Source organism: Microbacterium testaceum StLB037 (genome assembly GCF_008763945.1).
GTDB classification, from domain to species: Bacteria; Actinomycetota; Actinomycetes; order Actinomycetales; family Microbacteriaceae; genus Microbacterium; species Microbacterium testaceum_G.
This window is the reverse complement of record NZ_VTQH01000003.1, coordinates 56012-111195: the sequence shown is the minus strand read 5'-3', so window position 1 is coordinate 111195 and position 55184 is coordinate 56012. Positions and strand designations below refer to the sequence as shown.

59 protein-coding genes (2 of these 59 running past the window's edge) are annotated in these 55184 nt (G+C 70.6%); 24 read left to right on the top strand and 35 right to left on the bottom strand.

Annotation, left to right across the window (positions count from 1 at the left end; all coding sequences use genetic code 11):
- Together F9B98_RS12815 and F9B98_RS12810 are read left to right on the top strand one after the other, a co-directional pair.
- Positions 1 to 2300: the 3' portion of an MMPL family transporter gene (locus F9B98_RS12815; protein ID WP_150958074.1), read on the top strand. It extends 601 nt beyond the left edge of the window; 2300 of the gene's 2901 nt are visible here — the last part of the coding sequence; its start codon lies beyond the left edge, outside the window; the stop codon is at positions 2298 to 2300.
- On the top strand, positions 2297 to 4381 hold the full coding sequence (locus F9B98_RS12810; protein ID WP_150958072.1) for a YhgE/Pip domain-containing protein: 2085 nt from the start codon (positions 2297 to 2299) through the stop codon (positions 4379 to 4381). The genes F9B98_RS12815 and F9B98_RS12810 overlap by 4 nt, the downstream gene beginning before the upstream one ends.
- Positions 4382 to 5015: 634 nt before the next feature.
- Here the strand turns inward: F9B98_RS12810 and ccsB are convergent.
- The 7 genes from ccsB to F9B98_RS12775 form a co-directional block, all read right to left on the bottom strand.
- Complete coding sequence (ccsB, locus tag F9B98_RS12805) at positions 5016 to 6023, bottom strand: c-type cytochrome biogenesis protein CcsB (RefSeq protein WP_150958070.1); 1008 nt, start codon at positions 6021 to 6023, stop codon at positions 5016 to 5018.
- Between the two features lie 4 nt (positions 6024 to 6027).
- Positions 6028 to 7755 (bottom strand): cytochrome c biogenesis protein ResB, encoded by a 1728-nt coding sequence (locus F9B98_RS12800; RefSeq protein ID WP_150958068.1) that lies wholly within the window; start codon positions 7753 to 7755, stop codon positions 6028 to 6030.
- Complete coding sequence (locus F9B98_RS12795) at positions 7736 to 8485, bottom strand: cytochrome c biogenesis CcdA family protein (RefSeq protein WP_150958066.1); 750 nt, start codon at positions 8483 to 8485, stop codon at positions 7736 to 7738. The genes F9B98_RS12800 and F9B98_RS12795 overlap by 20 nt, the downstream gene beginning before the upstream one ends.
- Positions 8482 to 9087, bottom strand: a complete 606-nt coding sequence (locus F9B98_RS12790) for a TlpA family protein disulfide reductase (RefSeq protein WP_150958064.1) — start codon at positions 9085 to 9087, stop codon at positions 8482 to 8484. Before F9B98_RS12790 ends, F9B98_RS12795 begins: the two co-directional genes overlap by 4 nt.
- On the bottom strand, positions 9087 to 9731 hold the full coding sequence (locus tag F9B98_RS12785) for a histidine phosphatase family protein (protein WP_150958063.1): 645 nt from the start codon (positions 9729 to 9731) through the stop codon (positions 9087 to 9089). Before F9B98_RS12785 ends, F9B98_RS12790 begins: the two co-directional genes overlap by 1 nt.
- Before the next feature lie 85 nt (positions 9732 to 9816).
- A complete protein-coding gene (locus F9B98_RS12780; protein ID WP_191966833.1) occupies positions 9817 to 10542 on the bottom strand; it encodes a DedA family protein in 726 nt (241 codons plus the stop codon).
- 99 nt (positions 10543 to 10641) lie between these two features.
- Positions 10642 to 11031 carry a hypothetical protein gene (locus F9B98_RS12775; protein ID WP_150958061.1) on the bottom strand — a complete coding sequence of 130 codons (390 nt, stop codon included), beginning with the start codon at positions 11029 to 11031 and terminating at the stop codon, positions 10642 to 10644.
- A 59-nt stretch (positions 11032 to 11090) separates the two neighbouring features.
- Here F9B98_RS12775 and aspS point away from each other — a divergent pair, with 59 nt between their 5' ends.
- Complete coding sequence (gene aspS, locus F9B98_RS12770) at positions 11091 to 12428, top strand: aspartate--tRNA(Asn) ligase (RefSeq protein ID WP_150958059.1); 1338 nt, start codon at positions 11091 to 11093, stop codon at positions 12426 to 12428.
- Positions 12429 to 12503: 75 nt separating this feature from the next.
- Positions 12504 to 13568, top strand: a complete 1065-nt coding sequence (locus F9B98_RS12765) for an ATP-binding cassette domain-containing protein (RefSeq protein WP_150958057.1) — start codon at positions 12504 to 12506, stop codon at positions 13566 to 13568.
- Positions 13569 to 13589: 21 nt separating this feature from the next.
- Here the strand turns inward: F9B98_RS12765 and F9B98_RS12760 are convergent, their stop codons facing one another.
- From F9B98_RS12760 to F9B98_RS12735, 6 genes are all read right to left on the bottom strand, one after another.
- Positions 13590 to 13892 (bottom strand): Dabb family protein, encoded by a 303-nt coding sequence (locus F9B98_RS12760; protein ID WP_150958055.1) that lies wholly within the window; start codon positions 13890 to 13892, stop codon positions 13590 to 13592.
- Positions 13889 to 14167, bottom strand: a complete 279-nt coding sequence (locus F9B98_RS12755) for a glutaredoxin family protein (protein ID WP_150958053.1) — start codon at positions 14165 to 14167, stop codon at positions 13889 to 13891. The genes F9B98_RS12760 and F9B98_RS12755 overlap by 4 nt, the downstream gene beginning before the upstream one ends.
- 66 nt (positions 14168 to 14233) lie before the next feature.
- The gene (locus F9B98_RS12750; RefSeq protein ID WP_150958051.1) at positions 14234 to 14527 is read right to left on the bottom strand and encodes a rhodanese-like domain-containing protein; all 294 of its coding nucleotides are present in this window, start codon (positions 14525 to 14527) and stop codon (positions 14234 to 14236) included.
- Positions 14528 to 14608: 81 nt separating this feature from the next.
- Positions 14609 to 14707: a 30S ribosomal protein bS22 gene (locus F9B98_RS12745; protein ID WP_003792170.1), complete on the bottom strand. Its 99-nt coding sequence runs from the start codon at positions 14705 to 14707 to the stop codon at positions 14609 to 14611.
- A gap of 82 nt (positions 14708 to 14789) precedes the next feature.
- Positions 14790 to 14981, bottom strand: coding sequence for a helix-turn-helix domain-containing protein (locus F9B98_RS12740; RefSeq protein ID WP_150958049.1), 192 nt, complete (start codon positions 14979 to 14981; stop codon positions 14790 to 14792).
- A gap of 140 nt (positions 14982 to 15121) precedes the next feature.
- The gene (locus tag F9B98_RS12735) at positions 15122 to 15517 is read right to left on the bottom strand and encodes an ArsR/SmtB family transcription factor (protein ID WP_150958047.1); all 396 of its coding nucleotides are present in this window, start codon (positions 15515 to 15517) and stop codon (positions 15122 to 15124) included.
- A 68-nt stretch (positions 15518 to 15585) separates the two neighbouring features.
- Between F9B98_RS12735 and F9B98_RS12730 the strand changes: the two genes are divergently transcribed.
- Both F9B98_RS12730 and F9B98_RS12725 read left to right on the top strand, forming a co-directional pair.
- On the top strand, positions 15586 to 17028 hold the full coding sequence (locus tag F9B98_RS12730; RefSeq protein ID WP_150958045.1) for a TrkH family potassium uptake protein: 1443 nt from the start codon (positions 15586 to 15588) through the stop codon (positions 17026 to 17028).
- Positions 17021 to 17692 (top strand): potassium channel family protein, encoded by a 672-nt coding sequence (locus F9B98_RS12725; protein ID WP_056224009.1) that lies wholly within the window; start codon positions 17021 to 17023, stop codon positions 17690 to 17692. Before F9B98_RS12730 ends, F9B98_RS12725 begins: the two co-directional genes overlap by 8 nt.
- A 15-nt stretch (positions 17693 to 17707) precedes the next feature.
- Here the strand turns inward: F9B98_RS12725 and F9B98_RS12720 are convergent, their stop codons facing one another.
- Both F9B98_RS12720 and proC read right to left on the bottom strand, forming a co-directional pair.
- A complete protein-coding gene (locus F9B98_RS12720; protein WP_150958043.1) occupies positions 17708 to 17995 on the bottom strand; it encodes a DUF1905 domain-containing protein in 288 nt (95 codons plus the stop codon).
- Between the two features lie 2 nt (positions 17996 to 17997).
- Positions 17998 to 18843: a pyrroline-5-carboxylate reductase gene (proC, locus tag F9B98_RS12715; protein ID WP_150958041.1), complete on the bottom strand. Its 846-nt coding sequence runs from the start codon at positions 18841 to 18843 to the stop codon at positions 17998 to 18000.
- Between the two features lie 162 nt (positions 18844 to 19005).
- On the opposite strand from proC, the gene F9B98_RS12710 reads away from it, so the two are divergent.
- Positions 19006 to 20118 carry an alpha/beta fold hydrolase gene (locus F9B98_RS12710; RefSeq protein WP_150958039.1) on the top strand — a complete coding sequence of 371 codons (1113 nt, stop codon included), beginning with the start codon at positions 19006 to 19008 and terminating at the stop codon, positions 20116 to 20118.
- A 23-nt stretch (positions 20119 to 20141) separates the two neighbouring features.
- Entirely contained in the window at positions 20142 to 21071 is a 930-nt protein-coding gene (locus tag F9B98_RS12705) for an LLM class F420-dependent oxidoreductase (RefSeq protein WP_150958037.1), read from the top strand.
- Between the two features lie 4 nt (positions 21072 to 21075).
- Here F9B98_RS12705 and tadA read toward each other — a convergent pair whose 3' ends face one another.
- Positions 21076 to 21507, bottom strand: a complete 432-nt coding sequence (gene tadA / locus F9B98_RS12700; RefSeq protein WP_150959053.1) for a tRNA adenosine(34) deaminase TadA — start codon at positions 21505 to 21507, stop codon at positions 21076 to 21078.
- A gap of 109 nt (positions 21508 to 21616) precedes the next feature.
- Between tadA and upp the strand changes: the two genes are divergently transcribed.
- Positions 21617 to 22249, top strand: coding sequence for a uracil phosphoribosyltransferase (gene upp / locus F9B98_RS12695; RefSeq protein ID WP_076677423.1), 633 nt, complete (start codon positions 21617 to 21619; stop codon positions 22247 to 22249).
- On the opposite strand, the gene F9B98_RS12690 is transcribed toward upp, so the two are convergent.
- Positions 22234 to 25899, bottom strand: coding sequence for a TM0106 family RecB-like putative nuclease (locus F9B98_RS12690; protein ID WP_150958035.1), 3666 nt, complete (start codon positions 25897 to 25899; stop codon positions 22234 to 22236). The genes upp and F9B98_RS12690 overlap by 16 nt on opposite strands.
- Before the next feature lie 109 nt (positions 25900 to 26008).
- Here F9B98_RS12690 and F9B98_RS12685 point away from each other — a divergent pair, with 109 nt between their 5' ends.
- Complete coding sequence (locus F9B98_RS12685) at positions 26009 to 28069, top strand: NAD(+) synthase (protein WP_150958033.1); 2061 nt, start codon at positions 26009 to 26011, stop codon at positions 28067 to 28069.
- A 40-nt stretch (positions 28070 to 28109) separates the two neighbouring features.
- Here F9B98_RS12685 and F9B98_RS12680 read toward each other — a convergent pair whose 3' ends face one another.
- Positions 28110 to 28607 (bottom strand): DUF427 domain-containing protein, encoded by a 498-nt coding sequence (locus F9B98_RS12680; RefSeq protein ID WP_150958031.1) that lies wholly within the window; start codon positions 28605 to 28607, stop codon positions 28110 to 28112.
- A gap of 100 nt (positions 28608 to 28707) precedes the next feature.
- Between F9B98_RS12680 and F9B98_RS12675 the strand changes: the two genes are divergently transcribed.
- The 4 genes from F9B98_RS12675 to F9B98_RS12665 all read left to right on the top strand — a co-directional run bounded on the left by F9B98_RS12675 (position 28708) and on the right by F9B98_RS12665 (position 30778).
- Positions 28708 to 28905 carry a hypothetical protein gene (locus F9B98_RS12675; RefSeq protein WP_150958029.1) on the top strand — a complete coding sequence of 66 codons (198 nt, stop codon included), beginning with the start codon at positions 28708 to 28710 and terminating at the stop codon, positions 28903 to 28905.
- Entirely contained in the window at positions 28902 to 29036 is a 135-nt protein-coding gene (locus tag F9B98_RS16245; protein ID WP_263641783.1) for a hypothetical protein, read from the top strand. Before F9B98_RS12675 ends, F9B98_RS16245 begins: the two co-directional genes overlap by 4 nt.
- Positions 29037 to 29111: 75 nt before the next feature.
- The gene (locus F9B98_RS12670; protein WP_150958027.1) at positions 29112 to 30056 is read left to right on the top strand and encodes an aldo/keto reductase; all 945 of its coding nucleotides are present in this window, start codon (positions 29112 to 29114) and stop codon (positions 30054 to 30056) included.
- A 164-nt stretch (positions 30057 to 30220) separates the two neighbouring features.
- Positions 30221 to 30778 (top strand): nucleoside phosphorylase, encoded by a 558-nt coding sequence (locus tag F9B98_RS12665; protein WP_150958025.1) that lies wholly within the window; start codon positions 30221 to 30223, stop codon positions 30776 to 30778.
- Positions 30779 to 30795: 17 nt separating this feature from the next.
- Here F9B98_RS12665 and F9B98_RS12660 read toward each other — a convergent pair whose 3' ends face one another.
- The 7 genes from F9B98_RS12660 to F9B98_RS12630 form a co-directional block, all read right to left on the bottom strand.
- Positions 30796 to 32298 (bottom strand): MFS transporter, encoded by a 1503-nt coding sequence (locus F9B98_RS12660; protein ID WP_225310341.1) that lies wholly within the window; start codon positions 32296 to 32298, stop codon positions 30796 to 30798.
- 125 nt (positions 32299 to 32423) lie between these two features.
- Entirely contained in the window at positions 32424 to 32606 is a 183-nt protein-coding gene (locus F9B98_RS12655; protein ID WP_150958023.1) for a hypothetical protein, read from the bottom strand.
- A gap of 80 nt (positions 32607 to 32686) precedes the next feature.
- Positions 32687 to 35791: an AAA family ATPase gene (locus F9B98_RS12650; RefSeq protein WP_150958021.1), complete on the bottom strand. Its 3105-nt coding sequence runs from the start codon at positions 35789 to 35791 to the stop codon at positions 32687 to 32689.
- On the bottom strand, positions 35788 to 36942 hold the full coding sequence (locus F9B98_RS12645) for an exonuclease SbcCD subunit D (RefSeq protein WP_150958019.1): 1155 nt from the start codon (positions 36940 to 36942) through the stop codon (positions 35788 to 35790). The genes F9B98_RS12650 and F9B98_RS12645 overlap by 4 nt, the downstream gene beginning before the upstream one ends.
- Before the next feature lie 118 nt (positions 36943 to 37060).
- Complete coding sequence (locus F9B98_RS12640; RefSeq protein WP_150958017.1) at positions 37061 to 37378, bottom strand: hypothetical protein; 318 nt, start codon at positions 37376 to 37378, stop codon at positions 37061 to 37063.
- 1 nt (position 37379) lies between these two features.
- Entirely contained in the window at positions 37380 to 37589 is a 210-nt protein-coding gene (locus tag F9B98_RS12635) for a hypothetical protein (protein ID WP_056224037.1), read from the bottom strand.
- Positions 37590 to 37679: 90 nt separating this feature from the next.
- A complete protein-coding gene (locus tag F9B98_RS12630; RefSeq protein WP_150958015.1) occupies positions 37680 to 37979 on the bottom strand; it encodes a GNAT family N-acetyltransferase in 300 nt (99 codons plus the stop codon).
- 436 nt (positions 37980 to 38415) lie between these two features.
- On the opposite strand from F9B98_RS12630, the gene F9B98_RS12625 reads away from it, so the two are divergent.
- The 3 genes from F9B98_RS12625 to F9B98_RS12615 all read left to right on the top strand — a co-directional run bounded on the left by F9B98_RS12625 (position 38416) and on the right by F9B98_RS12615 (position 40466).
- Complete coding sequence (locus tag F9B98_RS12625; RefSeq protein ID WP_150958013.1) at positions 38416 to 39138, top strand: winged helix-turn-helix domain-containing protein; 723 nt, start codon at positions 38416 to 38418, stop codon at positions 39136 to 39138.
- Between the two features lie 73 nt (positions 39139 to 39211).
- Positions 39212 to 40201 (top strand): DNA-3-methyladenine glycosylase family protein, encoded by a 990-nt coding sequence (locus F9B98_RS12620; protein ID WP_150958010.1) that lies wholly within the window; start codon positions 39212 to 39214, stop codon positions 40199 to 40201.
- Positions 40202 to 40244: 43 nt separating this feature from the next.
- Positions 40245 to 40466 carry a hypothetical protein gene (locus F9B98_RS12615; protein ID WP_150958008.1) on the top strand — a complete coding sequence of 74 codons (222 nt, stop codon included), beginning with the start codon at positions 40245 to 40247 and terminating at the stop codon, positions 40464 to 40466.
- A gap of 4 nt (positions 40467 to 40470) precedes the next feature.
- Here the strand turns inward: F9B98_RS12615 and F9B98_RS12610 are convergent, their stop codons facing one another.
- The 4 genes from F9B98_RS12610 to F9B98_RS12595 form a co-directional block, all read right to left on the bottom strand.
- Positions 40471 to 41229 (bottom strand): ABC transporter ATP-binding protein, encoded by a 759-nt coding sequence (locus F9B98_RS12610; protein WP_150958006.1) that lies wholly within the window; start codon positions 41227 to 41229, stop codon positions 40471 to 40473.
- Entirely contained in the window at positions 41226 to 42236 is a 1011-nt protein-coding gene (locus F9B98_RS12605; protein WP_225310340.1) for an iron chelate uptake ABC transporter family permease subunit, read from the bottom strand. Before F9B98_RS12605 ends, F9B98_RS12610 begins: the two co-directional genes overlap by 4 nt.
- Positions 42229 to 43185 carry an ABC transporter permease gene (locus F9B98_RS12600; protein WP_150958003.1) on the bottom strand — a complete coding sequence of 319 codons (957 nt, stop codon included), beginning with the start codon at positions 43183 to 43185 and terminating at the stop codon, positions 42229 to 42231. The genes F9B98_RS12605 and F9B98_RS12600 overlap by 8 nt, the downstream gene beginning before the upstream one ends.
- Before the next feature lie 108 nt (positions 43186 to 43293).
- Positions 43294 to 44262 (bottom strand): siderophore ABC transporter substrate-binding protein, encoded by a 969-nt coding sequence (locus tag F9B98_RS12595; protein WP_150958001.1) that lies wholly within the window; start codon positions 44260 to 44262, stop codon positions 43294 to 43296.
- A gap of 86 nt (positions 44263 to 44348) precedes the next feature.
- Here F9B98_RS12595 and F9B98_RS12590 point away from each other — a divergent pair, with 86 nt between their 5' ends.
- Complete coding sequence (locus tag F9B98_RS12590) at positions 44349 to 45140, top strand: siderophore-interacting protein (protein ID WP_150957999.1); 792 nt, start codon at positions 44349 to 44351, stop codon at positions 45138 to 45140.
- Between the two features lie 18 nt (positions 45141 to 45158).
- Here F9B98_RS12590 and F9B98_RS16255 read toward each other — a convergent pair whose 3' ends face one another.
- Positions 45159 to 46127 carry a GNAT family N-acetyltransferase gene (locus F9B98_RS16255; protein WP_191966831.1) on the bottom strand — a complete coding sequence of 323 codons (969 nt, stop codon included), beginning with the start codon at positions 46125 to 46127 and terminating at the stop codon, positions 45159 to 45161.
- Between the two features lie 83 nt (positions 46128 to 46210).
- Between F9B98_RS16255 and F9B98_RS12580 the strand changes: the two genes are divergently transcribed.
- A complete protein-coding gene (locus tag F9B98_RS12580; protein ID WP_150957997.1) occupies positions 46211 to 46501 on the top strand; it encodes a DUF4287 domain-containing protein in 291 nt (96 codons plus the stop codon).
- On the opposite strand, the gene F9B98_RS12575 is transcribed toward F9B98_RS12580, so the two are convergent.
- Positions 46498 to 47112 carry a MerR family transcriptional regulator gene (locus F9B98_RS12575; RefSeq protein WP_150957995.1) on the bottom strand — a complete coding sequence of 205 codons (615 nt, stop codon included), beginning with the start codon at positions 47110 to 47112 and terminating at the stop codon, positions 46498 to 46500. The genes F9B98_RS12580 and F9B98_RS12575 overlap by 4 nt on opposite strands.
- A 71-nt stretch (positions 47113 to 47183) precedes the next feature.
- Here F9B98_RS12575 and F9B98_RS12570 point away from each other — a divergent pair, with 71 nt between their 5' ends.
- Positions 47184 to 47696: a DUF4188 domain-containing protein gene (locus F9B98_RS12570; protein WP_150957994.1), complete on the top strand. Its 513-nt coding sequence runs from the start codon at positions 47184 to 47186 to the stop codon at positions 47694 to 47696.
- Between the two features lie 4 nt (positions 47697 to 47700).
- A complete protein-coding gene (locus F9B98_RS12565) occupies positions 47701 to 48588 on the top strand; it encodes a sulfurtransferase (protein ID WP_150957992.1) in 888 nt (295 codons plus the stop codon).
- Here the strand turns inward: F9B98_RS12565 and F9B98_RS12560 are convergent.
- Together F9B98_RS12560 and F9B98_RS12555 are read right to left on the bottom strand one after the other, a co-directional pair.
- Positions 48569 to 49900 carry a flavin monoamine oxidase family protein gene (locus F9B98_RS12560; protein ID WP_150957990.1) on the bottom strand — a complete coding sequence of 444 codons (1332 nt, stop codon included), beginning with the start codon at positions 49898 to 49900 and terminating at the stop codon, positions 48569 to 48571. The genes F9B98_RS12565 and F9B98_RS12560 overlap by 20 nt on opposite strands.
- A 118-nt stretch (positions 49901 to 50018) precedes the next feature.
- The gene (locus F9B98_RS12555) at positions 50019 to 51470 is read right to left on the bottom strand and encodes an amino acid permease (protein ID WP_150957988.1); all 1452 of its coding nucleotides are present in this window, start codon (positions 51468 to 51470) and stop codon (positions 50019 to 50021) included.
- Positions 51471 to 51595: 125 nt separating this feature from the next.
- Between F9B98_RS12555 and F9B98_RS12550 the strand changes: the two genes are divergently transcribed.
- A complete protein-coding gene (locus tag F9B98_RS12550) occupies positions 51596 to 52798 on the top strand; it encodes a trans-sulfuration enzyme family protein (RefSeq protein ID WP_150957986.1) in 1203 nt (400 codons plus the stop codon).
- A gap of 18 nt (positions 52799 to 52816) precedes the next feature.
- On the opposite strand, the gene F9B98_RS12545 is transcribed toward F9B98_RS12550, so the two are convergent.
- Positions 52817 to 53626, bottom strand: a complete 810-nt coding sequence (locus F9B98_RS12545; protein WP_263641782.1) for a Cof-type HAD-IIB family hydrolase — start codon at positions 53624 to 53626, stop codon at positions 52817 to 52819.
- A 101-nt stretch (positions 53627 to 53727) separates the two neighbouring features.
- Between F9B98_RS12545 and F9B98_RS12540 the strand changes: the two genes are divergently transcribed.
- Positions 53728 to 54333, top strand: a complete 606-nt coding sequence (locus F9B98_RS12540) for a GNAT family N-acetyltransferase (protein WP_150957984.1) — start codon at positions 53728 to 53730, stop codon at positions 54331 to 54333.
- On the opposite strand, the gene F9B98_RS12535 is transcribed toward F9B98_RS12540, so the two are convergent.
- Positions 54254 to 54580: a DUF222 domain-containing protein gene (locus F9B98_RS12535; RefSeq protein ID WP_150957982.1), complete on the bottom strand. Its 327-nt coding sequence runs from the start codon at positions 54578 to 54580 to the stop codon at positions 54254 to 54256. The two genes, F9B98_RS12540 and F9B98_RS12535, sit on opposite strands and share 80 nt — an antisense overlap.
- A gap of 317 nt (positions 54581 to 54897) precedes the next feature.
- Between F9B98_RS12535 and F9B98_RS12530 the strand changes: the two genes are divergently transcribed.
- On the top strand, positions 54898 to 55184 hold the start of the coding sequence (locus F9B98_RS12530) for a histidine phosphatase family protein (RefSeq protein ID WP_150957980.1). Its footprint extends 331 nt past the window's final position; 287 of the gene's 618 nt are visible here — the first part of the coding sequence; it begins with the start codon at positions 54898 to 54900; its stop codon lies beyond the right edge, outside the window.

The window sequence follows — 55184 nt, the reverse complement described above, 5'->3', positions numbered from 1 at the left end:
TCCTCGTGGCCGGGATGCCGCTGGCCACCGCGATCCTCGGCGTCGCCCTCTCGATCGCGCTCATCTTCGTCGCGACCGGTTTCGCGACCGTGTCGTCGACCACTCCCCTGCTGGCGGTGATGTTGGGCCTGGCGGTCGGCATCGACTACGCGCTGTTCATCGTGTCGCGACATCAGGATCAGACACGGGCGGGAATGGACCCCGAGGAGTCGACCGCGCGCGCCGTCGGAACCGCGGGTTCGGCCGTCGTGTTCGCCGGCATCACCGTGCTCATCGCCCTCATCGGCCTCAGCTTCGCCGGCATCCCGTTCCTGACGACCATGGGCATCGCCGCCTCCGTCGCCGTCGCGATCGCGGTGTGCGTCGGCCTGACGCTGACCCCGGCGTTCCTCGGCTTCGCGGGGCACCGCGTGGTGGGGTGGGGCTTCCGGCGACCGAAGGCATCACGCCGCCGTCGTCGGGGCATGTCGGCACAGGAAGGCGCGGAAGCCCTGGCCGAGGCCGCGGCCGAACGCGAGAAGAAGGCGGCGGCGTCCGCCGCCTCGCGCGCGGAACGAAACGGCCCGGCGAAGCACTGGGTGGGCCTGGTGACCCGGCATCCCGTCGTCACGAGCGTCGCGGTGATCGGGCTGCTCGGGCTGACGGCCATCCCGGCGGCCTCTCTCGCCCTCACCCTGCCCAACGCCGGACAGCTCCCGAAGGGCGACGAGGCGCGCGTCGCCTACGAGCTGACCGACGAGTATTTCGGACCGGGCGCGAACGGCCCGCTCATCATGACCGGCACCATCGTCACCTCGAACGATCCGGTGAACCTCATGACGAGCATCGGCGACGAGATCGCGAAGATCCCCGGAGTCGCTCAGGTGGCTCTGGCGACCCCCAACCAGACCGCCGACACCGGCATCGTGCAGATCGTGCCCGAGACCGCCCCCGACGACCCGCGCACCGCCGACCTCGTGCGCACGCTGCGCGCTGCAGAACCGCGTCTCTACGACCAGTTCGGCGTGCACCTGCTCGTCACCGGCTATACGGCCGTGACGATCGACATCTCCGACCAGCTGGGCGCGGCGCTGCTGCCCTTCGGCCTCTTCGTGGTCGGGCTCTCGCTCGTGCTGCTGATGATCGTGTTCCGCTCGATCTGGGTGCCGCTCACCGCGGCCGGCGGGTATTTGCTGTCGGTCGCCGCCTCGTTCGGCGTGGTGGCAGCGGTGTTCGAGTGGGGCTGGTTCGCCGACGCCCTGCACGTGGCCAAGGTCGGCCCGATCATCAGCTTCATGCCGATCGTCGTGATGGGCGTGCTCTTCGGCCTCGCGATGGACTATCAGGTGTTCCTCGTCTCGCGCATGCGAGAGGACTACGTGCACGCCGGCCGCGAGGGCCGCACGCCGCGCGAGGTCGCCCTCGGCGCCGTCCGCAGCGGATTCTCGGCCTCGGCCCGCGTCGTCGTCGCCGCCGCCGTCATCATGTTCGCCGTCTTCGTCGCCTTCGTCCCCGAGGGCGACTCGAGCCTCAAACCCATCGCCCTGGGTCTGGCCGTGGGCGTCGCGGTCGACGCGTTCCTCGTGCGTATGACACTCGTCCCCGCGATCCTGGCGCTGCTGGGCGCGAAGGCGTGGTGGATGCCCCGCTGGCTCGACCGCTCGCTGCCCAAGCTCGACGTCGAGGGCGAAGCGGTCGAGCGCGAGGTGCGCCTGGCCGACTGGCCGAGCGAGCCCGCCATCGCCATCGCCGCCGACGAGCTGCGCACCGTCGGATCGTCGGATGCCGAGGAGCCGGTGTTCGCGGACGTCTCGCTGCGACTGGGGTACGGCGGAACCCTCCTGGTGACCGGCGAGACCCGCACCACACGCGCCCTGCTGCTCGCTCTGTCGGGCCGGCTGTCGCAGATCGACGGGCGCCTGCGTGTCGACGGTCTGCTCGTTCCGGAACGCGCCGGGGCCGTTCGTTCCCGCGTCGGTGTCGCCCTGCTCGACGATCCCTCCGAGGCGGCGGCCGACGTCGCCCAGGCTGCCTCCCGCGGCTCGCGCGTGGTTCTCGTGTCCGACATCGACCGTCTCGACGACGACGCCCGCGACGACGTGGCGCTACTGCTCCGACGGGCCGCGACCGACGCGCGCGAGCGCAGCGACGACGCGTCGTCGCCATTCACGCTCGTCGTGTCGGCGCGCGACGAACGCCGCGCCCTCGCGCTGCTCGCTCTCGCGCAGCGTTCCGACGTCACATCGCTCGCCCTTCCGACCCCGCGTCGCCACCGTCCCGAACCCGAAACCTTCGCCGATCTCTCCGAGGTGTTCGCATGACTCTCCCCGTCGAGCGCTCCCGCTCGCGCCGCCCCGTCACCTGGCTGACCCTCATCGGTGTCCTCCTGCTCCCGGCGGTGATCGGCGGCATCCTGGTCGGCGCGCTGTACAAGCCCACCGATCGCCTCGAGAACATCACGGCCGCGATCGTCAACGACGACAAGGCCGTGGAGCTCGACGGTCAGCTCGTCCCCCTCGGGCGCCAGCTGACCGGGGGTCTGGTCAAGGGCGCCGACGACCAGCCGAGCAACATCGACTGGGTCATCTCCAACGACGAGGACGCCGCCGCGGGGCTCAAGGACGGCACGTACACGGCCGTCGTCACGATCCCCGAGAACTTCACCGCCGCCTCGCTCTCGACCCGCCCCGGCGAAACACCCGAGAAGGCCACCATCGGCGTACAGACGGCGCCGAACGCCCGCGTCGTCGACGGGGCGATCACCGGAGCTCTGGCATCCACCGCCTCGCAGATCTACGGCAGCACCCTGTCTTCGCAGTACCTGAAGAACGTCTTCCTGGGGTTCACGACGCTCAGCGACCAGCTCGGCACGGCAGCCAGCGGCGCCCACCGGCTCGCCGACGGTGCATCGCAGGCGGCCGATGGCGCCGGGAGCCTGCGCGACGGTCTCGGACAGCTCTCCACCGGGGCGACCGGGCTGGCGGACGGCGCGTCGCAGCTCGCCGCGGGGGCCGCTCCGCTCGCCGACGGCGCGAGCCAGCTCGCGAGCGGAGCCGGGGCGCTGGCGACCGGCACCCGCGAGGCCGCGACAGGTGTGGGCAAGCTCGCGACCGGGGCCGACGGCATCGCCGCGGGCAACCGCGAGCTCGCGAAGCAGATCAACGGCCTCGCCGATCAGATCCCCCCGAGCTTCGCCGAAGACGCCACCGCCCTGTCGAAGGCGGCACCCCAGGTCAATCAGGCCCTGGTCGACGCCGCGGCCGCTCTCCAGAAGGCGGCCGACGACTGCACCGGCACGCCGGAGCAGTGCCAGGCGCTGCGCACCGCCTCGGACGAAGCGAACAAGGCTCTCCCGCAGGCGACGCAGACGGTGGCGAAGATCGGCGATCTCGCCGGGCAGGCCGCTGAGCTGCCCGCCGGCGTGCGCCAGATCGCGGCAGCTAACCAGCAGCTCGGCGACGGCGCGGCCGGCCTGGCCGACGGAGCGCGCGACGCGTCCTCGGGCCTGAACACCATCGCCGGGGGCATCGACGGCGTCGCGGGCGGAGCCACGAAACTCGCCGACGGCGCGCGCCAGTTCGGCACGGGGGCCTCGGCTCTTGCTTCGGGCGCCGGGCAGTTGGCATCCGGAGCCTCCGTCGCAGAGACGGGCGCCGCTCAGCTAGCGGACGGCGTCTCGCAGGTCGCCACGGGGACGACGTCTCTCGCCGACGGTCTCGACACCGCGGTATCGCAGCTTCCCACCTACACCGACGCCCAGGCGACGAACCTCGCCGACGTCGTCGCCGACCCCGTCTCGGCGACCGGGGGCACCGACTCGCTCTTCGGCGGCGCCGCGGTGCCGTTGCTCGCCATGGCCGTTCTGTGGTTCGGCGCCCTGGCCTCGTTCGTGGTGGTGCAGGCCGTGTCGGCCCGTGCGCTCACCAGCCGTCGCTCCTCCGGGCTCGTCGCGTTGCGCGGCTTCGCCCCCGCAGCGCTCATCGGTGCGGTGCAGGGCCTCCTGGTGGCGGGCGTCGTGCAGGTGGCCTCCGACTACAGCTGGGGCGACTGGGCCGTGTTCGCGATGATCTGCCTCGTGGCGGGAGTCGCCTTCGCGGCCGTGAACCAGGCGCTCGTCGCGCTGCTCGGTGGGGCGGGCCGCTGGGTCGCCGCGATCGTGGGGGCACTGGCCCTCGCGACGAGCATCGTCTCGACGGTTCCGCCGGTGCTCGCGGGCTTCGCCTCGGTGCTGCCGACCGCTCCCGCGTACGACGCCATGCTCGGCGCCCTGACCGCCGCCGGCGGCGTGGGAGCGGGAGCCGCGGGCCTCGTCGTGTGGGCGGTGCTCTCGCTCGTCGTCACGACGCTGGTCGTGGTGCGCCGCCGCACCGTCTCGGCCCGGGCCGCCGCCGCCGTCGCCTGAGCCCCGTCGCTCGGGGCCTGGGCCGCCGCCGCCGCCGCCTGAGCCCCGTCGCTCGGGGCCCGGGCCGCCGCCGCCGTCGCCTGAGCCCCGTCGCTCGGGGCCTGGGCCGAAACGGTGCGGCGGCCGCCCGCGTCCGCGCCCGCCCGCGCCCGCGCCCGCCCGCGCGCCCAGGTGCCGTGCCGTGTCGCGTCGTGTCGTGTCGCGTCGTGTCGTGGGACTGGGGCACGCTAGCCGACGACGCCCCGAGCACAACGGCGGGCCGGTCGGGCGACACGCGGAGCAAAGGGCCCCGTGACCCGGCGCGTCGCGAAACGCCCCGCCGTCAGGCACGCCCCGGCCGGCAGGTCCGCGTCGCCCCGGGCCGTGACGTCTCCTCAGGCCCGAGCTCGCGGCATCCCACCGCCCTCCCCGCCACCCGTGCACAACGGCGGGGCGCGTCGCCGACACGCCGGGAACGCCACCGCCATACTCGGCGTTTCGCAGAACGCCCCGCCGTTGTGCACGCCTCACCCCACGGCGTATCCACACGCGGCTCGCGGAGCCACGCATCCTCAGACCGTGCCCCGGCCTCTTCCCCACACAGAAGAGGGCCCGCCCGGCGACAAGCCGGACGGGCACGCGGGTCCTGCCCAGGTCAGGTCGTGAGGCCGCTGTAGGCGTGCAGGCCCTTGAAGAAGACGTTGACGATCGTGAAGTTGAACAGCACCGCGGTGAAGCCGATGATCGACAGCCAGGCCGAGCGCGTGCCGCGCCAGCCGCGCGTCGCGCGGGCGTGGATGTACCCGGCGTAGAGCACCCAGATGACGAAGGTCCAGACTTCCTTGGTGTCGAAGCCCCAGAAGCGGCCCCACGCATCATTGGCCCAGATCGACCCGGCGATGAGGGTGAAGGTCCAGAAGATGAACCCGACGATGGCGAAGCGGTAGGCGAGAGACTCGAGCGCGTCGGCGTTCGGGACCGTGCGCAGGAAGCTGCGCTTCGTCGCGGCATCCGCGGGTGCGTCGGCGAGCTTGCGCTCACGGCGCGCCTGGATGAGCTGCACCACCGACAACCCGAACGCCAGAGCGAACAACGCCGTCGCCAGGCTCGCGACGAACACGTGCACGACGAGCCACACCGACTTCAGCGGGTCGGCCAGCGGCACGACCTCGACGTGGAACGCGAGGGTCGCCCCTCCCAGCAACAGCACGGCGAGACCGGTCATGAGCGAGCCGAGGAAGCGCAGGTCGTAGCGCGTGAGCACCACGAGGTACACCGCGATGATCAGCAGCAGTCCGGTCATCGCGAACTCGTACATGTTCGACCACGGCACGCGCCCGGCGGCGACACCGCGCAGAACCGTGGCGACCAGGTGGAACACGAAGCCCAGCGCCGTGAGAACGGTCCCCATCCGAGCCCAGAGGTAGCGGGGCTTCGCCGAAGAAGGGGATGCCGCAGAGGCAGTGCCCGAGGAGATCACTCCCCCGCCGCCCGCGGTGACGAGCTCGCGCGCGACGACCTCGTCTTTCGCCTTCAGCGCGAGGTCGGAGCGGCGTGCGAGATCGATGGCGTACGCGATGAACGCCAGCACGTAGATGGCGACCGCCGTCCACACCAGGAGGAGGGAGATCTCGTCGAGGAGAAGCGGGTCGGTTCCGGGCATGGTCTCAGTCTACTTTTCCGGTGTCGGGGTGGCTCTGGGCGGGGAGGGTCGCGCCGTGCTTGTCGGCGAGCTGGACGACGGCCGCGGCCAGCGTCGGGTCCTCGCCGCGGGCGAGACCGGCGTACTCGATCTCGACGACGCCTTCGCGAGGGGTCGCCTTGACCCACATGCGCCGGCGCGGGACGAACAGGGCCGCGAGCAGACCGAAGAGGGCCAGCAGTGCGAAGCCGAGCACCCAGGGACCGGCGAGGTCGCGGTGGATCGACAGCGACGCGAAGCGCTTGACCGACTGCTCGTAGCCCGTGGCGCCGGCCGGCGCCTCGTTCTCGAACGTGATCGTGCCGAGCCCGTTGGGCAGGTCCTCGGTCTGACCCGGCATCAGTTGGATGGCGGGGGTGCCGCTGTCGCCGCCCGCGATCTGGGTCATGCCCGAGGGATCGAGCGTGTAGACCGACCGAGGCGTTCCGTCGTCGATACCGAGGTCGCCCTCGTACACGCGCAGCGTGAGGGTCGGGTACTCGAGCGCCCCGTACGTCGAGGTGAGAGCGCCCGAGGGCAGCACGTCCATCGTCGGGTAGAAGAACCCGAGCAATCCGAGCTGCTGCGGCAGTCCGTCGGCGACCTTGATGACGCCGAGCGAGGTCATGTTGGCATCCTGAGGCAGGAAGGCCACCGAGTCGTGGAACACCTCGTTGCCCTGGGCGTCTCGGATCGTGACGGTCGGGGCATAGCCGTTGCCCAGCAGATAGACGCGGTCGCCCTGCACGTCGAGGGGGTGATTGACCCGCACCTCGCCGTCCTGAGCTTCGCCCCCGGGCGTCTGGGTCGTCACGTGCGCGACGAAGTCGCCGGCCTGTCCCGAACCCGGTTGCCCGGGCGGCACGTACGTGACGTCGAATTTGTCGAGGGTCATCGAGTAGGGCGTCAGGGTGTCGCCGCCGACGAAGCGCCCCGGGTTGAACGAGGAGTAGTCCAGCAGACTGTTGCTGAACGCCTGGCCCTCGACGAGCACGCGCTGGCCGGTGTACGTGAAGCCCCCGCCCACGCCCACGGCGATCAGCACGCCCACGAGCGCGCCGTGGAAGAGCAGGTTGCCGGTCTCGCGCAGATAGCCGCGCTCCGCCGACACCGAGAAACTGCCGCGCGCGTCGTACCGGGCCACGCGGTAGCCGCTCTTGCGCAGTTGCGCGGCGGCGCTGTCGATCGCGGCCGCCGCCACGGCATCCGCGTCCTGCTCGACCTCGATCGTGCGGGTGCGGTGACCGTCGAGCCGCGACAGCCGGGCGGGGGTCCGGGGAGGCTGCGAGCGCAGAGCCTTCCAGTGGTGCTTGGTGCGCGGCAGCACGCAGCCGATGAGCGAGACGAACAGCAGGAGGTAGATCGCTGAGAACCACGGCGAGCTGTACACGTCGAACAGGCTCAGCTTGTCGAGCACCGGCGCGAGGTCGGGGTTGTCGGTGAAGTACTGCGTGACACCGTTGGGGTCGGCGGTGCGCTGCGGCACGAGCGAGCCGGGGACGGCCGCGATCGCGAGCAGCAGCAGGAGCACCAGCGCCGTGCGCATCGAGGTCAGCTGACGCCAGCCCCAGCGCAGCCACCCGATCACTCCCAGACGCGGCTGCGTGACGTCGTCGCCCGACCCGGCGGGGAGGGAGTCGGCGTGGTCGGAGGGGCGCAGCGGGTCGGTCACGGTGTCACCTCGGTCGGAACGATCAGAGCGGGAGCTGGACATTGCCGATCACCCCCTGCAGGGTCGACATCCACTGCCCCCAGAACCCGGTCACCATGAGCAGGCCGAGCCCGATCAGGAGCGCCCCGCCGACGAGGTTCACGACGCGGATGTGCTTGCGCACGAACGCCACCGACTTCGTCGCCCACCCGAAGCCCAGGGCGAGGAGCAGGAACGGGATGCCGAGACCCAGCGAATACGCCAGGCCCAGGAGCGCGGCCCGGCCGGGGTCTCCCAGGTTGTACGACACCGAGATGATCGCGGTCAGCGTGGGGCCGATGCAGGGAGTCCAGCCGATGCCGAGGGCGATGCCGAGCAGAGGGGCGCCGATGAGGCCGAGGTTGCCGCGCGACTGCATCCGCACGGAGCGCTGAGCGAGGCCGAAGAGCCCGATGAACACGAGACCCATGAGGATGATGACGACGCCCATGACGCGCGTGATCAGGTCGGCGTACTGGACGAAGAAGCGGCCGAGCGCTCCGCCGACGACGTTGACCCCCATGAAGACGAGGGTGAAGCCCGCGATGAACAGCAGGGTCCCACCGAGCAGACGCCCCTTTCCCGAAGCGGATGCCGAGCCCCCGCGGGGAGCGACGGCACCGCCGATGTAGCCGAGGTATCCCGGCACGAGCGGCAGTACGCAGGGCGAGAGGAACGAGATGAGGCCGGCGGCCAGGGCGATGGGAACGGCGATCCACAGCGCCCCGTCGAAGACGAGGGCGCCCGGATTCACGCGTTCTCCGCGACCAGCGTGCGCACGATCGACTCGAGGATCGAGGCCTCGGGCAGCTCGCCGACGATGCGGGCCGCGACGCGACCCTGCTTGTCGAGCACGAGGGTCGTGGGGGTGGCGTTCAGCGGCGCGGCGTCGGTGAACGCGAGCTTGAGCTGCGCGTCTCCCACGGCCATGGCGCTGGAGTACGACACCCCGTGGTCGCGCGCGAACGACAGCGCCGTGGCGGGCTGGTCGTAGGTGTTGATGCCGAGGAAGGCGACGTCCTGTCCCTCGAAGCTCTGGTAGGCCTGCTCGAGGCGCGGGGCCTCGATGATGCACGGCCCGCACGTGGCGTACCAGAAGTTGACCACGAGCACCTTGCCGGCGAAGTCGGCGCTCGACACCGCGGAGCCGTTGTCGAGCGTGCCCGTGAACTCGACGGGGTCCTTCCGGCTCTCGGGCGCGATCTCGTTGGTCTGGAACCCGTTGGCGGCGATGTAGCCCTTGTTGTCGCCCGCGCGGTACTGGTCGGCGAGGGGGTCGGCCGTACACGCGGACAGGCCGACGACGAGGGCGGCCGCAGCGGCGATCGACCCCGCGGCGGTGAGGATTCTGCGCATCAGACGGCTCCTACATCGACGGCTCCGGCGGTGCTCGCCGGCTCGGCGTACGCCACCTCGACCCAGCGCGACGCGCCGTCGGCGCCGTCTCGCCGCTCGAAGCTCGTCACGCTCGACAGCGCGCATCGGCGCTTGCGGGGGTCGTGGCGGGTGGGCTGGTGGGAGAGCGCGAGGTGCGTCACCCAGATGGGGAGTTGGTGAGAGACGACGACCACGTCGCCGGAGGGCACACGGTCCCACGCGTCGGTCATCGCGGCGGTCATGCGCGCGACGATCCGCTCATAGGGCTCGCCCCAGCTCGGCACGGCCGGGCGGCTCAAGTGCCGCCAGTTCAGCGGGTTCGCGAGAGCCTGCTTCATGCGTCGACCCTCGAAGACGTTGGTCGGCTCGATGACCCGGTCGTCGATGTACGGCTCGGCGCCGAAGAGCTCCGTGAACGGCTCCGCTGACTCGCGGGTGCGCTGCAGGGGCGAGACCACGAGGGCTGCGACAGGACGCTCGAGGCCCTTCACGTACTCCGCCGCCTGACGCGCCATGCGGCGCCCGTCCACGCTCAGTCCGAATCCGGGGAGCCGACCATAGAGCACGCGACGGGGGTTGTGAACCTCTCCGTGGCGCACGAGATGAAGGCGGTCGGCGGGCACGATGCCAGTCTACGGGCGGGTTCTGTGGTCTGACTGAGTCCGGATGCCGGTTGCCTCGACGTGGAGATAACCGGCGGAACCGCTCTCAGGCGTCGCGGTGCGCGGGCTCCGCCTCGTCGCGATCGCCGGCGCGCTTGGAGGCGAGCAGCGAACGCACGCGTGAGTACAGGAACCAGGCGACGCCGATGGCGACCGCGGCGATGACGACGTACTGCAGGATCGAGGCGTACTCCTCGACGATGTGCCAGTTCTCGCCGAGCAGGAATCCCGAGAGCACGAAGATCGTGTTCCAGATCAGGCTGCCCGCGCCCGTGAGCAGGGTGAAGCGCCACAGGGGCATCTTCGACACCCCGGCGGGGATCGAGATCAGGCTTCGGAAGATCGGGATCATCCGCCCGAAGAACACCGCCTTGCCCCCGTGCCGCTCGAACCACGCGATCGTGCGGTCGACGTCCTCGGGGTGCAGCAGGGGCATCTTCGTAGCGAAGGCGCGAAGTCGCGCCGCCCCGAGCCAGCGTCCGAGGCCGTAGAGCATCAACGCGCCGACGACCGAGCCGATCGTCGTCCACAGCAGCGCCTCGAACAGCGTGAACGAGCCGCGGCTCGCCGTCAGCCCCGCCATCGGGAGCACGACCTCGCTCGGAAGCGGGGGGAAGAGGTTCTCGAGGGCGATCGCGACGCCCGCACCGATGGGGCCGATGACCTCCATGAGCGAGACGGTCCAGTCCGCGAGCGACGTCAGCCAGGACTGACCCTCCCCGGAGCCGGAGGTCGCCCGCAACGGGGCCGGGGACAGGGATATGGCGGTCATCGGGTGCCTTCGCGCTCGGTGATCGGCCGTCCGGAGTGGAGGCCTCTTTCAGATTAGATCGCGATCCCCCGCCTCACCTGGGGGTTGCCCCCAAGCGGATCAGGATGCCGAGACCCCGGCGCCCACGAGGGCTGCGGCGACGAACCACGCCGCCACGATGGCCACCATGGTCACCAGCGGCACCCAGAACGCCAGGCGGTGACGCACCAGGCGGACGATCGCGACGGTCACGCCGATGAGCAGGATGCCCCACGGCGAGATGACCGCGCTCCAGAAGCCGATGTTCATCAGATCCGTGTTGCACGCCACCGACCCGCACGCGTCGGACGCGTAGGCGAGGAGCACCCCCGCGTAGGACGCGGCGAGCGCCAGAAGGGGAAGCAGGACGAGCAGCACGATCGTGAGCGCCACGTCCCACCCGCGCACCGGGCGCGCCGCCGGTTCGGGCCGGAGCGTCCGGAACGACCCGGGCGGCATCGAGAAGGTCACGCCCCCATCGTAGGTTCGCGCCCGGATTCGCGCCGACCGCGCACGTAGACTGGTCGATCGTGAGCGAACGCGTCCTGGTCAACCAGCTGAAATCCCTCCCCGCCGGCCCCGTCGAGGTGTCGGGATGGGTCGAAACCGTGCGCGACCAGAAGAAGGTGCAGTTCGTCGTCCTCCGCGACGAGACCGGCGCCGTGCAGCTGGTCAACCCTGCCACGCGTCCCTCGGAGGAGATCGAGCAGGATGCCGCGGCCCTCGCCCTGACCGAGACGATCGGCGCCCTCGCCACCGGCACGTTCCTGACCGTCCGCGGCGAGCTCAAGCACGACGAGCGCGTGAAGCTCGGCGGCGTCGAGATCAAGGTCGCCGAGCTCGAGATCGCGGCCGCCGCGAACCCCGAGACCCCGATCGCCGCCGACAGCAGCCCCGACAAGCGCATGGACTGGCGCTTCATCGACCTGCGTCAGCGTCGCAACAACCTCATCTTCCGCGTGCAGACGACCCTCGAGCACGCCATGCGCACCTACTGGATCGAGCGCGACTACATCGAGGTGCACTCGCCCAAACTGATGGCCTCCCCCTCCGAGTCCAACGCCGAGCTGTTCGAGGTGCCCTACTTCGAGGACAAGACGGCCTACCTCGCGCAGAGCCCGCAGTTCTTCAAGCAGATGGCACAGGTCGCCGGCTTCGGCAAGATCTTCGAGATCGCGCCCGCCTTCCGCGCCGACCCCTCCTTCACGAGCCGCCACGCGACGGAGTTCACCTCCATCGACGCCGAGATCAGCTGGATCGACTCGCACGAGGACGTCGCCCGCATGCAGGAGGAGCTCCTGCACACGGCGTTCCAGGCGGTGGCCGACAAGCACGGTGACGAGATCCGCGAGCTGTTCGGCGTCGAGGTCGAGGTGCCCGCGGTTCCGTTCCCGCGCATCCCCCTCGCTGAGGCCCGCGAGATCGTCGCCGCCCGCGGATACGACATCCCGCGCACCGACGGCGACCTCGACCCCGAGGGCGAGCGCCAGATCGCCGCGCACGTGCGCGAGGCCTTCGGCCACCCCTTCGTCTTCATCACCGACTACCACCCCGAGATCCGCGCCTTCTACCACATGCGTGATGAGCAGACCGGGCTGACCAAGTCGTACGACCTGCTCTTCAACGGCGTCGAGATCACCACGGGTGCCCAGCGCGAGCACCGTGTCGACGTCCTGATCGAGCAGGCGAAGGAAAAGGGTCTCGACCCCGAGCACCTCGACTTCTACCTCGACTTCTTCCGCTTCGGTGCCCCGCCGCACGGCGGGTTCGGCATGGGCCTCGCGCGCATCCTCATGCTGATGCTCGGCGAGTCCTCGATCCGCGAGGTGACCTTCCTCTTCCGCGGTCCCACCCGTCTCGCCCCGTAAAAGGTTCGAGTGAGCGACGCCCGGGGTTCACCCCCCGGGCGTTCGCATGTCACGCGCCCTGCCTAGGGTGGGCGAATGGTCGCCGTCACCCCCGTGGATGCCTCACCCGTCGGGCAGGCGCCGCGCCCGGGCTGGTCCCTCGCCCTGCGCGGGGTGAACCGCGAGCGCGCCGGCGCCCCGATCCTGCGCGACATCGATCTCGACGTCGCACCCGGCACCATCGTGGCCCTCGTCGGCCCCTCGGGCTGCGGGGCGTCGACGCTGCTGCGCGTGGCGAGCGGGGCCGAACGGGTGGACGCCGGCAGCGTGATCGTGGAGGGACGCTCGGGCGCCGCGGCACCCCGCATTCCCGCCGTCCTGGTTCGGACACCGGTGGCACGGTTCGGTCGCGTCCGCGCAGCGGTTCTCGCGGCGGCGCGGCAGGCCGGGTGCGACAGCCCCGGGGCCGAGACCGACCGATTGCTCGACCTGGTCGGTCTGGGCGCCGGGGACAAGAGCGTGCACCGACTCTCGCACGGCGACCGGCAGCGCTGGGCCCTCGCCCGCGCCCTCGCCGCACAGCCGCGAGCCCTGGTCCTCGATGATGCGCTCGCGGCCCTGCACACCACCGCGCGCGCCGAGACCCGCGACCGTCTCGTCCGCGAGCTCCGGGAGCGGGGCGTGACGACCCTCTGGGCCACGCGCGACACCGCGGAGGCCGCGGCCGTCGCTGACCACCTCGTCGTGATGGATCAGGGGCGCATCGTCGCGGCGGGCTGCCCCGACGAGGTCTACGCCCGCGTCTCGGACGCGGCGGTCGCCGAGGTTCTGGGACCGGTGAGCGCCGTGCCCGGGATCGTCGAGGGACACACCGTCGAGGTGTGGGGGCAGGAACTTCCCCTCGCGGAGGCGGCGCACGACGGCCACTGCGAGGTCGTGGTCCGTCCCGAGAACGTGCTCCTGGTCGGACCCGACTCGCCCGGCGTGGACGGAGTCGTCGAGGACTCGATCTTCCTCGGCAGCGTCCGCCGCTCGACGGTGCTCACGAGCGACGGCAGTCGCGTCGTCGTGGAGCACACCCCGGACCAGCGCCTCGGAGACCGGGACGCGGTGCGCCTCGCACTCGCCGTCGTGCCCGCTACGGTACGCCCCATCGACTGACGGAGCGGGCGGAACCCGGCCTCAGAACGGGTAGTCGACCGAGGAGCGCTCCGCCACGACGGAGCGGACGAATGCCGCCACCTCCTGGTGGGCGGGGTGCACCTGGTAGCGCTCGAGCGCGTCGACGTCGGCGAACTCGCTCACCAGCGCGACGTCCCAGTTGGACTGCGGGTTGACGACGTTGCGTCCCACCTCGATGTGCTGGATCTCGTCGATCACCGCGTCGAGGGCCGTGAGGCGCTCGGCGATCTGCTCCGCGTGCAGGGCGCGCGTGTCGGCGTCGTCGGCCGAGAGCTTCCACAGGACGATGTGCCGGATGCTCACGCAGAGGCTCCTTGGGTGTCTGCCGCGACGAGGGCGGCGCGAAGACGGTCGGCCGACACGCGCCAGTGGGCGTGCAACTCTCCATCGATGAGGACGACGGGGATCTTCTCCCACCACTTCTCGTAGAGGGCGGCGTCGTCGGCGATCGACGCCTGCTCGATGGTGACGCGATCGGCGACCGCTCCGGGGAGCTCGCCGACGACCGTTTCCACGATCTGCTCCGCCACGTCGCAGAGGTGGCAGTCGGGCTTCCCGATCAGCGTGAGGGTCGTCACCCTCCCCATCCTATGAGGCCGGAGACGGGCAGGAGCCGGCGCGCGGCGCGCGTGTCGAGGGGCGGGTCAGGACTCGACGTCGTAGCCCGAGGCGATCCACTCGCCCGTGCCGCCCTCGACGTTGGTGGCGTCGTGGCCGCGGGCGGAGAGCGCTTCGACGACGCGCGCCGAGCGGCCGCCCGCCTGGCAGATCACGTCGAAGGGCTCGCCGGGCAGCTCGTCGAGGTGCTCGCCGATCGTCGACATGGGGAGATTCACCGCGCCCGGGACGTGCCCTGCCGCGAACTCGTGCTCTTCGCGCACGTCGATCAGGGGACGCTCGCGCCCCGCGTGCAGATCGTGGACCGAGATGGACTGCATGCTTCCTCCGAGGAGACGGGCGGCACCGGATACACGAAGCGCCCGTCACGAATCGGACAGGCGCTCGGTGTGGTGGCCGCTTTACTTCTTGTTGCGGCGCTGGTGACGAGTCTTGCGAAGCAGCTTGCGGTGCTTCTTCTTCGCCATGCGCTTACGGCGCTTCTTGATGACAGAACCCACGGAAAACCTCACTAAGTCGGGGTCTGGGTGCCGATGTCGGCCCCCGGGAACAGCAGGCGTTGGAAAAAAGCCTCGGACCAGTCTAGCCGACGTCGGACACCGGTCGTTGCACGGCTTCGGCCACCGCCGATTCCGGCACCCGGTAGCTTCGCCCGAAACGCACCGCCGGAAGCTCGCCGGAGTGCACGAGACGGTAGACCGTCATCTTTGACACGCGCATGAGTTCGGCGACCTCGGCGACCGTCAGGAACCGCACCTCTTGCAGCTCGCCCATCGTTCACCCTTCGTCCTGGGTGAACTCACCCTCTCGATGCTGAGCACACTCTAGGGTCTGAGCGGGATCGCTGTAAACCTGTGGGCCTGCTGTGACGGATGTGATCCACGGATGCCGGAATTCCGCGGCATCCGTCGGCCTCATCGTCCCGGGAGTTTGCGGAACGCCGTCGAAAAGGAGTGCTTGACCGATGCGGCGGCGCGGCCCACCACCTCGGCGGCATGCACCGCCGAGTCGGGGAGGGCCGGTTCGTGCTCCTCGTCGATCGAGAAGAAGGGGACGAGCCAGTCGTCCACCTCGTCGAGCGGGGCGACCGCGAGGCTGTAATACCGGTGCTGCCCCTCCTCGCGGACCGAGACGAGCTCGGCCTCGCGCAGCACCTTGAGGTGCTTGGAGACGGTTGGCTGGCTCACACCGAGGGCGGCGACGATCTGCGAGACGCTCGTCCCCCGTTCACCGCCGGTCGCCCGGTCGAGAAGAAGCTGAAGGATGTCGCGACGCGTTCCGTCAGCGATCACGTCGAAGATGTCCGCCATGGCATCAGATTAGCGGCGCCCCGGCCCGAGTACCATGATTCGGGTTCGGGCACCGAAGGGAGCGGCGCATGGCGGCGACGCCGAACGAGGCTCGACTGGCCGTGCGACTGCGTCGCATCGCCTACGAGGCATGGGATGGACTGCGCAATCTCACCACGGCGTCGCCGGCGCGTTTCGCGGTCCTGGTCTTCGTGACGCTCATCGCCCTGTTCACCGCGCTCTTCTCCCTGCCGGCCGCCTCGGCCACGGGTGAGCGCATCGCCTTCGCCGACGCGCTGTTCACCGCCGTGTCGACGATCTGCGTCACGGGCCTGGCCACGCTGAACATGTACTCGGACTTCTCCCCCTTCGGCCGTGTCGTGACCTTCATCGGCGTGAACGTCGGAGCGCTCGGCGTGCTCACGCTCGCCTCGATCCTCGGCCTGGTCATCTCGAAGCGCCTCGGCTTGCGCGCCAAGCTCATCGCGGCGGGCGACAGCAACCCCCTGCGCGTGCACGGCGGCCCGGTGAACGAGGGGCAGACGGTCCGCCTCGGCGAGGTCGGTCAGCTGCTGCGCACGGTCGCCCTATCGACCCTCGTCATCGAGGCGGGCCTGACGGTCCTCATCTACCCGTCGCTGATCATCGGCGGCATCAATCCGTTCGTAGCGCTGTGGGAGGCGCCGTACTACGCGGCGATGGCGTTCACGAACACCGGTTTCGTCCCCAACGCCGACGGCCTCACGCCCTTCGCACAGGACTACTACCTGCTCACCGTGCTGATGGCCGGAGTGTTCCTCGGTTCGATCGGCTTCCCCGTCATCTTCACCCTCTGGCGTCACTACTGGCGGTTCCGTTTGTGGTCGCTGCACGCGAAGCTCACCATCATCACGACCGTCGTCCTCTTCATCGCCGGGGCGGGGGTCATTCTGCTTCTGGAATACGACAACCCCCTCACATTCGGCAGCATGGATGCGTGGGACACCACGTTCCAGGCCTTCTTCCTGTCGGCCATGACGCGCTCCGGTGGTTTCAGCGTGATCAACATCGGCGACCTCAACGGCGCCACCCTGATCGTGGGCTCGATGCTGATGTTCGTGGGCGGGGGGTCGGCGTCGACCGCCGGCGGCATCAAGGTCACGACCCTCGCCGTGCTCGCCCTCGCCGTCTTCTCCGAGGCGAAGGGACGCCCCTCGGTGCAGGCCTTCGGTCGCCGCATCCCCAGCGATGTGCAGCGCGTCGCGCTCTCCGTCGTCGCGTGGGGCGCCACGATCGTCGCGATCTCGACCGTCACCATCAGCCGCATCACCGATGCGCCGATCGAGTACGTGCTCTTCGACGTCGTCTCGGCATTCGCCACGGTGGGACTGTCGACCGGTCTCACCGCCGAGCTCCCCGAGGCCGCGAAGTACGTGATGGCGGCCACGATGTTCATGGGGCGCATTGGTACAGTGACACTCGCTGCGGCAGTAGCTGCGTCCTCCCGGTCGCAGCTGTACGCGCTCCCCGTGGAAAGGCCCATCGTTGGTTGAACGCATCCGCAGTGACGCGCCCGTCCTCGTGATCGGGCTCGGCCGCTTCGGCGCCGCCTGCGCCGGTGAACTCGACCGCCTCGACCGCGAGGTGCTGGCCGTCGACGGCAACCTCGAGCTCGTGCAGAAGTGGTCGGAGCGCGTGACGCACGCGGTCCAGGCCGACGCCCGCAACATCGACGCCCTGCGACAGATCGGCGCCCAGGACTTCCAGGTGGCGGTCGTCGCCGTCGGCTCCCTCATCGAGGCGTCGGTGCTCATCACCGCGAACCTCGTCGACCTCAAGGTTCCGCAGATCTGGGCGAAAGCCGTCTCGCAGTCGCACGGCAAGATCCTCGCGCGCGTCGGCGCCAACCACGTGATCTACCCCGAGGCCGAGGCCGGCGAGCGCGTCGCGCACCTCGTCAGCGGTCGCATGCTCGACTTCATCCGGTTCGACGACGACTTCGTGCTCGCCAAGATGTATCCGCCCAAGCTCGTGCGCGGCGTCGGCCTGAACGAGTCCGGAGTGCGGTCGAAGTACAACGTCACCGTGGTGGGCGTGAAGAGTCCGGGCCGGCCGTTCCGGTACGCCGAGGCCAACACGGTCGTCACCAACCACGACCTCATCATCGTGTCGGGGACGAACTCCGACATCGAGCGCTTCGCGTCGCTCGACCGCTGACTCTCGGCGGGACGCTCACGCGTCGATGTCGAGCGTCACCTCGACCTCGTCGTCGACACCGAGGCCCTCGGCATCCTGAAGCGCCTTCTTCACCGGCACGACGTAGCCGCCGTCTTTCGGCCAGAGCGAGGTGGTGACGCTCGTTCGGCCGATCGTGACGGATGCCGGGATCATGCCCCACCCGTAGGTCACGACGGGGGCGACCTCGGCGATCATCGCCGCCTCGGCTGCGGGCACCGAGACGAAGTGGAACGGCGCGGGGCCGCGCCAGTACCAGATCGTCCCGGTGAACCGCAGGCGCATCGTCAGCTCCCCGCGGCCAGTTCCTTGGCCCGCGCCAGGGCGGCTTCGGCGGCGGTGGTGAAGGTGTCGTCGAGGCGGGCGTCCTGCAGGACGGCCACGGCGCGCTCGGTCGTGCCCTTCGGGCTGGTGACACGGCGGCGGAGCTCGGCGGGATCGACATCGGCGGATGCCATGAGCGCGGTCGCCCCGATGAAGGTCTGCTCTGCCAGCAGGCGCGCCTGATCGTCGTGGAAGCCCATCCGCACCGCGGCCTTGGTGAACTCCTCGACCAGGAGGAAGACGTAGGCGGGGCCGGATCCGGAGATCGTCGACAGCGCATCGATCTGCGATTCGGGGACTTCGAGTACCGAGCCGACGGTCTCGAAGAGCGCCCGCACCACGGCGACGTCGGCGGCGGAGGCGGCGGGGCCGGCCGCGAGACCCGTGACGCCCTTCCCGACGAGCGAGGGGGTGTTGGGCATGGAACGCAGTGTGGCGACACCGTCGCCGAGGTGTGCGGCGAAAGTGTCGAGGGTGACGCCGGCCGCGAGGCTCACCACGATCGTCCCCGGACGCAGGTGCGGGGCGATCTCGTCGAGCAGGTCGGGGACCATCGCGGGCTTGACGCCCACCAGCACGATGTCGGCGGCGGAGACGGCGTCGGTATTGCCCGCCGGGTTCGCCTCGAGGGCGACGCTGGTCACCCCGTCGAGGTCGGCGAGCTCGGCGGCCTTCGCGATGGAGCGGTTGGTCGCCGTCACCCCTCCCCTGGTGAGCCCGGCGGCCACGAGGCCGTGCAGGATCGCCCCGCCCATGGAACCTGCTCCGAGGATCGCGATCGGGGGCAGCGAGGTCGTGGCATCCGTCATGCGAGTCAGTTTACGAACCACTCTCGCGATCCGGGGGGTCTCGCGCGAACCGAAGGGGGGGCGAGCCCGAGCCTGGCAAGCCTGAGTGCGACCGGAAGGGGCGCGCGTTAGAGTCGGAAAACGGTGTGCGGGAGCACCGGCGAGCGACACGGAGGACTAGCGATGACTCTCTTCGACGGCATCACCGCGCGCCTGGTCGAGACCGACCGGTTGAGTGTCAACGTGCTCGAGCGCGCGGGCGACGACCCCGCCACCTCGCCCGAGCACACCGTCGTCTTCGTGCACGGCAACGTGGCCTCCTCGCTCTTCTGGCAGGAGATCATGCAGGACCTGCCGAGCGAGCTGCGCGTGATCGCCGTCGACCTGCGCGGTTTCGGCCGCACCGAGCACAGCCCCATCGATGCCACCCGTGGCGTCCGCGACTTCAGCGACGATCTGCACGCGACGCTCGAGGCCCTCGGCATCCCGACCGCCCACCTCGTCGGCTGGTCGATGGGCGGAGCGGTCGTGCTGCAATACGCGCTCGAGCACCCCGTGCTCTCGCTCACGCTGCAGTCCCCCGTGTCGCCGTACGGTTTCGGCGCCACGCGCCGCGACGGTTCGCGCCTGAACGACGAGGACGCCGGCGCCGGAGCGGGAGCCGCCAACCCCGACGTCGTCCAGCGCCTCATCGACCACGACACCACCGACGACGCGCCCACCTCGCCGCGCTCGGTCTTCCGCTCGAGCTACGTCGCCGCCGGATACCGGAGCGAGCACGAGGACGTCTGGGTCGAGGCGATGCTGTCGACCTCCACGGCCACCGGCAACTACCCCGGCGACTCGGTGACGACCTCGACCTGGCCGGGCTTCGCTCCCGGGACGATCGGCGTGCTCAACGCGCTGGCGCCCAAGAACCTCAACCTCTCGGGGATCGTGGACCTCGCCGAGAAGCCCCCGATCCTGTGGATCTACGGGACGGCCGACGCCATCGTCTCCGACGCCTCGTTCTCGGACGTCAACCACCTGGGCGCGCTCGGCGTAGTCCCCGACTGGCCGGGCGCCGACGTGGCACCCGCGCAGCCGATGGTCTCGCAGACCCGCGACGTGCTCTCCGCTTACGCGGAGAACGGCGGCGAGGTCACCGAGGTGCCCGTCGACGGGGCCGGCCACTGCGTGCACCTCGAACGCCCCGCGCAGTTCCGCCAGGCGCTGCTCACGCACATCGGCTACGTCGGCCGTCCGGCCGACCCGGCACCGCCGACCGAGGCGATCATCCTGCGCTCGGCCGACTGATTCCCCTTCCCCCGGAGGTCGTCGTGGAGTACTGCCTGTTCACCGAGCCCCAGCAGGGCTTCTCGTACGACGACCAGCTCGCCTTCGCGCGCTCGGCGGAGGAGCACGGCCTCGACGGCTTCTTCCGCTCCGACCACTATCTGCGCATGGGCGAGGGCGATCCGCGCCCCGGTCCCACCGACGCCTGGACGACCCTCGCGGGCCTGGCGCGCGAGACCTCCCGCATCCGCTTGGGAACGCTCGTGTCGTCGGCGACGTACCGCGTCCCGGCGATCCTCGCGATCCAGGTCGCCCAGGTCGATGCGATGTCGGGCGGCCGCGTCGAGCTGGGCTTGGGCACGGGCTGGTTCGAGCGCGAACACGCGGCCTACGGCATCCCCTTCCCGTCCAAGCGTTTCGACCTGCTCGAAGAGCAGCTTCAGATCGTGACGGGTCTCTGGTCGACTCCGGATGCCGACACCTTCACGTTCCATGGCGCGCGCTACGACCTCGATGAGGCGCCGGCGCTGCCGAAACCGGTGCAGTCGCCCGTTCCGGTGATCGTGGGCGGGGGCGGCCCGAAGCGCACGCCCGCACTGGCCGCGAGGTATGCCACGGAATTCAACATCGGTTTCGTCGCGGAAGACGTCGTGGCCGAGAAGTTCGCCGTCGTCCGAGCCGCCTGCGAGGCGATCGGCCGCGACCCGCAGACCCTGAAGCTCTCGGTCGCGCTGCCGACCATCGTCGGCTCGGACGACGCCGAGATCGCGCGGCGGGCCGAGGCGATCGGTCGCACGCGCGTGGACTTCGACGACGGCGCGAACATCATCGGCACGCCAGAGCAGGTCGCCGAGAAGGTCGAGCGGCTTCGCGCCCTCGGTGCCGAGCGGGTCTACTTCCAGCTCATGGACCTGCGCGACGTCGATCACGCCGATCAGATCGGCGCCGAGGTCCTTCCGCTGCTCCCGCGCTGAGCGCTCAGCGGCGCTGCTCGAAGAACCCCCGGAGCCGGGCCGCGGCCTGCTCCTCCTCGACCCCGCCGACCACCTCGACACGGTGGGGAAGACGCCGATCGCGGAGCACGTCGTACAAAGACCCGGCGGCTCCCGCCTTGGCATCCCACGATCCGAAGACGACGCGGTCGACGCGAGCCTGCAGGATCGCCCCCGCGCACATGACGCACGGCTCGAGGGTGACCACGAGCGTGCAGTCGGCCAGGTGCCACGACCCCAGGGTGCGGGCGGCCTCGCGCAGCGCCACGACCTCGGCGTGCGCGGTGGGGTCGCCCGTGACCTCGCGGAGGTTGCGTCCCTCGCCGACGATCCGGCCCGTCGCGTCGACGACGACGGCTCCCACCGGGACGTCACCGTCGGCTGCGGCGTCGTCGGCGAGTTCGAGCGCCCGCCGCATCGCGGCGAGGTCGGCGACGGTGGGCGTCACGGGATCTCCGGGGATCGAGGGCGGATCGGGGGCGGATCGGGGGCGGTGGTGCGCGGACGGAGCGGTTAGCCTTGAGCCTATGCGTGTCCACGTCGCCGATCACCCGCTCATCACCCACAAGCTCACGGTGCTGCGTGACGTGCAGACGTCGTCGCCGGTGTTCCGTCAGCTCACGGAAGAACTCGTGACGCTCCTCGCGTACGAGGCCACCCGGAATGTCCGCGTCGATCCGATCGAGATCCAGACGCCGGTCACCACGACCATGGGTGTGAAGATCAGCGAGCCCCGCCCGATCGTGGTGCCGATCCTGCGCGCCGGTCTCGGCATGCTCGAGGGAATGGTCAAGCTCCTCCCCACCGCCGAGGTCGGCTTCCTCGGAATGGTGCGCGACGAGGAGACTTTCGAACCGACCACGTACGCCGAGCGCCTCCCCGACGACCTCAGCGACCGCCAGTGCTTCGTGCTCGACCCGATGCTCGCCACCGGCGGCTCGCTCGGTGCGGCCATCAAGTTCCTCTTCGCCCGGGGCGCGCAGGATGTCACCGCGATCTGCCTGCTGGGCGCCCCCGAGGGCGTCGCCGCGATCGAGAAGCAGGTCGAAGGACACGACGTCACCCTCGTGCTCGGAGCCGTCGACGAGCGCCTCAACGAGAAGGGCTACATCGTGCCCGGTCTCGGCGACGCCGGCGACCGCCTCTACGGCACCGCCTGAGTCCCGACCAGACGAGCGAAGCCGCTGAGCCGCGCGACTCCCTCGGGGGTGCGCGGCAGGTCGTCGAGCAGCGCCGGGGAGTACACGACGTACGCGGCCTGCATGGCGCGCGAGATCGCGACGTTGATGCGGTTGCGCAGCAGGAGGAACTCGAGCCCCCGGGGAGCCTCGCGCCCTGACGACGCGGCGAGAGTCAGGATCGCGACGACCGCTTCTTTGCCCTGGAAGCGGTCGACCGTCCCGACCGGCACGTCGGCGTACCCGGCGTCGGCCAGGGCCTCTTCGACCGCGACCTGCTGAGCGTTGTAGGGCGTGATGACGATGATGTCGTCGGCCCGGAGCGCGCGCGGTTCCCGCACGGTGGCAGAGTCGCCCGCTCCCCCCTCGGCGCCCGTCCAATCGCGTCCGACGAGGTCGCCGACCAGGCGCGCGACCTCGGCAGCCTCTTCGCGGGAGAACGTCGAGTTACCGCGGTGGCGCACCGGCACGACGTGCACGCCGGGTTCGATTCCCTCGAGGCGGCGCAGGGCCGTGGACGGGTGCGCGGCGAGGCGCCCCTCGTACGACAGCCGTGACACCGGCTCAGCGACCGCGGGGTGCATGCGGCGGGTGCGCGCGAGGAAGTATCCGAACTCCTCCGGCACGACCTCGGCGCCGTCGATGATCCATCCGAGCGCGGAGGTGTCGACGGGCTCGGGGTGCGTGCCCTGGCTCACCTGCGGCAACTGCTGTGGATCGCCCAGCAGCAGCAGGCGCTGAGCCGCGAGCGACACCGCGATCGTCGACGCGAGCGAGAACTGTCCCGCCTCATCGATCACGAGGAGGTCGAGGCTGCCGCGCGGCACGCGGGTCTCGTGGCTGAAATCCCACGCCGTGCCCCCGACGACGAAACCGGTCGAGGCGTTCTCTGCGGTGAAGGCCGCGACCCCGTTCTTGGGGAGCACCGTGAAGGCGTGGGGGACGCTCGGGTCTTTCGGCGCTTTGCCGACTCGGGATGCCGGCACCCCGGCCGCGATGACCTGATCGAGCATGTGCTCGATGGTCGCGTGCGACTGCGCCACCACACCGATGCGGTAGCCGCGCTCGGCGACGAGACGGGCGATCACGTGCGAGCCCACGTAGGTCTTTCCCGTACCGGGGGGTCCCTGGACGGCGAGATAGCTGCGGTCGAGATCGGCGACGCTGCGCGCGATGGCCGCGACCTCGTCGTCTCCGGTCGTGGCGTCGCGGCTGGTGACGGGGGCGAGGGATCCCGACAGCGTCCGCGGCGGGATGCGGCGCAGGATGTCGGCGGCGGCCCCGTCGGGGATCCTCGGGGCGGCGGCCAGCACCGCGTCGGCCCAGGCGTCGATCGCCTTCTGCTGGTTGCCCGCCCGCGGGGGCGCCGGCGGGGTGAGGGCGAGCGGCAGATCGTCCCACGTCACGCCGTCGGCGGCGATCTCCTCGACGATCGCGCCGTCGTCGAGAACGTCGCGCACGGTGACCCGGCGCGCGCCGTGGATCCACCGGGGGCGGGTCTCGATCGGGAACGGCGCGGGCAGGTCGTAGACCGCGAAGGGCTCGGCATCCGCGCTCAGGCGCGTGCCGGGGGCGACCTCACCGCGGAGCTCGACGAGCCGGCGCTGCGACCCGCGGCCCGACTCGGGGACGTGCCAGTCGGCGACGACGCGGGATCGCGCCGCGTCGACCACGACGACGTCGCGGGTCTCTTCCCAGACCGAGAGCGGCTCGCGCAGTCGCAGGAAATGCGCGGCCCAGTAGGTCTTCTCTTCGCGCGGGTAGTAGTCGATCGCCGCCGCGGCGAGGCGGAGCGCGGTGGCATCGGCTTCGGCGAGGTCAGGGGCGGTCGCGGCGCGCTCGGTCGCGGCGGAGGGCTCGGTTGGGCTGGCGGGCTCGGTTGGGCTGGAGGGCTCGGTCGCGGCGGCGGGCTCGGTCGCGGCGGGCGCCGTCACGCCGTCGGCCCACCGCTGCAGGGCCGTCGCGCGGGGTGACGGCTCGTACGCCTGCTCGTCGGGCTCGGCTCCGCGGGCGGGGACGGCGCCCGATTCGCGCGCCCGATTCACCAGCCAGTCGCGCAGGCGCCGGGTCGAGACGCAGTCGTAGCGGTTGTAGTCGGCGAGATCGTCGAGCACGCGCTGCGCGCCGGCCGTGTCGCCATCGGCGGCGAGCGCACGGGCCTCGACGTACTTCACGATCGAGTCGTCGCCGCGTTGCACGTCGCTCGTCCGCACCTCGTCGCCCATGTACAGGGGCTCGAGCTTCTTGATGGAGTACGACCGCGAGCCCACGCGCAGCGCCCGTCGGACGACCGGATACAGGTCGACGAAGACCCCGTCGCGCAGCAGACGGTCGACATCCGCCTCGCGCACGCCGTACCGAGCGGCCATCGTGAGCAGATGCGTCGGCTCGTAGGGGGCGTAGTGGTAGATGTGCATGCCGGGATGCTGCTGTCGGCGCAACGCCACCATGTCGAGGAAGCGCTCCAGGGCGACACGCTCCTCGTCGAAGGTGTGCGCCCATAGCGCCCCGTACGTCTCGCGCATGTCGACCCACCCGAAGAGGTAGTCGATGCCCCAGTGCTCACCGACGCCCTCGGTGTAGAGCGGGTCGCCCTCGAAGTCGAAGAAGAGGTCGCCGTGGTCGGGCCGTGGCAGGACGCCGAGCGAGGTGGGCGCGACGACCTCGAACGTCGGCACGGCATGAGCCGGCGCATCGGCCCCGGGAACCCCCGCGGGGCTCTCGAGCTGGAGGCGCGCCTGGGTGCGCAGCGACGCGAACGTGTCGGCGCTCATGCCCACGGGAGGCGAGACGGCGGCCGCCAGCTGATCGATGGTCTGGATACCACCCGCTCGCAGGCGGTCGCGTTGGACGGGCCGCATGCCGGCGACGAGCAGCAGGTCGCGGTGGGCGACGACCTCGAGCTCGCACGTGGCGCATCGCCCGCACGCGATGACACCGAGATCGCCGCGCGGGTCGCCCCAGGGGATCACGGGACCGGCGACGCCGAGATCGACCCGGCGGTCGGCGATGAGGGCGCGCAGGCGCGCGCGGCGCAGCTCGAAGACCGGCAGCAGGTCGTCGACGCGGTGGGTGCTCGTCGTGCCGTCGCCGAGCAGCAGCTGCACCTCGTCGGAGCGGGGCACGCCGAGACGGTCGAGCTGGTCGACGTACGCCGCGAGCTGCATCAACGCCGTCACGCGCGCGCGGCGGGCGAGCTTGGTGTCCTGCACGATCCAGCGACGCGTTCCGTCGGCCGCGGCCTGGGGTTCGCGCACGAGGAAGTCGGCGAAGCCCACGAACTCGTCAGTGGCGAACGCTGCCTGATAGACCACCTCGACGGACGGGTCGGCCAGCGCCTCGTCGGTGAGGCGCACCGCCTCGTCGAGCGCCTCGGTGTCGGAGGAGCGCGCCGCGGGGATCTCGCGCACCGCCGCGCCGAAGCGGGCGCGATCGTCGTCGAGCACGCGCAACTCGTGCGCCGTGCCGAGTCGAGCCGCCCGCTCGAGGGTGGCGTCTTCGGGGTCGTCGACGGGGGCGACGCGCCCGATCTTCGCGTCGATGGCGCGCAACCACGCGAATTCGCACTCGGCCGCCGCCTTCAGGTCGCTGGCGCTCCAGACGATCCGCCCGTTCTGCTCGATGTACCGCATGGTGTTCCACGCTAACCGGGGCCACCGACATCGGTCGCCGCCCGCCCACGGACCGGCCCCCCAGGCAACGGGACAGCGCGGTGTCGGGGGGTGCTGACAGACTGGAGGGGTGATCACCGATCTGCCGTTCGAGAGCCTGTACCGGCACGGGTTCGCGCGCGTCGCGGCGTGCACGATCCCCCTCTCGGTCGCCGACCCCGCCACGAACGCCGACAGCGTGCTCGAGTCGGCGCGGGCCTGCGACGCCGAGGGGGTCGCCGTCGCGGTCTTCCCCGAGCTGTGCCTCACCGGCTACGCGATCGACGACCTCGTCATGCAGGATCCCCTGCTCGATGCGGTCGAGGCCGCTCTCGGGCGCCTTGTACTGGCATCCGCCGATCTGCTCCCCGTTCTGCTGGTCGGAGCGCCGCTGCGCCACGGCAACCGCCTCTACAACTGCGCGGTCGTGATCCACCGCGGCCGGGTGCTCGGCGTCGCCCCGAAGGCATACCTGCCCACCTACCGCGAGTTCTACGAGCACCGCTGGTACGCGCGCGGCGACGACCAGGCCGGGCAGCACATCCTCGTCGCGGGCGAAACAGTGCCCTTCGGGCCCGACCTCCTCTTCGACGCGGTCGACGTTCCCGGTCTCACCCTTCACGTCGAGGTGTGCGAAGACGTCTGGGTGCCGATCCCTCCGTCGTCGGGTGCGGCCCTGGCCGGGGCCACCGTGCTCGCGAACCTGTCGGGCAGTCCCATCACGATCGGGCGGGCCGACGACCGTCACCTGCTCTCGCAGTCGCAGTCGATGCGGTGTCTCGCCGTGTACGCGTACGCGGCCGCGGGCCAGGGCGAGTCGACCAACGACGTGTCGTGGGACGGCCAGACCATGATCTACGAGGGCGGGCAATTGCTCGCCACGACCGAGCGCTTCCCCGACGGGCCCCGGCGCAGCGTCGCCGACGTCGACCTGGATCGGCTTCGTCAAGACCGGCTGCGTCAGGGCACCTTCGACGACAACCGTCGCACCACCTCTCCGGTCTTCCGGACGGTGACCTTCGAGCTGGCCCCGCCCGCGACTGACCTCGGTCTGCGCCGCGCCGTCGACCGCTTCCCCTTCGTCCCCGACGACCCGGCGCGTCTCGCGCAGGACTGCTACGAGGCGTTCAACATCCAGGTGTCGGGCCTCGTGCAGCGTCTGCAGGCGATCGGCGACCCGCGCCCCGTGCTCGGGGTCAGCGGCGGACTCGACTCCACCCATGCCCTGCTCGTGATCGCGCGGGCCATGGATCGCATGGGTCGTCCGCGCAGCGACATCCTCACCTACACGCTCCCCGGCTTCGCGACCGGCGAGAAGACGAAACGCAACGCGATCGCCCTGGCCGAGGCCGTCGGCGCGTCGATCGAGGAGATCGACATCCGCCCCGCCGCGACCGAGATGCTCTCGCGCATGGGGCACCCCTTCGCCTCGGGCGAGCCCGTGCACGACGTCACATTCGAGAACGTGCAGGCGGGCCTGCGCACCGACTATCTGTTCCGCCTCGCGAATCAGAACAACGGCATCGTCGTAGGCACCGGCGACCTGTCCGAGATCGCGCTCGGGTGGTCGACCTACGGCGTGGGCGACCAGATGAGCCACTACTCGGTCAACCCCGGGGTGCCGAAGACGCTCATCCAGCACCTCATCCGCTGGGTCATCTCCTCGGGTGAGCTGAGCGATGACACCGTCGAGGTCCTGCGGTCCGTGCTCGACACCGAGATCAGTCCCGAGCTGGTGCCCGCCGGACAAGATGGCCGCATGCAGTCCACCGAGGACAGGATCGGGCCCTACAACCTGCACGATTTCACGCTCTATCACGTGCTGCGCTTCGGGTTCCGGCCGTCCAAGATCGCCTTCCTCGCCGCGCACGCCTGGACGGACCCGGATGCCGGCTCCTGGCCGCCCGGTTACCCCGAGGGAGAGCGTCCGGCATACGACCTCGTCACCGTGGCGCGGTGGCTCGAGGTGTTCCTGAAGCGCTTCTTCGGGTTCGCGCAGTTCAAGCGCACCGCGATCCCGAACGGGCCGAAGGTCTCGCCCGCGGGTTCGCTGTCGCCCCGCGGCGATTGGCGCGCCCCCTCCGACGGCAACGCCCGTGCGTGGCTCGCCGACCTGCACGCGGCGGTGCCCCAGGCGTTCGACGGCGACTGAGTCCCGGCATCCGGTCGAGCCCGTCCGCTCGTCGCGTGGGCTACCAGCCCATCGAGCCCGGCACGCCCTTGAACGGTCCGGCGAGATCGCTCGTCACCCAGCCGCCGTAGAAGCCGCCCGGCTGCGGTTCGACGGTCTCGCCGCCGAGCACGACGCGGTCCATCGGCCCCGCGTAGACGGCCACGCGGTCTTCGAGCACCTCGTAGCCGGGCATCGGGTGCGGGTAGTTCCAGGCGGCGCGCGGAGCCACCGCTCCCCCGCCGCCGTGCACGTCGAAGTACCGGGCACCGCCCTTGAACTCGCAGAACGACGCGCCCTCGCCGAGGGTGAGGGCATCGCCGAAGGCGGCGATCGGCACGTAGTATACCGGCGGGTGGCTGGTCTCGAGCACCCGGACGACGTCGTCGGTGTCGGCGATGCGGACGCCGCCGAAGTCGATCTGCACGCGTTTGCGCACGCGTTCCACCCGCGGGGGGCGAGGGTAATCCCACACGGATTCCTGGCCGGGGCGGACGGGGTCGGGTACGGGGCGCGCCATGCGCCCACGCTACGCCGCGATGCGCGTCCCCGGGTGATTCCCCGCATACCGGCTCAGGAGGCGCACAGCTTTTCGGTAGCCTGGGTGCGAAGGGGGCCCCGTGAGCGAACAGAAGACGACGCCGGTCAGCAGGCGCCACCGCGTCTACCAGATCGTCGGCATCGTGCTGGCCGTGCTGTTCCTCGCCCTCGGCGTCGCCGCCTACCTCGCCGGCGGAGGACCCATCATCGCCGCCATCGCCGTCATCGGAGGTCTCGCCGTGCTCATCGTCTCGATCATCACGATGGTGCGCTCGTGAGCGCCCCCGAGGGCCCGGACGGGAAGAAGAAGTACCCCGCGGGCACGGTCGTCATCTGGATCGCCGGCGCGGGCATCGGCCTCTGGCTGCTCGTCAGCGGGCTGATCGGCATTCTCTCCGGAGGCAGCTGAACCCGCGCGTCGAGGGAATGCCCCCGGGAGATCGTCGTTGACCCTGAGGTCACCGATTTCGACAGGAAGGGCATCATGACGCGTATCGGACGCAGCGACCTCGACATCCTCCCCCTCTCCCTGGGCGGCAACGTCTTCGGCTGGACCGCCGACCGGGACACCTCCTTCGCGGTGCTCGACGCCTTCCACGCCGGGGGCGGCGATTTCATCGACACCGCCGACGCGTACAGCGCCTGGGTCCCGGGCAACTCCGGAGGCGAGAGCGAGACCCTCATCGGCGAATGGCTCGCCTCGCGCAAGCCCCAGAACGTCGTGGTGGCGACGAAGGTCAGCCAGCACCCGGAGTTCCGTGGGCTGAGCGCGAAGAACATCCGCGCCGCGGCGGAGGCGTCGCTGAAGCGCCTCGGCGTCGACGCCATCGACCTGTACTACGCCCATTTCGACGACGCGGACACGCCCCTCGAAGAGACCGTCGCCGGTTTCGCCGACCTCGTGAACGATGGGCTGGTGCGGTACGTGGCGGTGTCGAACTACACCGCTGAGCGCATCCGCGAGTGGATCTCGCTCGCCGAGGCGTCCGGAGCCGACCTTCCGGTCGCCGTCCAGCCGCACTACAACCTCGTCCATCGCACCGAGGTCGAGAGCGAGATCGTGCCCGTCGCCGAGCAGTACGGCATGTCGCTCGTGCCCTACTACGCCCTCGCGAGCGGATTCCTCACCGGGAAGTACCGTTCGGCGGATGCCACGGGCGACTCGCCCCGCGCCGGAGGCGCTGCGAAGCTCGCCACCCCGGCCGGGCTCGCGCTGATCGACGCGCTGGAGGAGGTCGGCGACGCGCATGGCGCCTCGATCGCGAGTACCGCTCTGGCCTGGCTGCGGGCCCAGCCGACCGTGGCCGCCCCCATCGCGAGCGCCTCGAAGGTGGAGCAGGTCGCCGATCTTCTCGCCAGCGCCTCCCTCGAGCTGACGAGCGGCGAGATCGCTCGCCTGTCGGCCGCGTCGGAGCCCGCCCAGGGCTGAATCATCGGGGGGCGGGAGCCGCACGCCCGGGGCCTGGCATCCGCCCCTCGTCCGACGACGCTCGCCGCCCCGGGGACCCTCGCGCAGCGCACCCCGGGAGCGGCGGGCTTTCCTCGCGGCGAGGCTCGACACGCGGGCCGCGCGCGGTCGGCGAGAATGGACGGGTGAAGCTCCTCGTCGCCGCCCATGCATCCGAACTGACCGCCTTCGAGGCGGAGATCCCCGGTTTCGAGCGGCTGCTCACCGGGGTGGGCAAGATCCCCGCGGCTTACGCCCTCACCCGGGCCCTCTGCGAGGGCGAGTATGACGAGATCGTCGTCGTCGGCACGGCCGGGGCGATCGATGACGAGGTCGACGGTGGGATCTACGACATCGCCGCCGCGATCCAGCACGACGTGAAGGGTCTCGACGGCGCGTTCGGCGAGCACGTGTCCCTTCCCACCCGGGTCGAGACCGGCGCCGAGGGCATGGTCATCGCGACCGGCGATCACTTCGTCGACGACGCGGAGGCCGTTCGCCGCATCCGCGGCCTCGGCGGGCGTCTGGTCGACATGGAGTCGTACGCGCTCATCTGGGTCGCGCAGCAGTTCGGCGTCCCGATCCGGATCCTCCGGGCCGTTTCGGACCGCGCGCAGGACGGCGCCACCGAGCTGTGGGATGTCGTCGTGGAGCGCTGCAGCCACGAGCTGCGCGCGGAGATCCGCACCCGCTACGGCGTCTGAGGGGCGTCCGAGACCCGCTAGGGCGTCTGCGAACCCGACCGCGCGCGTCCCGCCAGATCGGTGACACCGACGACGAGCGCGAGGGCCAGGAAGACCCCGACCGTGATCATGCCCGACGCGTAGGCGTCGTGGTACAGCACGGCCATGTCGCTCACGCTCCCCTGCTCGCGGTACACCGTCGCGTAGAACAGCGCGAGCGCGATCGCGGTGCCGACGGCCGTCCCGATGCGCTGCCCGAGCTGGCCCACCGACCCCGCGACCCCGCCGCTCTTCACGGGGATGTCGGCGAGGGTGAGCGTCTGGTTGGGCGAGATGACGAGACCGCCGGCGAAGCCCCCGAAGGTCATCACCGCCGCCATCGCCCACGGCGTCCACTCGGGGGCGGTGAAGAGGGCGACGAGCACGAGGCCGCCGGCGGTGGCGACCATCCCCAGGATCCCCCAGACCACGAGGGGGCGTCCGAGGCGGGTGACGAGGTTCCCGCCGATCCACGAACTCCACGCGGATGCCACGGCGAAACCAATCGTGACCATGCCCGCGAACACCGGCTCGAGGCCCAGACCGCCCTGCAGGAACAGCGTTCCGAGCAGGAACATTGCCGGAACGGCGGAGAAGTAGGCGGTCGAGATGAGCACGCCGTTGCGATAGGACGAAAGCGAGAAGATCGAGAACGGCATGAGCGGCATCCGTCCCCGCTCTCCGTAGCGACGCTCCCAGAACACGAAGCCCGCGGCGAAGATCACCGACGCCACCAGGAACCACCAGCGGTGCGGGTTGTCGTCGGGGCTGCCGGTCGTGAACAGGAAGGGCCACATCAACGACAGGATCGTCAGCGCGAAGAGCAGGACTCCGACCGGATCGAGGTCGAGCTTGCGATGAGACTTCGTCCGGGTGTCGGGCAGGAGCCACGCGGCGAGCGCGATGACGATCGCCACGAGCGGGACGTTGATCCAGAAGATGAGCCGCCAGCCGTCGGTGTCGCCGCCCAGGGCGATGAGCAGACCGCCCAGGGTCGGACCGAAGGCGGTCGCGATGCCGATCGTCGCCCCGAAGAGGCCGAACGCGCGGCCGCGCTCCTTGCCCTGGAACAGTTGCTGGACGAGGCCGAGCACCTGCGGCATCTGGATGCCGGCCGCCACACCCTGCAGGAGTCGAGCCACCAGCAGCACCGTGGTGTTGGGCGCCAGAGCGCACGCGAGGCTCGTGACAAGGAATAGCGACAACCCGACGAGGAACAGCATGCGCCGCGAGCGGAGGTCGCCGAGGCGCCCGGCCGGGACGAGCATGAGTCCGAACGTGATGATGTAGCCCGAGACCACGAGCTGCAGCTCGGTCGGTCCCGCGTTCAGCGCCGCCTCGATGGAGGGCAGCGCGACGTTGACCTTTGTGAGGTCGAGGATCGTCAGAGCGGCGACGGCGACCGCGACCCAGTACGCGCGCCAGCGATGCTGAGGTGACAGCTGAATGTCACGCGTGGGGGGATGGGCGGAATTCGCGGGCGCCGAGGAGGGAGGAGTCATCGGAGCCGACGGTACTCCCGGGGTGGGACGGTGGGCCCGGGCTTGCGCCGCGGAGCTCGATGATCTCCGAAACGAGGGGGTCGGTCGACCTTGTGTCGGTCGACCTCGTGTCGGTCGACCTCGCGTCAGTCGACCTCGCGCCGAGCGAAGACGGCGCGCAGCACCAGGAACACCACGAGCGCGACAACCGCGACGGCGAGCAGCCGGAAGGCGAACGCGATGATCGAGAACAGGATGTTCACGAGCACCCACGCGATGATCACGGCGACGACGACGCCGAGGATGGTCCAGAGGGTGCTCTTGCGCATGTCTCCAGCCTAGAGCGAGACGCTGACAGACGGCTCGGCGCGGTCCGCCCGGGAGGGGTACGTCCGCGACCGCTCCGCTGTCAGCCGGCCAGCGCCGGAGCGTCCTGTCGGATCACGCTGGGCCCGCGGGGCGTCGCCGTGACGCGCAACTGCGCCGGCAACTGGTCTTTCATCGCGGCGACGTGGCTGATCACTCCGACGGTTCGACCCCCCTGCCGCAGCTCGTCGAGGGTCCGCATGGCGAGGTCGAGCGTCTCGTCGTCGAGCGAGCCGAAACCCTCGTCGATGAAGAGCGTGTCGAGCCGGATGCCGCCCGCCCGCGCCGTGACCACCTCGGCGAGCCCGAGCGCCAGGGCGAGCGAGGTCAGGAAGGTCTCGCCACCCGACAATGACTGCGGCGGGCGGCTCTGCCCGGTGAACGCGTCGAGCACCTCGAGCCCCAGCCCGCTCGCCGCCCCGCGGGCCGCGAGCGCGTCGGTGTGCTGCAGCCGGTATCGACCCGAGGACATGTGATCGAGGCGAAGGTTGGCGGCGGTGACGATCTCTTCGAGTTCGGCGGCGAGCACGAACGTCTCGAGCGTCATCCGCCGGGTGTTGGGGGCGCGTCCCGACACCGTATCGGCGAGCCGGGCGATGACGGCGTGCTCGTCGGACAGCGCCGCCACGGACGCATGCCCGGCGTCGGCCCGCTGCGCGAGCCCCCTCAAACGGTCGGCCAGGCCCCGAGCGGAGGCGTGCGCCGCGGTCGCGCGCTGGACGTCTTCGCGGGCACGGGCGACGGCCTCGGCGTAGGGGGCGGGGTCCACCGGCTCATCGGGGGCGTCGACGAGGAGGAGTTCGAGCTCGAGCAGTCGCTGGCGAACGGAGGCGACCGCGGCATCGTGTTCGGCGATCGCCGCGTCGAGGCGGCGCCGGTCGCCGATCGGGCGGAGTGCTTGCCGAACCGCGTCGGTGTCGGGGAAGGAGCTCTCGTCGACGAGGGCCGCGACAGTGCTCCTCGTCTCGAGGTCGTGCGTGGTCGCGGACTCGAGCGCATCCCTCGCGGCGACCAGTTCGCGGATCGCATCCCGCCGGGACTGCAGGTCGCGTCGCCGCGCGGCCACGCTCTCGAACTCCCCGCGCGCCGCGGCGACCGCGGACCGGAGACGCGTCGCCTCCTGCTCGGCGAGCGCGAGGTCCTGTCGCGCGCTCGCGAGCGTGCTGGTCAGGCCCTCGATGCGCTCGGCAATCGCCGCATCGAGGTCGACGGCGCGCGTGCGCTCCGCCCGGACGCTCTCGAGATCGGCGACCTCGGCCTCGGCCGCTTCGAGAGCCTGTTCGGTCTCTCCCAGCCGCGCCTCGAGGGTGTCGACGCTCTCTCCCCCCGCGAGGGCTGCGGCCAGTGCGTGCGCGTCGCGGGCGACGCGCGCAGCGTCGGAGGCGAGGCGGTCCTGCTCGACCGCGGCGTTCTTCCGGTCCTCCGCCGCCGTGAGCTCGTCATCGGTCACCGGGTCTGCGTCTCCCCGAGCGGGCGCGGGGTGTTCCCGCGCTCCGCACACGGCGCAGGGCTCGCCGTCGACGAGATCGTGGGCCAGCTCGACGGCCGCTCCGGCGAGACGGCGGCGCAGGAGGCCGGTCCAGACGTCGACAGCGCGCTGCACCTCGTCGGCGCGGACGAGGGACGCCAGGTCTGCCTGATCGCGTTCCTCCTGCAGTCGCGCCGCCCGGCGCGCTGCCTCCCGTCGACGACGCAGATCGTCACGCGTGGTCGCCGCGGTGGCTCTGCGGGTCTCCGCACCGGCGAGTTGCGCGAGACGTTCGTCGAGCGTGCGCAGGAGTTCGGGGACCTCGGCTCGCCCCTCGACGAGAGCATCGCGGTCGGTGGTGGTCCGGGCGACGACGGCCGCGAGCCGATCGCGCTCCGACTGGACATCGCCGAGCTCGATCTCGGCCTCCAGCGCGGACTCCGCCCGCGCCAAGAGAGCGGTGAGGTCGTCGTCGCGGGCGACCAGCAGGGTGCGATCGACAGGCCCGTCGCCCGCGGAGACCGCGTGTTCCGCGGTGGTCTCGGAGCGCTCGACGGCGGACCCGGTCATGCTCGGCTCCGACAGCCGGCCCGCCCTCTCCTCGGCCGCATCGGCGACGCGGCGAGCCGACTCGAGCGCCTTCCGGGCGGTCTCGGCCGCGTCCATCGCGGCGCGGATCGTCTCGGCCTCCGCCGCGCAGCGCGCCTCCTCGCGCGCGGCGACGATCTGGGCCTCACCCGCGTCGAGAGCCGCCAGACGCTCGCGGAGGCGGATGCGGTCGCGCTGACGCTCGTGAAGCGTCGTCGCTTCGCGCTGGGCGACAAGTGCCCTGTCCAGTCGGGCATCCCCCTCTTCTCGCTCGCGTGCGGCGTTCTCGACGCGATAGTCCGCTCGCTCCACAGCCCGGACGATGCGGGCGAGCCGTTCGCTCACGCTGAGCGGCGCGGCCGTCGTCGGACGTTCGTCGTCGGCGACCTCACCCTCGACACCGGTGGAGTCGCCCTCGGAGAGCTCTGCAGCGAGACGCTCGGCTTCGTCGAGGAGCGTCGCCACCTCGACCCCCTCGACGGCGAGGCGCTCCGCCGCCGCCTTCCGGCGCTCGTCCAACTCCGCCGCGTACTGTTCGAAGGACCGCGTGCCGAAGAGCGTCCGCAGCAGACTCAGGCGCTCGTCGTTCTTGGCGAGCAGGAACCGGGCGAAACGGTTCTGCGCGAGCAGGATGACCTGCAGGAACTGCTGCTGAGTGAGGCCGAGGATCTCGTCGAGGCGTGCCGCGACGTCGACCGGTCGTGCGGCCACCCCCGTCCACCCCTCGGGCGCGAGGACCTCGAGCACGGCGCGATGCGGTTCTTTCGTCGTTCCACCGCCGCGCCGTTTGGGGCGCTCGAACTCGGGCGAACGGGTGATTCGCCACCGTTCGCCCTCGGCGCTGAACTCGAGCGTGACGCGCGTGGGATCTTCGGGCTCGCAGTGGTCGCTGCGCAGACGACGCTCGGCACCGTCGTACCGCGGGACGCCGCCGTAGAGGGCGTAGCAGACACCGTCGAGCACGCTCGACTTGCCCGCGCCCGTGCGGCCCGTGATGAGGAAGATGCCGTCGGCCGTGAAGGCGTCGAAGTCGACCGTCTGCGCCTCGAGGAAGGGGCCGAAACCTTCGAGGGTCAGGTTGTGGAGCTTCATGCGGAGGCCTCCGCGACGGAGCGGGCGTCGAGCACCTCGCGGATGAGGACACGCTCGGCCTCGGAGGCCCCCTCGCCTTCGCGCACGTGAGCGAGGAACGTGTCGATGATCTCGGCGTCGTCGCGAGCGGACCGCACGCGCTGTGCGTAACCGGCGCCGTCGTCGGGGAGAGTCTCGGACGGGAGGTGTGCGACGGTCGCGCACCAGGGGAAGCGCGTCTGCAGTCGCCGCATGGGGTCGGGCTGAGGAGTGGAGTCGGTGTACTCGGCGCGCACCCAGTGGTCGCCGTGCCCGCTGAAGCGCTCGTCGCCGAGCAGGTCGTCGAGCGGCGCGCGCAGAGTCACGAGCGGCCGGGGCACGGGCAGGTCGAGCCAGGTGACCTCGGCCAGCCCGTCGGCGTCGAGATCGACCAACCAGGATCCGCGCGGCTTACCCGCTTCGCCGAAGCTGTAGTGCAGGGGCGCACCGGCGTAGCGGACACGGTCGGACAGCTGCTGGCGACCGTGGATGTGCCCCAGAGCGACGTAATCGGGTCCGTCGAAGGCCGGGAGAGGGACGACGTCGAGCCCGCCCTGGCGGATCTCGCGCTCGACCCCCGGCGTCGAATCGACGCCCGCCGCGAAGCAGTGCGCGGCGACCACCGACCGGCCGCCCCGCTCGGCGAGATCGGCGCGGACGAGATCGAGGGCGTGCTGCATCGTCTGCGCCTGGCTGCGCAGCTCGACGCCCTCCCAGAGATGGCGGACGATGGCGGGCTCGAGATAGGGGATGCCGTAGACGTGCACGGGTCCGTGCTCGTCGACGATGGTGACCGGGGTGCCGACCGATCGAGGGTCGGTGACGACGGTGATCTCATCGCGCAGCAGCGCGGATTGGAAACCGAGGCGGGCCGCGGAGTCGTGGTTGCCGCTCGTGACGACGACCCGTGCCCCGGCGTCGGCGAGGGCGGCGAGGGTGGAGGAGAGCACCGGATAGCAGGCGGCAGCGGGGGCGGCGGAGTCGAACACGTCGCCCGCGACGATCACCACGTCGACGGAGTGCTCACGCACCTGCACGACGAGGGCCTCGAGGACGCCGCTCAGCGCGTCGAGCGTCGAGTGCCCGTGGAAGGAACGCCCGATGTGCCAGTCGGAGGTGTGCAGGATCCGCATGCAGACACGGTACGTCGCACCTCCGACATCGGCGTGCAGCAAACGCCCTGCCCGCCCGCCCCGGAACGCGAAAACGCCCCGCGGCCGGGGGAATCCGGTGCGGGGCGTCGTCGGCGGATCAGGAGCCGGCGACCTCGGCGGCGAGAGCGCGGATGCGGTCGTCGCCCAGGTCGAGGCCGATGTCGCGGAAGCGCTGGCGCAGGACGTCGGCGATGCGCTCCTCGCTCTTGTCGCCCACGTCGGCGCGCGTCTGAACGACGACGCCGGCGATCCGGGCCTCGTCGTCGGTGGGGTGCGTGTCCATCGCGGGTTCCGACTGCTCGTCGGGGCGGGAGATCTTGCGCTCCTTGTGGACGGCGCCGCCCACCGATTCCGCCGCGTCGGCGCCGCCGTCGGGGCCGTTGGTGGGCGCGGGCGCCCGGGTCTCATCCGACATGTCAGTCCTCCGTGCTCAGGTCGGGGTCGATGCCCTGACTGGCGGCATCCCCCTCGATGGGGTCCGAGGGTTCCGCGTCGTTCAGACGGGGCGATCCCTTCGCGTGCTCGTTCTGCTCTGCGGTCTCACCGTCGGCCACGGCGCCGCTCTCCCACCCACCGGGAGGGTCGGCGTTGATGACACCCTCGGGCAGGTCGCGGTCGTCTGTCATGACTTCCCCTTTCGACGCCTCCAGCTTCGTCGCGTGGACGGCCGGTCGGGCAGGGGTTGACGCCCGCGGGTGGTCTGCGTAGACGGCGGCTCAGGAAACGGGTCGCTGGTGGAGGACTCCCGCGCGCTCTGGGTGAGCCTCGAACCATTCGCCCACGTACCAGCACACCGGGAGGATCTCGCGATCTCCCGCAGCCTCGATCGCGTCGACCGCGCGCTCCGTGATCACGGCGGCGTAGCCGTGCCCTCGGAAGGTCGGGATGGTGAAAGCGCGCGTCAGCGCCACAGTGCGACCGTCGTCGCGGTAGTCGAGCACCGACACGAGGTCGTCTCCGTCGTGCAGCGTGTAGCGGGACGCGGTCTTATCGTCGGCGAAAAGCAGATCGGCCATGACCGTGAGGGTACGCCTCTGCCGACACCCCGGCTCCGATCGCGCAGACTGCACGGTATTTCCCCGGCAAGCCCGTCTAGAACTACGCACAATGCTCACCTGGCCGGCCACCCATCCGATTTGACGCGATCCGACGTCCTGCGTCATAATCCCCCCATGACTCTCAACGCGCGTTCTCTGTCCGCCCGGGAGGCGAACAGGACTGCCGGCATGATGATGCCCGGCCGCGTTGCGATGTGTTGTCGAATGTGCCGCTAACAGCGACTCTCGCTCGGACCACCTCGGTTTCTGAACACCGACGTCGTCCCCCGGCCGCCTGACGCCCGCGTCGATCACGCGTCCTCCGGCAGCCGCGCTCCGGCCTCTCGGCCTCTACCTCCCGTCGAACCCCGCTCTCGTTGACGCTCGGGTTCACACACCCAAGGACTTTCTCCTCATGTCGATCTCCGCCGTTCTCGACCGCCCCGCCGCCACCCGCCCCACCGCCGCCGCTCGCACGGCAGCCCCGGCACCCACCGCGCCTGCTACTCCCACCGAGCGCCCCGCCGCCCCGGCGACCACCGCCCCCCGCGGCTTCGCCCTCTACGTCGGCATCGACGAGGCGAAGGCCGCTTCCGCCGGCGTGAGCCTCGGCACCCTTGTCGAAGCCCTCCGTCGCACCCTCGGTGAGCTGGCTCCCGCCGCCGAGACCTACGCCACCGTCGCCCTCGCTCCGGTCGGTTCGGGAGGTCGCGATGTCGATGTGGTGCGCCTCGCGCTGCACGAGCCGTCGGCCGTCGCTCGAACCAAGGACGAGCCGGCCGAGGAGGATCGCGCGCCCGGCGGTGTCGTCGTCGACATCTCGCGCAAGCGCGTCCTCATCGACGGCGAGTCCGCCGCCTTCACCTTCAAGGAGTTCGAGCTGCTGCAGTACCTCGTGCTGCGCGAGGGCCGCACGATCGAGCGCACCGAACTCGTCGCCTCCCTGTGGGAGGGTTCGACCGACGACGACGCTCCCGGCGAGCGCACCATCGACGTCCATGTACGGCGCCTGCGCGCGAAGCTCGGCATCTACGAGGACATCGTGCGCACCGTGCGCGGCGTCGGCTACCGCTTCGACCGTCACGCGGACGTGTCGATCCGCTACGGCCACGGCACGCCGTCGCCCGACCGCTTCTGAGCGACGCGGCCACCCGGGAGGTCGCTTCGAGCCCGGATGCCGTGATGTCGGCGGCTCGACGTAGGGTGTCGGCATGAGATCGATCGGGGTGCGCTCGCGGCACGTGACGCGCGAGCTCGCGGCCCCGGCCGAGAAGCCGATCGAGTCGGAGTACCGGCCGGCGGTGCCCACGGACGTGGGTCGCGCCGTCCTCGCGCAACGTCACGGCCGCAACGACCCGACTCTCACGGCGTCGACCCCGCTGTCGACCGGCGGCATCGTCTGGCGGGCGAGCCGTACACCGCTGGGCACCGCCACTCTCGCCCTTCGACAGACGGCGGGCGGCACCGTCCGCGCCGCGGCGTGGGGGCCGGGAGCCGAATGGGCGCTCGACCAGCTGCCCGCGCTGTGCGGTCGCGACGACGACCCCGACGGGTTCGACGCGTCGCGGCATCCCTCCGTCGCCGAGTGGCACCGCCGCCACCCCGACCTGCGCATCGGCCGCACCGACCTCGTCTTCGACGCCCTCGTCAGCGCCATCATGGAGCAGAAGGTCACGAGCATGCAGGCCTTCTCCGCCTGGCGGAGCATCGTCACCTGGTACGGCGAGCGGGCTCCCGGGCCGACCCCGCGCCCGATGTTCGCCCCTCCCACCGTCGACGGGTGGCGCCTCGTCCCCTCGTGGGCCTGGCACCGGGCGGGCCTCGAACCTCCGCAGTCCCGAACCATCGTCGAGACCTCGCGTCGAGGGGCATCGATCGTGCGCGCGGCGACGGCCGCGACCGACGGTGAGGCCCGCGACCGCGTCTTCATCAGCCTCCGCGGGGTGGGCATCTGGACCAGTGCCGAGACGCGCATCCGCGCTTTCGGCGATCCGGATGCCGTGAGCGTCGGCGACTACCATCTCGCCCACCAGGTGGGCTTCGCCCTGACCGGGCACCGCACCGACGACGACGGCATGCTCGAACTGCTCGAGCCGTTCGCGGGACACCGCCAGCGCGTCATCCGTCTGATCTACGCCGGGTCGGCGCTCGAGCCGCGCCGCGGTCCGCGTCTCCATCCCGAAGACCACCGAGACCGCTGAGACCACCGAGACCGCTGAGACCGCTGAGGCCTAGGCTGAACCCATGACGCAGACGGGAACGGGCTGGCCGCGCGGACGCACCTACTGGGTGCTCGGGAGTCTGCTCCTGCTCGGCCTGGGGGTGCTGTTCGGCCTCGTGTGGCAGAACGTGTGGCTCGGCATCGTCATCGCCGCCGCGGTGTCGATCGGGTGGCTGATCGCCTACGAATCCAGCCGCGGCCGCAACGTCGGCGTGAACGACGAAGACAACGGCATCCAGCTCTGACGGCTCATCGGTAGTACACGGCGAGCGGGTACGGCCCGTCGGCGCGGACCTCGACGGGGGTGCCGAACACCTCCTCGAGCGTCGACGACGTCATGAGCTCCGTCGGGGTCCCGACGTGCACCACCCGTCCCTCGGCAAGGGCCACGATGCGATCCGCGTAGGCAGCGGCGAAGTTGATGTCGTGCACGACGATCACCACCGTCTTGCCGAGGTCGTCGGCGGCGCGGCGCAGCTGGCCCATCATCGCGACAGCGTGCTTCATGTCGAGGTTGTTCAGCGGCTCGTCGAGCAGGATGTAGTCGGTGTCCTGGGCGAGGACCATCGCGACATAGGCTCGTTGACGCTGACCTCCCGAGAGCTGGTCGAGGTATCGACTCGAGAACTCCGTGAGGTCGAGGAAGGCGATGGCTTCATCGATCTTCGCCTCGTCATCCGCGGTGAGTCGCCCCTGGGAGTGCGGGAACCGACCGAAGCCGACGAGCTCGCGCACCGTGAGCCGGGTGACGAAGTGGTTCTCCTGACGCAGGATCGACACGACCTTCGCGAGAGCCCGCCCGGGTGTCGCCTGGACGTCGAGCCCTCCGACGGTGACCCGCCCGGAGGTGGCGGTGGCGAGACGCCCGACGATCGTGAGCAGGGTCGATTTGCCGGCCCCGTTCGGCCCGACCAGCGCCGTCACTCCCCCGGCGGGGATGTCGAGGCTGACCGGGCCGAGCACGGTGAGGTCGCCGTAGGTCATGGTGACGTCGGTGAGCGAGATCACAGAGCCCCCTTCCGGAGCAGGTAGACGAGGAAGAAGACGCCGCCGACGAACTCGATGATGATCGAGAGCATCCCCGCGGCGTAGAACACGTGGCGCAGCACGAAGTACCCGCCCAGGAGCGTGGCCATGCCGAGGAGCGCGGCGAACGGCAGCACCACGCGGTGCTGCGAGGATCCGGCCAGTTGGTAGGCCAGGGTCGCGACGATGAAACCGAAGAACGTCATCGGGCCCACCATCGTGGTCGAGACCGAGATCAGCACGGCCACGAGCACGAGGATCCCGACCACCTCGCGGCGGTACGACAGGCCCAGGTTGAGCGAGGCCTCGCGGCCCAGGGCCAGCACATCGAGCCGGTGCCGCGACCTCCACACCGTCGCCAGGACCCCCGCGACCACGAGCGCGGCCCACGGCAGGTATTCGGCATCCGAGTTCGAGAGGTTTCCGAACAGCCGGGCCGACAGGATGTCGAAGTCGCTCGGGGTGAGCAGACGCTGCATGACGGTCGAGAGCGACCCGAACCCGACCCCCAGGACGACCCCCACCAACAGCATGACGTGCAGGTTGCCGCGGCGACCGGCGAAGAGCCAGCCGTACAGGAGCGTCGCGAAGCCGACCATGAGCACGCTCTGCACGGCGACCTTGACAAGCCCGTCCGTCGCCGAGAGGGCGGCGCTGCCGAAGAAGAACACGAGGGCGGTCTGCATCACGACGTAGAGCGCATCGAACCCCATGATCGAGGGGGTCAGGATGCGATTGGCCGTGGCCGTGTGGAACAGCACCGTGGCCACCGCCTGGCAGCAGGCCACGAGCGCGATCGTCGCGACGCTCACCACACGTAGGTTGACGGCGATCCAGAACGCGCGCGAACCGGGCTCCCCCGGCACGTTCCACGTCAGGACCCCCACCGCGGCGATCACCACGATGAGAGCCAGGATGCCGAAGCGCAGGGCGACCCGCGGACGACGGGCCGTGACGGCCGGGGCGGACCGCGTCAGAATCTCAGCCACGGGCACGCATCCTCAGCAGCAGGGTGATGAACACCGCGGAACCGACCACCCCGAGGATCATCGAGACGGGGACCTCGAATGGCATCCGGACGACGCGCCCGACGATGTCGCAGACGACGACGATCGCGACACCGCCCAGACACACCCAGGGGAGGTTCGCGCGGGCGTTGTCGCCCCGCCACATCGAGACGAGGTTGGGCACGACCAGGCCCAGGAACGGCAGGAACCCCACGACGACGGTCGTGACCCCGGTGGCCACGGCGACGAGTCCGGTGCCGATGAGCAGGACGCGGGTGTGATCCAGGCCGACCGAGGTGGCGATGTCGCGCCCGAGCCCGGCGACCGTGATGCGGTCGGCGTAGAGGAAGACGAGAAGGACGACGAGCGCGACGATCCACAGCACCTCGTAGCGCCCGCGGACGATCGAGGTGAAGCTGCCCATGAACCACGTTCCGAGCATCTGGAGGGAGTTCGTCGACACCGCGAGATAGGTCGTGAACGCCGAGACGACGGCGCCGAGCATGATCCCGATGAGCGGGACGACGAGCGAGGAACGCAGAGAGATGCGCTGCAGGATGCCGATGAACACCATCGTGCCGAGGAAGGCGGCGACGGATGCCACCACCATGCGCACCGGCAGGGGGGCGGCGGGAGCGATGAGCACGGTGACGAGCAGGCCGAGAGCGGCCCACTCCGAGGTCCCCGTCGTGGACGGCTCGACGAAACGGTTCTGGGTGAGCAACTGCATGATGAGGCCCGAGACCGCCATGGCGCAGCCGGCGAGGACGAGCGCGATCGTGCGCGGGACGCGGGAGATGAGGAACATCTCGCCACCGAAGTCGTCGGCGGCGAGGTCGTAGGCGCCGACGAAGAGCGAAAGCACGACGAGGGCGGTGACGCCGACGACGGCTGCCGGGAGGTGGATCCGGTGCGGGGTTGCGAGTTTCATGGCATCCGCCCCTCCCTCTCGCCGGCGCGTGAGGGGTCGTCTTCTGTCGCCGGGGGCTCGCCCGAGCGACGCTTTTCGACCCCTCACGCGGGCGAGGGGAGGTCGGGATCAGGAGGCGAAGGCCTCGGCGGCCGACCGGTACAGCTTCGTGTACGCCTGGATGCCCTCGTCGAGGTAGAAGCTGGCGTCGAGGTAGACGACCTGGCCCTTCTGCACGGCGGGGACGTTCTTGAGGGCCTCGGCGTTCTCGATCAGCTCCTTGGCCGCGACGTACCCGTCCTCGCCGAACATCGCGTCGCGATCGAGCACGAAGAGCCACTCCGGGTTCGCCGCGGCGATGGCTTCGACGCTGATGTCGTCGCCGTGCGAGGCGTTCTCCGCGGCACGGTCGAGCGCGGGGGTCAGGCCCAGCGTCGGGAAGAGGTGACCCACGCCACGCCCCTCGCCTGGGGCTGCGTAGGAGATCTTGCCGCCGGAGGTGATGAGCCCCATCACGGTCTGCGACGGGTCATAGGCCGCCTTCGCGTCGGAGATGGCGTCGTCGAGGCCGGCATTGAGCGCGGTAGCCTCGGCGGTCTTGTCGAACACCTGCCCCAGGATCGTCGTCTGACGCTTCAGTTCGGAGGTGTGCTCCTCGCCGTCACGCGGGCTTGTCTCGATCGTGGCCGGCTGGATGTCCTTCAGCTGGTGGTAGATCTCGCGGAAGCGGTACCCCCCGACGATGAGGTCGGGGTCGGCGGCGAGGATGTTCTCGATGTTCGGCTCGCGGTGCAGGCCCGCGTCGAGCACCTCGTCGCCGCCCGAGAGCGAGGGCCACAGGTCGTACATGAGCGGCTTAGGGGCCGCGACGAGCGTCACGCCCCAGTCGCTGAGGGTCTGGAACGTCGTGTTGTCGAGGGCGACGACGCGCTCGGGCGAGACCGGCACCTCGATCGAACCGTGGTTGTCGTCGACCGTGACCGTCGCGGCTGCGGCGGCATCGTTCGCGGGCGCGGGGGCGGACGAGGCGCATCCGGTGAGGGCGAGCGCGGCGGCCAGGGAGGCTGCGGCGAGGGGACGGAACAGGCGTGTACTCATGCGAGATCTCTCCAGTGCTGTATGTGCGGGGGGGGGCGAACGTTGCCCTTCCGGGACGGTCGAGAAGTTAGGTTAGCCTTAGCTATGTGAAGAAGTCGAACCGGCCCCTCGGCGCACGACTCGAACCCCGCCGTCACGAGCTGGTGTTCCGGTCGGCGACCCTCGCGCAGCGCGCGTTCCTCACTCCCGCCTACGTGCGACTGCGTCTGGAAGGGCCGGATCTCGTCGGCTTCGACTCCCCCGGTGCCGATGATCACATCCGTGTCTTCTTCCCCCATGCGCGCGTGCCGGACGCGTCGATGGAGGGCATCCGCTCCTCACCCAACCGCGAGTACACGCCCGTCGAGTGGGATGCCACGGAGGGCTGGCTCGACATCGACGTCGCCCTGCACGGAGCCGGCGTCGGAAGTCGGTGGGCGCGGTCGGCGCCACTCGGGGCCCCCGTCGGCGTCGGCGGTCCGCGCGGATCGATGGTGCTCGTCGGGCGACCCGATGCCTGGCTCCTGGCGGGCGATGAGACCGCCGTGCCGGCCATCCGCCGTTTCGCCGCGACGATGGACGACCACGCCGTCGGGCGCATCGCCATCGAGGTCCCCGACGCGGAGCACGATCTCCCCGTCGCCGCCCCGCCCGGGGTCGAGGTGGTGCAGCTGCACCGCGGCGAGCGGCCCGCGGGCGCGGAGCTCTCCGACTGGCTCGACGCCCTGGACGTCGAGGAGCAACCCGACGGGTACGTCTTCGGCTTCGTCGCGGCCGAGCAGTCGATCGTCCGCGCCGGGCGCGCGCTGCTGCTCGACCGGTGGACGGGAGACCCCGCGGCCACCGTCGTGAAGGGCTACTGGAAGCGCGGGACCGCGGAATACCACGCCCCGCACTGAGGTGCGGAGTGCCCGTCCCTACGCGCGACCCTCGAACACGTAGAGCTCGCACTCGACGTCGTAGTAGTCCCGTGTCCGACCGGCCGCACGCATGCCGATGCGCTCAGCCACCGCACCGGAGGCATGGTTCGCCGGATCGGTCACCGCGATGAGGCGGCGGACGCCCTGCCGGTGGGCGAGTGAGAGGAGAGCGGATGCCGCTTCGGCGGCGTAGCCCCGCCTCCACGCGTCGGGGTGGAAATGCCAGCCGATCTCGACATCCTCTTCGCGGCCATCGGATGCACCCTCCGACCACGGGATGTGCTTGAGCAGCACCGATCCGAGACGCTCGCCGTCGGCCGTCGTGACGGCGCGCACGCCGAGCACGCCGTCGGCCAGCCCCCGCCAGCGGTCGAGCAGGTCGACGACCTCGGCCGGATCCGTCATGACCCGGCCGTCGCCCAGGTACCGTCTGACCTCGGCGCGGCGGTACATGTCGAACAGGAAGGCGCAATCATCCTCGGAGCGCGTCCACTCGCGCAGCACCAGGCGCTCGGTCACGAGGCTCGTGCGTCGCATCGGGACGTGCGGGATACCGTCCTCGGCGAACGGGGCGCCCGACACGACGAAGCCGAACCGCCCGTACCAGGGGGCCAGGTGAGCCTGGGCGTCGAGCAGGATCGGGATGCCGGGGGCCTCGGCATCCAGGAGCTCGATCGCCGCGCGCATGAGGTCGGCGGCGATGCCGCGGCCTCGGGCCACGGGGGCGGTGGCGACCCGTCCGATGCGGGTGTTCCGGGGCTCGCGGAGGACGCGGAGCGTGGCGAGGACGTCGTCGCCCTCGGCGGCCCAGAAGAGCTCGGCCCCCGGCTCGATGTCGCGGCCGTCGATCTCGGGATAGGCCGCCTCCTGCTCGACGACGAACACGGCGACCCGCAACCACAGGATGCGGTAGAGCGTCAGCGGGGCGATGTCGGCGACGGGCGAGCGGTGCACGGAGACGGCCATCCTCCGACCGTACAACGCGGGCCCCACCGCCCCCGGACCGCGGGCTCTCGCGCGATGTCGGGGGTGGGCGCTAGCCTCCTCGCATGTCCTTCCAGTCGTACCTCGACAACATCGAGACCAAGACGGGCCTGACCCCGCGCCAGTTCATCGCCCTCGCCGAGGAGCGCGGTTTCGGACCGGGCACGAAGGCAACGCCCATCCTCGAGTGGCTCAAGAACGAGTACGACCTCGGTCGAGGCCACGGCATGGCGCTCGTTCACGTCATCACGAAGGGTCCGAAGATCAGCGATGCGCACGTCGGCCGGTCCGGCCCGCACGGAGACAAGAGCGACACGCTCTGGCTCGACGGCGCGGCGACGAACCCGAATCCCTAACCGACGGGGCCGCCGAATCGCCGCGAAGCAGCGACCTGCTCGGCCACGCGCCGCAGGGCGAGGATGAGCGGTTCGACAAGGGCCGTTCCCAGCACGACGTAGCGCACCGCGTCCTCGAGCGAGGTGTCGGGGGTGGCCTCGAGCTCGGCCTCCGCAAGGGCCGACAGGTGCTCGAGGTAGGCGTCCATCACCGGCGGCGGGACGGTGAAACCCGCGCGGTCGAGGGTCGTGAGAGCGTGCGCGACCGCCGCGACCTGGTCAGGGAAGCACTTCTCGGCGGAGCCCCCCATCCGCTCCAGCAGGGCGAGGGCCTGCGTGAGATCGATGTCGGCGGGGAAGGTCGGCGTGACCGCGGCGTTCGCGGCGCCGAGCAGGTCGTAGGGATTCTCGGGCGGTTCCTCGAGTACGGCCACGACCTTCCGAACCCCCGAGAGGCCCACCCCGGCGTCGACCAGAGCGCGGATGACCCCCAGGCGCTGCACGTGCGCCTCGCCGTACGACGCCTGGGTCGGTGACGACCGCTCGCCCTCGGGGAGCACCTTCTCGCGGAGGTAGAACTTGATCGTGGCAACGGGCACGCCGGTGCGTTCCGCCAGTTCCGAGATTCGCACGCCGCTCCCCCTTGACTCGATAGCAATACTATCCAACACTGGATAGTGACACTATCGAGTGAGGACGAGCCATGACGCGCATCAATCCCGGACGGATGACCCACCGGTGGGACGACGAACTCGCCGTCTTCCATATCGGCATGACGATCAACAAGTGGTGGCGGCCGGATCACTGGATGCCGTTGATGAGCGACATGCCCAAGATGCTGACCGAGCTGGCCACCGACCCCGAGTCGGGACTGCTCGGGTTCACGATGCTGTTCGGCTCGCGCGGTCCCTACCTCGTGCAGTACTGGTCGTCGCTCGACAAGCTCTACGCATACGCCTCGGCACCGTCGCACGAGCACCGTCCCGCGTGGACGCGCTTCAACAGACGCGCACGGAAGGCACCCGGCGCGGTCGGCATCTGGCACGAGACCCACGTCGTCGAACGCGCCGAGACCATCTACGTCGCGACTCCCGCGATGGGTCTACCGAAGGCGACCGCGATCGTCCCGGTCGCCTCGCGCCATGACCGGGCGCGAGCGCGTGTCGCCGACGGACGCACAGGGGGCGACGCCGCGGTCGCCGAGGGGACAGACTGAGGGCATGGCCCCGATCCTCACGACTCCCGAAGAGCTGCACGACGCCCTCGCCGCCGGGCGCTACGACGACGGCGGCCCCGTCCGCCTCCTCGACGTGCGGTGGCGACTCGATCGCCCCGACGGTCGGCCGGACTACCGCGCCGGGCACATCCCGACCGCGCAGTACGTCGCCCTCGATCACGACCTCGCCGACCACGACGCTCCCGTCACCGAAGGTCGGCATCCGCTCCCCTCGATCGACGACCTGCAGGCCACGGCTCGCCGGTGGGGCATCGACCCGGGCGACACCGTCGTGGTCTACGACGACGCGAAGAACATGGCGAGCGCGCGGGCCTGGTGGCTTCTGCGCTCCGCGGGGTTCGCCGACGTGCGCCTGCTCGACGGGGCATTCCGCGCCTGGGTCGACGCCGATTTCGACGTGGAGGAGGGGGATGCCGAGATCCCGGCGCCCGGATCGGTCGAGCTCTCCTTCGGGGCGCTGCCCACTCTGGCGCTCGACGAGGTCGCCGACTTCACGAACGACGGACTGCTCCTCGACGCCCGGGCCGGGGAGCGCTACCGCGGAGAGACCGAGCCGATCGACCCGCGAGCGGGTCACGTGCCCGGGGCCGTCAGCGCGCCCACCACCGACAACGTCGACGACGACGGGCGGTTCCGCTCCCCCGACGAGCTACGGGCGCGGTTCCGCATGCTCGGCGCCGAGGACGGTATGAGCGTCGGCGTCTACTGCGGTTCCGGGGTCACCGCGGCGCATCAGGCCGTGGCGCTCAGCATCGCGGGCTTCGAGCCGACGCTCTTCCCCGGGTCGTGGAGCCAGTGGTCGAACCACCCCGAGCTTCCCGTGGCGACGGGTCCCGACCCGCGTGGAGGGGCTACGCCCACAGGTCGCTGACGAGGATCTCGCGGCCGAGCACGTTCTGCGCCGCGCGGTGACCGGAGAGCAGGGCCCCGGGAACCGTCGCCGGGTCGTCGCCCCAGGTCGCCTCCCCGGCGAGGTGGAGCACGCCGTCGACGGGTTCGGCGAGGACGTCGTGGTCGGCGCCCACGGAACCGGGGAGCATGAACGCGTACGACCCGCGGGAGAACGGGTCGTCCTGCCAGCGGGTGACGATCGCGCTCGTCGGCTCGGGGACGGCATCCCCGTACAGGCGTCGCAACTGCACCAGGGTCGAGGCGACGATCTCCTCGTCGCTCCAGGTCCGGGTCGCCACCGCCGCCGGCCCCGCGGCGAAGGTCAGCAGGGCGGGCTCGTCGTGCAGCCGGCCGAGGTCGTACCAGGAGTGCCACCACTCCCCCTCATCGCCGAGCTGACGGATGCCGTAGACCCCGGCATCCCAAAATCGTTCGGCGAAGCGCAGCACGACCTTCTCGAACGCGTTCATGCGCAGGAGCGCCAGGGCGCGTCGATGGGCTTCGGGGAGCGAGGGCTCGATCACCACGTCGCCCGCGTGGAGGACGCCGACAGGAACGGTGACGACCACCTGCTCGGCGGCGTAGGTGCCACGGTCGGTCCGAACGGTGACCCCGGCGCTCGTTCGCTCCACGCTCGACACGACATGCTCGAGGCGCACGTCGAGGCCAGCGGCGAGGTTCGTCGCCAGCTCGTCGTACCCGCGGGGGAAGACCACCTCGTCGCCGTCGACGGTGTCGTCGTCGAGTCCGTGCGCGCCGAGTCCGCTCATGCCGATGCCGTACTGCTCCTGGGCGCGGCGGTCGTTGTACTCGCGCACGCGCTCCTTTCGCTCGGTGTCCCACTCGTGCGTGTCGAGCGCCCTCTCCACGACCTCCCCGTAGGTGGCGTCCGGGCGGGCGCGGGCGATGATCTCGACGAGCGTCTGGTTCACCGCGCGGATGTCATCGGCGTACTGCCGCACGGCATCGGGGGAAAGGCGTTCTCCGCGCGCATCGAAGTACGTCAGGGGGCGGGAGTCGGGCTGATACCCCCCGACGGTGAACTCGACCATCGGCATGCCGAAGGCACGAGCCGCCTCGGCGACGGGACTGTCGTCGATGCCGTGTATCCATGAGGCACCCCGGTCGGTGATGTGCCCGCCGGAACGGTCGGTGAAGACGCGTCCGCCCACGCGGTCGCGGGCTTCGAGCACGACGACCCGGCGTCCCCCTCGAGCGATCAGGCGAGCGGCGGCGAGTCCGGACACGCCCGCGCCGACCACCACGACGTCGGCGCTGTCGACGGTTTCCATGGGCCCTCCCGCGAGCTCGCTGTTGCGGCGACGCTACTGGGGGCGGCGGGGTCCCGGCATCCGCCACTCCGGCGCTCGAGCGAGGGTCGAGTGGACGCGGTGTACAGCCCGTGACCGGTCAGGCGACGGGCGCCTCCTCGTCGCGTCGCGTGGGCGTGATGCCCTTGCGGCCGTACCGCAGCCAGAAGAACAGGTAGCACAGCCCCACGAACGGGATGCCGAAGTACAGCGCGGCGACCTGGTTCGGGTCGAACGCGATCGCCACGATCGACGCGGTCAACAGCACGAAGGCGAGGATCGGCACGAGCGGATACATCGGCGTGCGGTAGGCGAGGGTCGAGAGGTCTCCTCCCTCGCGCAAGAACTCGCGCCGGTGGAAGAACTGCGCGGCGACGATCGCCATCCACACGGCCACGGCCGCGAAGCCGGCGATCGAGACGAGCACGATGTACACGGTCTCGGCGGCGACGACGCTGGTGATGAGCGAGACGAGGCCGATCGCCAGGCTCACCAGCAGGGCGACCATGGGGATGCCGCGGCGCGTGAGCTTCGTGAAGGCGCGGGGCGCGTACCCCTCTTCGGCGAGGGAGAACAGCATGCGCGCGCAGGAATACAGCCCGCTGTTACCGACCGAGAGCAGCGCGGTAATGACGACGAAGTTCATGATGTCGGCCGCGTAGGGCACCCCGACGATGTCGAAGACCTCGACGAAGGGGCTCTCGCTGACGCCGGCCTTGTCGTACGGCAGCAGCGCGGCGATCACGACGATCGAGCCGACGAAGAGAACGAGCAGGCGCAGCACCGTCGAGCGCAGGGCGCGCGGAATGTTGCGCGCGGGGTCCTTCGTCTCTCCCGCGGCGACACCGACGATCTCGGCCCCGCTGAAGGCGTAGAACACGGCGAGCGAGGTGATCAGCACCCCGCCGAGCCCGGCGGGCAGGAGCCCCTCGGGGGTGACGAAGTTGCTGAGCAGCACCGCTTCGTGAGGCTCGGACGACAGCGGGGTGAAGCCGAAGATCGCCATGCCACCGAGCACGATGAGCGCGACGATCGCCAAGACCTTGATGAGGGCGAACCAGAACTCGGTCTCACCGAACACGCGCGCCGAGATGGCATTGAGGGTGAACAGCACCGCGGCGAACACCACGCACCACACCCAGACATCGACGTTCGGGAACCATCTCTGCATGAGAATCCCGGATGCCGTGAACTCCGAGCCCAGAGCGACGACCCAGCACAACCAGTACAGCCACGCCGTCGCGAACCCGGTCGCGGGACCCATGGTGCGGGCGGCGTAGATGTGGATGGAGCCCGACACGGGGTAGGTCACCGCGAGCTCACCGAGGCACACCATGACGAGCCACACGACGAAGGCTCCGAGCAGGTACGCGAGGACAGCGCCGAGGGGGCCGGCCTGCGCGATCGTGTAGCCCGAGCTGAGGAAGAGCCCCGACCCGATGACGCCGCCGAGGGCGATCATGACGAGGTGGCGCGCGTTCATCGCACGGCGGAGGCTCCGCGGCTCGGTCGGCCCGGCGGCCTCGACGGAGGAACCCGAGGGTCGGTTCATGGTGCTTCTCGCATTCGTCGTCGAGCCCGCGCATTCGGGCGACCGCAGGTCAGAGTAGACCAAGACGGCTGATTACGCTGAACGGGGCGCATCGAGTCCCTCGGTGGCGCAGGAAGGACGACGAGATGGCCGACCGCCCCGACCGCACCGACAGCGGCACCCTCGCCGAGGCGAGCCTGGCGGTCCACGCGGGCAAGCAGCTCGACAGCACGCGGGCGCTGCGCACGCCGCTGGTCATGTCGAACTCGTACGAACTGCCCGAGGATCCGAGCGAGATCAGCTGGTCGGCGACCGCCCCCGGTCTTTACACGCGCAACACCGGCGTCAACCAGCTCGCGCTCGAGCGCAAGCTCGCGGCCCTCGAGGGCGGCGAAGAGGCCGTCGCCCTCGCCTCCGGGGTCGCGGCCCTGCACGCGGTGTTCTTCACCCACGTGAGCGCGGGCGATCACGTCGTCGTGAGCGACGTCGTCTACGAGGCCACCTGGCGGCTGTGGAGCGACCTGCTGCCCCGGCGCTACGGCATCCGGGCCACCTTCGTGGACATCTCGGATCCGGATGCCGTCCGCGCGGCGATGCGACCCGAGACGAGGCTCGTGTGCGTCGAGGCGATCGCGAACCCGACGACGAAGGTGACCGATATCGCGGCCGTCGCCGAGATCGCCCACGCCGCCGGGGCGCTGCTAATGGTGGATTCGACGTTCACGCCGCCGCCGTTCTACCGCCCTCTGGCCGACGGTGCCGACCTGGTCGTGCACTCGCTGACGAAGTACATCAACGGTCACGGCGATGCGATGGGCGGGGCGGTGATCGGCCGGTCGGAGCTGATCGAGCCGATCAAGGCCGACGCGATGGTCGATGTCGGCGGGGTCATCTCGCCCTTCAACGCGTGGATGATCGAGCGCGGCTCGGTCACCCTCCCCCTGCGGTTGCGTCAGCACCTGTCATCCGCGGAGCGCGTGGCCGCGTTCCTCGAGGCGGATCCGCGGGTGGCCTTCGTGGCGTATCCGGGCCTCGAGTCCCACCCCGGCCACGAGATCGCACGACGCCAGTTCGGCGGGCGCGGATACGGCGGCATGCTGGCGTTCGCCATCGACGGCGGGCCCGAGGTGCAGAACCGTTTCGTCGCGCAGCTGCGGCTCGTCACCTCGGGCTTCTCGCTCGGGCACGACGACAGCCTGATCGTGCACACCGCCGCCGACGGGCCCCGCACCGTGACGTACCCGGAGGAGTTCCGGCGCTACGGGCACCTGCGGTTGTCGGTGGGCCTGGAGGACCCCGACGACCTGCTCGCCGATCTGGGGGCGGCGCTGGACGCGTCGGGGGTTTGAGCGGTCGGGGTCTGCGCCTCAGGCCTCGGGAAACAGATCGTCGATCGTCGTCAGCACGCCGTGGTCGAGGTTCGAGGGCGCGCGGTAGCGGGCGCGGGCCACGACCTCGGGGTGGGCCTCGCGCATCGCGTACGACCAGTCCGCGGCATCCAGCATCTCGAGGTCGTTCAGATAGTCGCCGAACGCGGCGGTCTGCGCGGGTGTGAGCTCGAGGGCGGTCTGCAGGCGACGCAGGGCTGCGCCCTTGTCGACGTCGAGGTTCATGATGTCGACCCAGTGACGCCCCGAGACGACGACGCGGTGGGTCGTGGCGACCTCGTCGAGCGCGCGAGCGACGCTGTGCTCTGCGACAGCGAAGTCGTAGATCGCGATCTTGAGCACGTCGTCGTCGACCGCGAGAATGTCGTCGACGACCTCGAGGGCGGCGTAGTACGTCTCCGCTTCGCGACGGAAGGCGTCGTCGGAGCGTTCGATGTACGCCGAACGCTTGCCGCACAGCACGACCCCCAGGTCGTATCCCCGCTCGCCGAGATCGCGGAGGTGCCCGACCACCCGCTCGACGACCTCGCGATCGATCGCGTCGGACGACACCTCGACGCCCGCGCGCACGACGTAGGCGCCGTTCTCGGCGATGAAGGTCATCTCGCCCGCCGCCTCGCCGAACGAGCGCTGCAGGGTGGCGAGCTGCCGGCCCGAGGCGGGGACGAAGGCCACTCCGCGCTCGGCCAGGCGCGGCAGGAGTTCCCACAGGGGCGCGGGGATGTTCCCTTCACCGTCGAGGAGGGTGCCGTCCATGTCGACGGCGATCAGGCGGATGTCATGGGGCACGGTCCTATCCTCCCAGGCGCATCGACGGGGTACGGATTCGGGGTTGGTGGCGGCAGGCACGGATCCGGGGCGGGCACCGGCGCAGCTGGTTGACTCGAGACATGGACCTCGAACGCTGTCGATCGGAAGACGTTGACGCGGTGACGGACTTTCTCGCGGCCGTCGACCTCACCCTGAGCGGCCTGGACGCGCCGACGGTGCGGCTCTGGATCGAACGCGACCCCGCCGGGGCCGTGACGGGTAGCACCGGCTATGAACTGAGCGCGGATGGCCGTCATGCGCTGATCCGCAGCGTGGCTGTCCGGCCCGAGGCCCGCTCTCGGGGGCGCGGCTCCGACCTGGCGCGCTTCGCCCTGTCGCGGGCCGCGGAGGAGGGTGCGTCCCGCGCGTGGTTGTTCAGCCGGCGCTCGGGGCCGTTCTGGCAGCGCCTGGGTTTCGCCCCCGCGGAGCGCGATGAGCTCGCCGCCGCGTTGGCCGATACGCATCAGGTACGACTGTTCCGGAACACGGGACAGCTCGAACGCGAAGTGGCCTGGACGCGCGCCCTCACGCCCGCAGACGCCGAGACCCCTTCTCAAAACGTGGCCGCCTCTTCGACAGACGGCGACGGATCATCGGGCGGGAACCTCAGCGCCGCTCGGTCAGTTTCGTCGGATTCAGCTTCTCTGCGAGCGCGGCCAACCGCGTGCGCAACCGCCCGGGGCTGAGCTCGGCGGCGAGCCCCGCGGCGAGCGCGTCGAACTCGGGCCTGCGGTCTTCGGGGAGAGGGGTGCCGGCATCCGTCACGATCCTCACGTGGGCGCGCGTGAGCGCTCCCGCTTCCCCAGCCCGAACGACCGCGGGGTACTCATCGACGAGCTGCATCGCTCGGCCGATGTGCGACTGCACGGTGCGGTCGGACAGGTGCCTCACCGCGGCCACCTCGGAGGCGATCTCGCGCATCGGCGAGTGCATGTGTGCATGCTAGCCACGACCTCCGACATTTCGAAGGCCTCCGGCGGGCTCCTGGGGAGAGATCGCGACACCGCGCAGCTGTGAAGGAAGGCCCGCCGTCATCGGAACCTATGAAACCGGAAAGAACGACCGAAGACCCCTTCCTCTCCGTTACCTCACCGTTATAGAGTGCTCGCACGGTAGTTGTTTTGCTGTGGCAGCTACCGACATGTGATTGCAGGACACTCTGGTGCAGGAAAGGGCCGGTCGGGAATCTCCCGACCGGCCCTTCGTCCGTCCGGGATGCCGAAAGGCGCTCGGCGCGAAAGGATGGACGCGTGAAGGACGAAGAGCTGACCGAGCCCGATGGGCGCATCGTGCTCGTGCGCCACGGCGAGACGGCGTGGAGCCGCACCGGCAAGCACACGGGACTCACCGACATCCCGCTCACCGAGACCGGTGCGTACAAGGCGGAACTCGCCGGCACCCTGCTGGCCACTCGGCGCTACGACCTCGTGCTCACGAGCCCCCTCCAGCGTGCCGTCGAGACCGCAGCCCGCGCGGGCTACCCCGACGCTCGCCCCGAACCACGCCTGGTCGAGTGGGACTACGGCGCGTACGAGGG

What these genes read in the sequence shown, in the direction of transcription:
- F9B98_RS12810 (WP_150958072.1), top strand. Translation starts at nt 2,297, where the DNA reads ATGACTCTCCCCGTCGAGCGCTCCCGCTCGCGCCGCCCCGTCACCTGG.
- ccsB (WP_150958070.1), bottom strand. Translation starts at nt 6,023, where the DNA reads ATGCCCGGAACCGACCCGCTTCTCCTCGACGAGATCTCCCTCCTCCTG.
- F9B98_RS12800 (WP_150958068.1), bottom strand. Translation starts at nt 7,755, where the DNA reads ATGTCCAGCTCCCGCTCTGATCGTTCCGACCGAGGTGACACCGTGACC.
- F9B98_RS12790 (WP_150958064.1), bottom strand. Translation starts at nt 9,087, where the DNA reads ATGCGCAGAATCCTCACCGCCGCGGGGTCGATCGCCGCTGCGGCCGCC.
- F9B98_RS12780 (WP_191966833.1), bottom strand. Translation starts at nt 10,542, where the DNA reads ATGACCGCCATATCCCTGTCCCCGGCCCCGTTGCGGGCGACCTCCGGC.
- F9B98_RS12765 (WP_150958057.1), top strand. Translation starts at nt 12,504, where the DNA reads ATGGTCGCCGTCACCCCCGTGGATGCCTCACCCGTCGGGCAGGCGCCG.
- F9B98_RS12750 (WP_150958051.1), bottom strand. Translation starts at nt 14,527, where the DNA reads ATGCAGTCCATCTCGGTCCACGATCTGCACGCGGGGCGCGAGCGTCCC.
- F9B98_RS12740 (WP_150958049.1), bottom strand. Translation starts at nt 14,981, where the DNA reads ATGGGCGAGCTGCAAGAGGTGCGGTTCCTGACGGTCGCCGAGGTCGCC.
- F9B98_RS12735 (WP_150958047.1), bottom strand. Translation starts at nt 15,517, where the DNA reads ATGGCGGACATCTTCGACGTGATCGCTGACGGAACGCGTCGCGACATC.
- F9B98_RS12730 (WP_150958045.1), top strand. Translation starts at nt 15,586, where the DNA reads ATGGCGGCGACGCCGAACGAGGCTCGACTGGCCGTGCGACTGCGTCGC.
- F9B98_RS12720 (WP_150958043.1), bottom strand. Translation starts at nt 17,995, where the DNA reads ATGCGCCTGCGGTTCACCGGGACGATCTGGTACTGGCGCGGCCCCGCG.
- proC (WP_150958041.1), bottom strand. Translation starts at nt 18,843, where the DNA reads ATGACGGATGCCACGACCTCGCTGCCCCCGATCGCGATCCTCGGAGCA.
- F9B98_RS12710 (WP_150958039.1), top strand. Translation starts at nt 19,006, where the DNA reads ATGACTCTCTTCGACGGCATCACCGCGCGCCTGGTCGAGACCGACCGG.
- tadA (WP_150959053.1), bottom strand. Translation starts at nt 21,507, where the DNA reads ATGCGGCGGGCGCTCGAACTCGCCGACGACGCCGCAGCCGACGGTGAC.
- upp (WP_076677423.1), top strand. Translation starts at nt 21,617, where the DNA reads ATGCGTGTCCACGTCGCCGATCACCCGCTCATCACCCACAAGCTCACG.
- F9B98_RS12690 (WP_150958035.1), bottom strand. Translation starts at nt 25,899, where the DNA reads ATGCGGTACATCGAGCAGAACGGGCGGATCGTCTGGAGCGCCAGCGAC.
- F9B98_RS12680 (WP_150958031.1), bottom strand. Translation starts at nt 28,607, where the DNA reads ATGGCGCGCCCCGTACCCGACCCCGTCCGCCCCGGCCAGGAATCCGTG.
- F9B98_RS12670 (WP_150958027.1), top strand. Translation starts at nt 29,112, where the DNA reads ATGACGCGTATCGGACGCAGCGACCTCGACATCCTCCCCCTCTCCCTG.
- F9B98_RS12660 (WP_225310341.1), bottom strand. Translation starts at nt 32,298, where the DNA reads ATGACTCCTCCCTCCTCGGCGCCCGCGAATTCCGCCCATCCCCCCACG.
- F9B98_RS12655 (WP_150958023.1), bottom strand. Translation starts at nt 32,606, where the DNA reads ATGCGCAAGAGCACCCTCTGGACCATCCTCGGCGTCGTCGTCGCCGTG.
- F9B98_RS12650 (WP_150958021.1), bottom strand. Translation starts at nt 35,791, where the DNA reads ATGAAGCTCCACAACCTGACCCTCGAAGGTTTCGGCCCCTTCCTCGAG.
- F9B98_RS12645 (WP_150958019.1), bottom strand. Translation starts at nt 36,942, where the DNA reads ATGCGGATCCTGCACACCTCCGACTGGCACATCGGGCGTTCCTTCCAC.
- F9B98_RS12640 (WP_150958017.1), bottom strand. Translation starts at nt 37,378, where the DNA reads ATGTCGGATGAGACCCGGGCGCCCGCGCCCACCAACGGCCCCGACGGC.
- F9B98_RS12635 (WP_056224037.1), bottom strand. Translation starts at nt 37,589, where the DNA reads ATGACAGACGACCGCGACCTGCCCGAGGGTGTCATCAACGCCGACCCT.
- F9B98_RS12630 (WP_150958015.1), bottom strand. Translation starts at nt 37,979, where the DNA reads ATGGCCGATCTGCTTTTCGCCGACGATAAGACCGCGTCCCGCTACACG.
- F9B98_RS12625 (WP_150958013.1), top strand. Translation starts at nt 38,416, where the DNA reads ATGTCGATCTCCGCCGTTCTCGACCGCCCCGCCGCCACCCGCCCCACC.
- F9B98_RS12620 (WP_150958010.1), top strand. Translation starts at nt 39,212, where the DNA reads ATGAGATCGATCGGGGTGCGCTCGCGGCACGTGACGCGCGAGCTCGCG.
- F9B98_RS12615 (WP_150958008.1), top strand. Translation starts at nt 40,245, where the DNA reads ATGACGCAGACGGGAACGGGCTGGCCGCGCGGACGCACCTACTGGGTG.
- F9B98_RS12600 (WP_150958003.1), bottom strand. Translation starts at nt 43,185, where the DNA reads ATGAAACTCGCAACCCCGCACCGGATCCACCTCCCGGCAGCCGTCGTC.
- F9B98_RS12595 (WP_150958001.1), bottom strand. Translation starts at nt 44,262, where the DNA reads ATGAGTACACGCCTGTTCCGTCCCCTCGCCGCAGCCTCCCTGGCCGCC.
- F9B98_RS16255 (WP_191966831.1), bottom strand. Translation starts at nt 46,127, where the DNA reads ATGGCCGTCTCCGTGCACCGCTCGCCCGTCGCCGACATCGCCCCGCTG.
- F9B98_RS12580 (WP_150957997.1), top strand. Translation starts at nt 46,211, where the DNA reads ATGTCCTTCCAGTCGTACCTCGACAACATCGAGACCAAGACGGGCCTG.
- F9B98_RS12570 (WP_150957994.1), top strand. Translation starts at nt 47,184, where the DNA reads ATGACGCGCATCAATCCCGGACGGATGACCCACCGGTGGGACGACGAA.
- F9B98_RS12565 (WP_150957992.1), top strand. Translation starts at nt 47,701, where the DNA reads ATGGCCCCGATCCTCACGACTCCCGAAGAGCTGCACGACGCCCTCGCC.
- F9B98_RS12560 (WP_150957990.1), bottom strand. Translation starts at nt 49,900, where the DNA reads ATGGAAACCGTCGACAGCGCCGACGTCGTGGTGGTCGGCGCGGGCGTG.
- F9B98_RS12555 (WP_150957988.1), bottom strand. Translation starts at nt 51,470, where the DNA reads ATGAACCGACCCTCGGGTTCCTCCGTCGAGGCCGCCGGGCCGACCGAG.
- F9B98_RS12550 (WP_150957986.1), top strand. Translation starts at nt 51,596, where the DNA reads ATGGCCGACCGCCCCGACCGCACCGACAGCGGCACCCTCGCCGAGGCG.
- F9B98_RS12540 (WP_150957984.1), top strand. Translation starts at nt 53,728, where the DNA reads ATGGACCTCGAACGCTGTCGATCGGAAGACGTTGACGCGGTGACGGAC.
- F9B98_RS12535 (WP_150957982.1), bottom strand. Translation starts at nt 54,580, where the DNA reads ATGCACTCGCCGATGCGCGAGATCGCCTCCGAGGTGGCCGCGGTGAGG.